Here is a 49390-nt window from a genome sequence, read left to right as displayed (position 1 = left end):
CCGTCCCCAAGGGACTCGTGACCGCGTCCGAATGGGCCTGGCGGACGCTGGTGATCGCTGCCCTCGTCCTGGGCTTCTGGCTGTTGTTGCAGTACTTCTCCTCAGTCACGATCCCGCTCGCCGTGGCGGTGTTGCTGGCCGCTCTGCTCACCCCGGTCAACCAGCGGCTGCGGGCCTGGAAGTGGCCGCCGGCGCTGGCCTCGCTGGCGTCACTGGTGCTGATGTTCGTCGTCATCGCGGGCACGCTGACCGCCATCGGCGCCCAGGTGGCGCGCGAACTTCCCCAACTCGCCAGCCGCTTCCTGGCAGCCCTGCAGACCCTGCTCACCTGGCTGGCGGAGGGGCCGCTGCAGATCCAGCAGGCCGAGGTGGACGGCTATATCACCCAGTTCACGACCTGGGTGAACGAGTCGCGCAGCGAACTGGCCTCGATAGCCGCCGAGGCGGGCGTCGGCGTGGGTCACTTCTTCGCCGGTACCGCGATCGCGATCATCGCCTCGTTCTTCTTCCTGTCCTCGGGGGAGCGGCTGTGGCAGTCCATCCTGAAGCTGGTCCCGGGCAACTACCGTCCCAATGTTGAGCGGGCCAGCAGCAACGGCTGGGTCTCGCTGGTCGCCTACGTTCGGGCGCAGGTCACGGTGGCCTTCGTGGACGCCCTCGGCATGCTGATCGGTGCGCTCGCCCTGCAGATCCCGATGGCGTGGGCGCTGTTCGCGCTGACCTTCTTCGTCTCGTTCATCCCGGTGGTCGGCGCGGTGCTGTCGGGCACCGTGGCGGTGATACTGGCCCTGGTCACCCACGGCTGGGTGCAGGCGGTGATCATGTTGGCGATCACCATCTTCGTGGTGCAGACCGAAGGCCACTTCCTGCAGCCGATCCTGCTTGGCCGGGCAGTCTCACTGCACCCGTTGGCGGTGCTGATCGGGCTGGCGGTCGGTGCCACGCTGGCCGGCATCGTCGGCGCGCTGCTGGTGATCCCCGTCCTGGCCTTCTCAGTGGCCTTCCTGCGAGGCCTCGACTCACAGCGGTTCGGGTCGCCGCCGCTCGACCCCCACGCCAAGACAGGGTGATCCGGCCCGGGTCTCCGCCTCCGCGTCCGCGCTCGTCCCTCTTCTTCCTTGCCTCGGCCACATTGCGCATCACAAGTCACGTTGCGCCTGTCAGAACGCGCGCAACAGCACACGCGACGTGACCAGAGGAGCGCAACGTGGGGCGGAGGCGACGGGAAGAACTCGACGAGGGAGTCGGCGCGGGTGCCGGGAGCGCGGCTACCCCGCTTCGACACCGAGTGTCGCCACCCTGAGGTGCCCCTGATTCTCTTCGAGAATGGAAAGCAACTCTTTCTATTCTGAAAAGTAGCCGTACGCTGGACGCATGACATCACCTGATCTCGGACCGATCCTGGAGGCTCTCGCAGCCGGCCGCATCGACGCCGCAGAAGCCGCCCGGCGGATCGACGCCCTCAAGAACGCCGACAGTCCGGCAACGCCGGAGCCGGCCGGCGAGCCACCCCAGCCCCCCACGCCGGAGCCGACCAACGAGGAGCTCGGTGAGGAGGCAGGACGACGGCAGTACTCGCCCTACGCCCGCGAGGTGTTCAGCCAGCCGCCCCGGGATGCCGAGGAACCTCCGGCCAGCCATCGCCGGGCGGCCGGATCGAAGGGCGTTGACCGGATCGCCATCCGTGCCGTCGGACGCCGGGTCCGGATCGTCGGAGACGCCGGTGTGGCCACCGCGTCGGCGGAGGGGCCGCACGTGCTGCGGCGCAACGGCTCGGTGCTGGAGGTCTCCAGCGACGGCGAGATCGGCCCGAATTTCGACGGGTTCAGCATCCTGCACCCGCCGCGCAGCCTGGACGACATCCGGGCCCTGGGGCTGGGCAAGGAGCTGTTCCTGCGGGTGAACCCCAACATCCAGCTGGACGTCGAGGTCACCGCCGGCAGCCTCAGCAGCGCCGACGTCCCCTACTTCGGCAAGGTGCGGCTCACCGCCGGCAATGCCGAGTTGAGGGGCATCCGGGAAGCGGACGACGTCCTGGTCCAGGCCGGGTCGGCCACCATCTCCGGCTCGATCTCCACCGGACGCTCCCGGGTGCGGGTTGAGTCAGGCCAGCTCACCATTGAACTGGACGACAACTCGGACGTGACCATCCACGGCGAGGCTCAACTGGGACGGATCGCCTGGTCCGGCTCCCAGTCGGCGCTCGACGAGTTGGTGCTCGGCAACGGCTCGGCCCGGCTCGATCTGGGCGTGGTGATGGGCTGGGCGAATGTCAAGGCCGGCCCGCAGTGAGCCAGGCCCAGTACCGTCCCCCCTCGGAATGCCCGGTGTGTGGCGGCGCGCTGGTCGTGACCCGGCTCGGCTGCCGCAGTTGCGGCACCGAGGTGGCCGGCGAGTTCGCCCACTGCGATTTCTGCTCGCTGACCGAGCGCGAGACGGCCATCCTGCGGGTCTTCCTCGCCTCCCGCGGGAACCTGCGCGAGGTGGAGAAGCACCTGGGGGTGTCATATCCCACGGCCCGGGCGCGGTTCACCGAGGTGCTGGTCAAGCTGGGGCTCGCCGGCGAGCCGGAGACCCCACCGGTGCTCACCCGTGATCAGGTGCTGGCTGAGGTGGCCAGCGGTGCGCTGGCTCCGTCCGAGGCAGCGGTGCTACTTGGTTCGCTGGAGAGCTGACGTCCGGGTCGCTGCTGCGGTCTATCCGGTGTACGGCGTGACCGAGACGATCGTCACCTCGATGGCGCTGCCACTGGGGGCGGCGTAGGAGACCGTGTCCCCCGGGGCAGCACCGAGGATGGCCGCGCCCAGCGGCGACTGCGGGGAGTAGACCTCGATGTCGACCGCGTCGTCCAGGCCCAGCACTTCGCGAGAGCCCAGCAGGAAGGTGTCCTCGTCGTCCTCGTCGTCGTCGAAGTAGACGGTGACCAGGGTTCCCGGGGTGACCTGCGACCCGGACGGCGCCTCGCCGACCTCGGCGTTCTCGAGCATGGCGGCGAGCTGGCGGATTCGGGCCTCCTGCTGCCCCTGCTCCTCGCGGGCGGCGTGGTAGCCGCCGTTCTCGGACAGGTCGCCCTCGTCACGAGCCTGGGCGATCTTGGCCGACACGAGGCGGCGACCCTCACCCTTGAGGTGGTTCAGTTCCGCGACGAGTTTGTCGTAGGCGTCCTGGGTCAACCAGGTCGTCATGTTCTGCTCTACTGCCATCCTTCGAGCCTAGCCGATCCCGCTCCCGGAGCAGGTCAGCCGGTCACCCGGCAGGACTCGATGTCAGCGGTGGTGGCCCGCTTGAAGGTGCGCAGCGCCACGTCGAGGGTGGTCAACCGTTCGGTGCCGGGCGGGATCTGCACGACCAGTTCCGCCACCCGTTCATAGGTCACCGCCTGGGCGAACAGGCTGCACTCGGCCGGACGGCGCGGATCCGGGCGGTCGACCGTGATCCGGACGTCGATCTCGGCGTTGGACACCACCTCGAAGCTGTCCACCCGTGCAGTGACCGCCGGGTTGGCGCCGGTGAACGCCGCCCAGGCCAGCCAGGCCAGGCCGACCGCCGCTGCCAGTACCGCCCAGGCGCGCCAGTTCGACACCGGCGTCCGGCGGGAGGGGTAGCGGCGGGCGAGCCGTTCGGCGGCATCGGGGTTCATGGGGAACATTCTGCATGGCCGGGAAGTAGCCCGCTTTGTCCCAGACGACAAGAATGGCCGCATGTCCGCTGCAGAAGACGGCCTCCGGCTGCTCCACGTCCACGCCCATCCTGACGACGAGTCGAGCAAGGGTGCGGCGAGCACCGCCTACTACGTCGCCCGCGGGACACGGGTGATGGTCGTGAGTTGCACCGGTGGCGAGGAGGGGGAGATTCTCAACCCCAAGCTCGACACCCCGCAGAACTGGGCCCGGCTGCCGGACCTGCGCCGCGAGGAGATGGCCGCCGCAGCGCAGATCCTCGGGATCGAGCACGTTTGGCTCGGCTACCGCGACTCCGGTTTTCCCGACGGGCCGGACTGGAAGCCCACCACCCCGGAGGCGTTCGCGCTGGCGGACGTGGGCGAGGCCGCCGGCCGGCTGGTGAGGGTGATCCGCGATTTCCGTCCCCAGGTGCTGACCACCTACGACGAACGCGGTGGTTACCCCCACCCCGACCACATCAAGACCCACACGGTCTCGATGGCGGCGGTCGAGGCGGCTGCCGACGCGACCCGCTTCCCGGAGCACGGCCAGCCCTGGCAGGTGTCCAAGGTCTACTACCAGATGGGCTTCCACCGCGGCCGTTACGCGGCGCTCGACGAGGCGATGCATGCCCACGGACTGGAGAGCCCCTACGCTCAGCGGCTGGCCGACTGGTCACAGGATGCGGACGCCCGGCTGCGGCCGACCACGTTCGTCCCGGCGGCCGACTTCTTCGAGGTCCGTAACCAGGCACTGCTCGCCCATGCCACCCAGATCGACCCGGACGGCTTCTGGTTCGCCGTACCGCTGGAGATCGAGAAGAAGGGCTGGCCCACCGAGGACTTCCAGTTGGCCCGCTCCACGGTGCCGGTGTCGTTGCCCGAGGACGACCTGTTCGCCGGGATCGCGGAGGCGGGGGAGAGTAGGGTCGGGCCATGGTGCTACTCGATCTAGGGTCCGACTGGGTGACCCCGTCCTGGCTACCGCTGGCACTGGCGGTGCTGCTGCTGGCGGTGATCGGGTTCCTCTACTGGAGCATGCGGCGCAACCTCAACAAGATCTCAGTGCCCCCACGCGCCCCGTCCCCTCCGTCCTCTCCACCCACCCCACCCACCCCCACGCACTAGCCCCGTCGACCCGTTTGTGCGGAGTTCAGCCGGAAAAGCGGCAGCTCAGATCCCGCAGAAGTCCGCACAAACGGTGGGCGGCTCTGGTGTCGCCGAGGTCAGCTGTGGGGCACTTGTCAGGAGTTACAGGAATGGCTAACCGTCTCGGCAGTGCGACGAGCCCGTATCTGCGGATGCACGCGGACAACCCGATCGACTGGTGGGAGTGGGGGTCGGACGCGCTTGCGGAGGCGGCGCGGCGGGACGTTCCGATTTTGTTGAGCGTCGGGTACTCGGCTTGCCACTGGTGCCACGTGATGGCCGAGGAGTCGTTCTCCGATCCGGCGGTGGCAGCGCTGGTGAACCGTGATTTTGTGCCGGTCAAGGTCGACCGCGAGGAGCGTCCCGACCTCGACGCGATCTACATGAAGGCCACCCAGGCGCTCACCGGGCAGGGCGGTTGGCCGATGACCGTCTTCCTGACCCCGGACGGGCTGCCCCTCTTTGCCGGCACCTACTACCCGCCGGTTCCCCAGGGTGGGATGCCGTCCTTCACGCAGGTGGTCGAGGCGATCGCCGAGGCCTGGCAGGAGCGCCGGGACGAAGCAGTCGGCAGCGCCGCGGCGATCCGGGCGCACCTGGCGGCCGAGTTCGTCCCACCACCAGTGCCCGAGCGCACCGACGTGTGGCAACTGTTGAAGACGATCGGGGACGACTTCGATCCGGTCCACGGCGGTTTCGGCACCGCGCCCAAGTTCCCGCTGCCGGCGGTGGTGGACGCCCTGCTGGTCAAGGGCGAGCCCGGCTCACTGGACGTCGCCCAGCGCAGCCTGGAGGCGATGGCCCGCGGCGGTATCCACGACCAGGTCGGCGGTGGCTTCCACCGCTACAGCACCGACGCCGGCTGGGTGGTGCCGCACTTCGAGAAGATGCTCTATGACAATGCCCTGCTGCTCGGCGTCTACACCCGCGGCTGGCGGAGGGTGCCCGACCACGAGCCGGTGACGCGGGCGTTGTTCGCGAAGGTGGTGCACGGGATCGTCGGCTGGCTGGAGCGCGAACTGCGACTGGAAGGCGGCGGTTTCGCTGCTTCCCTGGACGCCGACAGTCTCGACGTCCGTGGTGTGCAGCACGAGGGCATCTACTACGTCTGGAACCCGGAACTGCTGGTCGACGCCCTGGGCGAACCGGACGCGGACTGGGCAACGAGGATCTTCCACGTCACCACCACCGGCAGCTTCGGCGACGGGCTGTCCACTCTGCAGTTGCGTGGCAACCTCGACCCCGAACGCCTGGAGCGGGTCCGCGAACGGCTGCTGCAGGTGCGGCAGCGTCGCTGGGCGCCGGCCCGGGACGACAAGCTGGTGGCCGCCTGGAACGGCTGGATGATCGACTCGCTGGTCTGGGCGGCGACGGTGTTCGACGAGCCCGGCTGGTTGAAGCTCGCCCGGGAGGCCGCCGAGACCTTGTGGCGGGTGCACTGGGTGGTCCCGGCGGGCTCGCCCGAGGGGGGCGGACGGCTGCGGCGCAGCTCGCTGGACGGCGTGCCGGGTCAGACCGAGGGTCTGGCGGAGGACTACGGCGCGGTGGCGCTGGGCTTCGCCAGACTGGCCGGTGCGGCGGGTGAGGCGGTCTGGCTGAAGCGGGCGCAGGCGCTGCTGGCGGTGGCACTGGACCATTTCGGAGCGCCCGACGGCGGCTTCTACGACACCGCCGACGACGCCGAGGCGCTCTACGTCCGGCCGCGGGACGTCTCTGACAATCCGACACCGTCAGGCAGCAGTGCCCTGATCGCCGCACTCCGGCTGGTGGGCCTGCTGGCCGATCGTCCCGCGTTGATCGAGCGAGCGGACGCCGCAGCGGCGACGGTGGCCGGGATGGCGGTCGCCGCTCCCCGGTTCGCCGGGTCGGCCGTGCTCGACCTGGTCGTGGCCGACGAGGCCCGGACGGGGTTGTCGCCAGCTGTTGCGGTGGTCGTCACCCCCGACGGCGACCCGCTGGCCGAGCTGGCCCGGGCGACCTGGCGGATGGCGCCGGCCGGCACCGCCGTGGTCACCGGACATCCCGGCACTGAGGGTTTCGCCCACCACTTCGACGACCGTCCGGCCGGGGAGTCGGGGCTGGCCTACGTCTGCCGTGGGACGGTCTGCTTCGCCCCGGCGTCCGGTTTCGCGGAACTGCGCTCCGCGCTGTGGAGTCGCGCCTGAGGCAGACGCTGCCCCCGGAGACCCGGCGACTGCCGGGTTGTGGCCGGCGGGGCCGGTCGGGGCACCGCTCAACCCAGCACCGCGACCGCGATGGACGCGTAGTGGCAGGCGGCCGCGGCCAGCGTGCAGGAGTGGAAGATCTCGTGGAAGCCGAACCAGCGCGGCGACGGGTTCGGCCATTTCGTGGCGTAGATCACGGCGCCGGCGGTGTAGAACACCCCGCCGATCAGCAGCAGCCAGACCACCGCCGGGCCACCAGTGGCCCAGAACTCGCCCAGCCAGCCGAGTGCCACCCAGCCCATCGGGATGTAGAACACGACGTCGAGCCAGCGCGGGCGTCCGGGCCACAGCAGGGTGACGCCGATGCCGGCGACGGCGATTCCCCAGACCAGGGCCAGCAGCAGTACCCGCTGGCCGCCGGTCAGCAGCACCAGGGCGAGCGGGGTGTAGGTGGCGGCGATGAACAGGTAGATGTTGGAGTGGTCGAGCCGGCGGAACACCCGGAAGGTGCGCGGCGACCAGTTGCCGCGGTGGTAGAGCGCGCTGGTCCCGAACAGGATCAGGGAGCCGGTCAGCCAGACCGCCACACCCAGCCGTCCCAGCCTGGTGGGGGTGAGCACGAGCAGCACGATCCCGGCGATCAGCACCGCCGGCGCCATACCGGCGTGCAGCCAGCCACGCAGCGCGGGCTTGGTGGTCGGAGGCAGTTCGGTCGCGATCATGTGGGTACCTACTTTACTTCGCGTAACCTACGGTTCCTTACTGTAGCGTAAGTTACGCGAACGTAGGTAGTGCGTGCGCCCGTACCACCGGGTAGCGTCGGACCATGCTCGCGCTCACCGGGATCAGCAAGTCCTTCGGCGCGCTCGCCGCGCTGGACCAGATCAGCTTCGGCATGGCGCCGGGCCGGCTCACCGGCTTCGTCGGACGCAATGGCGCGGGCAAGACGACGGCGATGCGGATCATCCTCGGCGTCCTTGCCGCCGATGCCGGCGAGGTGGCGCTGGACGGACGTCCGGTCACTGCCGCGGACCGCCGCGGCTTCGGCTACATGCCCGAGGAGCGGGGACTCTACCCGAAGATGAAGGTGGCCGAGCAGGTCGCCTACCTGGCCCGGCTGCACGGTCTGTCCCGCCGCGACGCGCTCGCCCGTGCGCTGGTGCTGCTGGAACGCCTCGGGCTCGGGGAGCGGGCCGGTGACCTGGTCGAGACCCTGTCGCTGGGCAACCAGCAGCGTGCCCAGATCGCGGCTGCGCTGGTCCACGAGCCGGAGATCCTGATCCTCGACGAGCCGTTCTCCGGGTTGGACCCGTTCGCCGTCGACCTGGTTGCCGGGGTCCTGGCCGAGCGGGCTGCCGGTGGCGCAGCAGTGCTGTTCTCCTCCCACCAGCTCGAGCTGGTGGAGCGACTGTGCGACGACCTGGTGATCATCGCGCAGGGGACGATCCGGGCGGCCGGCGGGCGGGCGGAGTTGCGGGAACAGTTCGCGACCAACCGCTACGAGCTCGCCCTCAATGAAGACGCCGACACCGGCTGGGTCGGCGCCGAGCCCGGCATCCTCCCGGTGGAGTTGCGGGCCGGTTTCGCCAGCTTCGACGCGAGTTCCCCCGCCGCCGCCCAACAGGTGCTGCGCCGGGCCGTCGAGCAGAACACCGTGGTGAGTTTCGGCCGCGTCCAGCCGTCCCTGGTGCAGATCTTCAAGGAGGCGGTGTCGTGACCTCGCAGACCATGCTCAGCACCCCGCAGGCGGCGTGGCTGGTCACTCTGCGCGAGATCGAGTCCAGGCTGCGCAGCAAGCCCTTCCTGGTGTCGACCGCCTTCCTGATCCTGGTCGCCCTCGCCGGGGTGGTCGCCTCGGCGGTGATCGCCGGCAGCGCCTCGGACGGCTACCGGGTGGCGGTCACTCCCGAGGCGTACCAGGTGGTGCGGGAGGCTCCTGGCCTGAGCCTCACCGAGGTGCCCGATCGCGCGGCCGCGGAGAAACTCGTCCGGGACGGCACCGTGGCGGCGGCGATTCTCACCGGACCGGGCCAGCCGGGGCTGCTCCTGCTCGGTGACACCGAGGTCCCCGGCCCACTGGTCGGGATGCTGTCGGTGGCTCCCGAGGTGGAGTTGCTCGACCCGCCGCCGGACACCGGGCCGTCCGACTCCGTCCGCTACCTGGTGGCGGTGGTCTTCGGGCTGATGTTCCTGATGTCGGCCAGCCTGTTCGGGACGATGATCGCGCAGAGTGTGGTCGAGGAGAAACAGACCCGGATCGTCGAGATCCTGCTGGCGGCCATCCCGTCCCGGGCGCTGCTGGCCGGCAAGGTGGTCGGCAACACGCTGCTGTCGGTCGCCCAGGTGGTGGTGTTCGCGCTGATCGGTCTCCTCGGCCTCGCACTGGTCGGCCAACTCGGCCAGCTCACCTCGCTGGCGGGGGCTTTTGGCTGGTTCGCGGTGTTCTTCCTGTTCGGTTTCGTCCTGCTCGCGGCGCTCTACTCGGCCGCTGGCGCGCTGGTGTCGCGGCAGGAGGACATCGGGGCCACCACCTTCCCGCTGATGATCCTGGTGATCGCTCCCTACCTGCTGGTGGTCACGCTCAACAGCAACCCGGTGGCGCTCACCGTGCTGTCGTACGTGCCGTTCTCGGCGCCGGTGGGCATGCCGTTGCGGGTCTATCTCGGCGAGGCGGGCTGGTGGGAGCCGGTGGCGGCGCTGGTAATCCTGATCGCCACCTGCGTCGCCGCGGTCTGGCTGGGGGCACGGATCTACGCCAACTCGCTGCTGAAGATGGGCTCGCGCGTCAGGTGGCGCGAGGCCCTGCACAGCTGAGGCAGCGCGATAGGGTGCTCGGCATGGCGGTGGTGCAGGCGCTGAAGGCCTTCGTGAGGCGGCTGGTGCCCGTCAGGCTGGTCTATGCGACCTACGAGAAGCGGCTGCTCGCCCATCTCGACCGGGCCCGGCTGCCGCGCCACGTCGCCGTCCTGGCGGACGGGAACCGCCGCTGGGCCAGGGCCAACGCTCCCGGCCAGGAGTTGGTGGTGGGCTACCGTGCGGGGGCCGACAAACTCAAGCAGTTCATCGGCTGGTGCGAAGAGGTCGGAATCGGGACGGTCACCCTCTGGGTGCTGTCCACCGAGAACCTGCAGCGCTCGGGCAAAGATGAGGTCGGCCCGTTGCTGGACGTGATCCGCGACCTGGTTGTCGACCTTGCCGCCGACGGCACCCGGCGGGTCCAGGTGGTGGGGGACCTGAACCTGCTGCCGCCCGGGATCGCCGACGACCTGCGCCAGGCCGAGCAGACCTGCGCCCGCAATGGTGGCACCCACGTGAATGTCGCGGTCTCCTACGGGGGCCGGCACGAACTGCGCGACGCCGTCCGCAGCCTGCTGGCTGCCGAGGCGGAGAAGGGGACGTCCCTGCCCGATCTTGCCCGCACGCTGGAGATCGACCACATCTCCGAGCACCTCTACACCGCGGGCCAGCCCGATCCCGACCTGATCATCCGTACGTCGGGCGAACAGCGGCTCTCGGGCTTTCTGATCTGGCAGTCGGCGCACAGCGAGTTCTACTTCTGTGAGGCGCTGTGGCCTGACTTCCGCAAGGTCGACTTCATCCGCGCGCTGCGGTCCTATGCCCAGCGCGAGCGCCGCTACGGCCGCTGACCCGGGCCGGGGGACGGTTCTGCTGGCTCGGCGGGTTGGGCCGGGGGACGGTTCTTCTGGCCCGGCCTCGAGGGCGGTTTCGGCTCGCATCAGCGCCGGCCCCGCCAGAGCCAACTGGCGACCAGAGCCGTCCACGCCATCGCGTTGACCAGGTAGATCCGCTGGGCCAGGCCGAAGAAGCCAAGTCCGTCGCCGGCGAGGACCAGGACCATGGTGGCCACCAGCGTCCAGCCGGCGACCACCGGCCACCAGGCAGGTCTGTCCCGGCCGGTGGCGTGGGCGACCGGCCGGGTGACCAGCACGGCAGCGATCGGGAGCACGAAGAAGGCCAGGTTCCCCAGCAGGTTGTGGACGGTGCCAGCACCAGACACTTCACCCACCGGGTCGATCGGGAAGAAGGCCTGGACAAGCTTGGCCAACCCGAAAACTCCCAGCAGTCCGGCACCGATCCTGCCTCCCAGGGCCGGGGCGAGCCGCCAGACCGCTGCCGCAAGGGCGATCCCGCCGAGCCCGACAGCAGCGCTGGCCAGCGACGATGTGAACCCGAACGCGCCGTGGATGTAGGCGCTGGTGGGCTGGTGCAGGATGTCCACCCCGGGCTGCACCAGGTGGAGCAGCAGGAAGACCGCGAGGTCGATTCCAGCAGCTGTCAGCGCAGCTGCGGCAAGCCAGCGGTTCCGGTCGGCGGTCGGCATCACAGGACTCCTGTCGGCCAGGGACGGTGGGCCGAGCCTAGGGTGCCCGGCGTGGATTGGCCAGCGGTGGACGGTGGGGCGCTGACCCGGGAACTCGGCCGACCGGGCCGCCACACGCCGTCGGCCGAGCTCCGGTGCCGAGCCGGGACGATGGTAGAAGCCGCGTCGACCGCAGGGCGCTTTCCGTGCTGGTTCGCAGCACAATGGGGTGGCGGCCCTCAGGTGGGCTGTCGCATCGTCGGGTCCGGAGGGTGGATGGTGCAGTGGTCTGGCATGACCTGGACCTGCGCTGTGATCGGCGTGGTCGCGTTGAACGGCTGTAGCTCCCCGCCGATGCCCTCGTCGGCAGCAACCGACGCCGGTTCGCCGGCGGTGATGACCCCTGCGTCGCCGTCCGTCCCGGCGTCCATCGCACCGTCCGCGGTCAGCCCGTCCCCGGGGCGGATCGGACTGGACGATCCGGCGAAAAAGGAACTGGCGATGGAGCTGGTCTCCAGTGCCGAGAACTCCTCCCTGGACTGGAAGGCGCAGTACCGCTACCTCGAGGACATCGATGACGGGCGCGGTTACACCGGCGGCATCATCGGGTTCTGCTCCGGCACCGGGGACATGCTCGAGGTGGTCGAGGCGTACACCGCGGTCGCGCCGTCCAATCCGCTGGCCCGGTTCCTGCCGGCGCTGCGGAAGGTCAACGGCACCGACTCCCATGCCGGGCTGGGCAAGGCCTTCGAGAACGCCTGGGAGGCGGCAGCCGGGGACCCGGCGTTCCAGGCGGCGCAGGACGACGAGCGTGACCAGGTGTACTTCGACCCGGCCGTCGCACAGGGCCGGTCAGACGGACTGAGCACCCTGGGCCAATTCCTCTACTACGACGCCATGGTCATGCACGGCCCCGGGGACGATCCGGAGAGCTTCGGCGGCATCCGCCAGGCGGCAGTCGCCCAGGCGAAACCGCCGTCTGAGGGCGGGGACGAGACTGCCTACCTGAACGCCTTCCTCGCCGCCCGGATCGTGGTGATGAAGGCGGAGGAAGCCCATGCCGACACGTCCCGGATCGATGACGCCCAGCGGGTCTTCCTGGCGGCCGGGAACTTCGACCTGAACCCGCCGCTGGACTGGAAGGTCTACGGCGACGACTACCACGTCGGCTAGCCGCGATGGCCAAGCCCGTCACACCACGCTCCCACGCGAATCGGAACCCAATCCGAGTCGGGGGATGAACTCTTGGTTTCACAAGGCGTGTCGCTGGACAGGGTCGGCGTGCGCCGACTTACCCTCAAAGCGTGCCGGCGTCCTGCCGGTGCGTCGGGAGGCAGACCATGACGCAATCAGGTCTCGCGAGCCGGGCGCAGTCGCCGTCAACTCCGGCGGCCATCGCGCACGGTCCGGGCGATCGGGGTGCGCCGCCTCGCGGGCCTGCGCCGGGCCCCGTCCTCTCCGGCTGACCACCACGGTGGGGCCGGACGACGGTGACGGCCGGCCCCGAGAACAGGATCGAACGTGCCGCGCTCCTCCACCCGTACCGCCTTCTCCAGCACCGCTGCCGCCGCGACCGGGCTGAAGACCTTCGTCCTCGACACCTCCGTGCTGCTGAGCGACCCGCATGCGCTGCGGAACTTCGCCGAACACGCGGTGGTGATCCCGATCGTGGTGATCACCGAACTCGAGGCCAAGCGTCACCATCCCGAACTGGGCTACTTCGCGCGGACCGCGCTGCGCTTCCTCGATGACCTGCGGGTGCGCTACGGCACGCTCGACTCCCCGGTGCCGGTGAACCAGACCGAGGGCACCGTCCGGGTCGAGCTCAACCACACCGATCCTCAGGTGTTGCCGCCCGGCTTCCGGCTGGGCGACAACGACTCCCGCATCCTCGCGGTCGCGCTGAACTACCGCGCCGAGGGCCACGACGTGGTGCTGGTCAGCAAGGACCTGCCGATGCGGGTGAAGGCCTCCGCCGTCGGGCTGGCAGCCGAGGAGTACCTGCACGAGTTGGCTCCCGACTCCGGCTGGACCGGCATGGCCGAGGTGGACGTTGCGGCCGCCACCGTCGAGAAGCTCTACGCCGACGGCGCCGCGGTGGTGCCCGAAGCGATGGACCTGCCCTGCCACACCGGTGTCGTGCTGCACGGCAGCTCGTCCTCGGCACTGGGTCGGATGATGCCGGACGGCTCCGTCCACCTGATCCGCGACCGCGAGGCCTTCGGCATCCACGGCCGCTCGGCCGAGCAGCGGGTGGCGCTCGACCTGCTGCTCGACCCGGAGATCGGCATCGTCTCGCTCGGCGGCCGGGCAGGCACCGGCAAGTCGGCGCTGGCGCTGTGCGCCGGGCTGGAGGCCGTCCTGGAACGGCAGCAGCACGCCAAGGTGATCGTCTTCCGTCCGCTCTACCCGGTGGGCGGCCAGGAGCTCGGCTACCTGCCCGGCTCGGAGGGCGAGAAGATGACCCCCTGGGCGCAGGCGGTCTTCGACACCCTGAGCGCGGTCACCAGCAAGAACGTGATCGACGAGGTGCTGGCCCGCAACCTGCTGGAGGTCATGCCGCTGACCCACATCCGCGGCCGGTCGCTGCACGACGCCTTCGTGATCGTGGACGAGGCGCAGTCGCTGGAGCGCAACGTCCTGCTGACCGTGCTGTCGCGGATCGGGCAGAACTCGCGGGTGGTGCTCACCCACGATGTCGCCCAGCGGGACAACCTGAGGGTGGGACGCCACGACGGCGTGGTGGCGGTGGTGGAGAAGCTGAAGGGCAACCCGATGTTCGCCCACGTCACCCTGACGCGTTCCGAGCGTTCGCCGATCGCCGCCCTGGTCACCGAACTGCTGGATGACATCCTCCCCTGAGCCCGGTTCCGCAGGGCGCCTCAGATCGCCGTGTAGCCGCCGTCGATCACCAGCGTCTGCCCCGTGAGATAGGACGACGCCGACGAGGCGAGCAACAGCACGAGGCCGTCCAGGTCGGTGGGTTCACCCATCCGGCCGGCCGGGATCAAGGAGATCCACTGCGCGGCGAGGTCGGGATTGGCGTCGGTGAACTGCCGGGTCAGGTCCGAGAGGAAGTACCCGGGCGCGATCGCGTTGACCCGGATGGCAGGAGCCCATTCGACCGCGAGAGACTTGGCCAGTTGGTCGACGGCCGCCTTGGACGAGTTGTACGAGGCCTGGTGCTGCGGCACGTTGACGACGCGGCCGGACATGGACGAGACGAGGATCGCGGAGCCCTGCCCACCTTCGGCCAACAGCGGCCGGGCGAAGGCCTGAGTGCTGTAGAAGGTGCCGTGCAGGTTGACGTCGACGACCTTCCGCCAGGTCTGTGGGCTGACCTCGGCGGATTCGTCCCAGATCGTGATCCCTGCGGCGGTGATCAGAATGGTCGGCGTTCCGAGCGCCTCGCGTACCGCGGCGAACCCCGTTTCCACGGAGGCGGGGTCGGTCACGTCGGTGATCGCCGAGGCGGAGGCGACGCCGTACTCGTCGGAGAGCCGGTGTGCCGAGGCGTCGACCTCGGGCAGCAGGTCGAGCAGGCCAACGGCGACGCCCTGCCGGCCGAGGGCTGATGCGAGCGAGTAGCCGAGGCCGCGTGCGCCGCCGGTGACGACGGCCACGCGTCCGGCGAGGTCGGGAAAGTTCATGCTTGTTCCTCCGTGTTCGGTCGGCCGTCACCCGGGACGATCGCGACCTTCCCGACCGTGCCGGAGTCGGCAGTCCGGTAGGCCTCGCCGGCCTGGTCGAGCGGGAAGCGATGGGTGACGGTGTCTTCGGGATGCAGGTTCCACCGGTCCAGGTTCTCCAGGAGTTCGCGCATCCGCGGGATGCTCGACACCCAGGAGCCGATCAGGCTGATCTGCTTGTGGATGATCTCTTCGCTCACGCTGGTCGTCAGGGTTCCGCCCTCGCCCACGAACACCATCCGTCCCCAGCGACGCGTGTTCCGCAGCGCGGTGGACTGCCCCGCCCCGCTACCCGAGCAGTCCACGGCGACGTGGGCGCCGACCGGGAGCAGGTTCGGCAGTTCGTCGGCGCTGACCGCTGCCGTCACCGCGCCGAGGTCGACCGCCTGGCCCCGCCGGCCGGCGTCCGGATCGGTGCCCACCACCAGGGTCGCGCCGAGCGCCTGCGCGAGCAGGCCGGCCGCCAGGCCGACCGGGCCCAGGCCGGTGATCAGGACGGTATCCGCACCGCTCAGGCCGGCACGACGCAGCGCCTCGTACGCCGTGCCGAAGCCGCACGCCACGCAGGCGCCGTCCAGGAAGGACAGCGAATCGGGCAGGGGCAGCAGGTCACGCTCCTCCGCGAGCAGGTACTCGGCATGCCCGCCGTCGCGTTGCCAGCCGTAGGCCCGCCGCAACGGCGAGAGGCAGCCGATCCCGTAGCCCTTCTCGCACTCCTCGCACGTGCCGCACCCGCTGATGTGGTACACGACGCGGCGGTCGCCCACCTGTGTTCCGATGCAGCCGGGGCCGACGTCGACGACCTCACCACACGGTTCGTGGCCGCCCACCACGCCCTGGTAGGCCTCGGCGCCCGACCCGAGGTGCTCGCGGTAGATCGCACGCAGGTCGCTGCCGCAGATCGTCGATGCCCGGACCCGCAGCAGAACCTGTCCGGGACCGGGGGAGGGGATCGGGACGCGGCGGAACTCGACCTCGCTACCTCCCGGAAGATAGACGGCCAGCATGTCGGTGGTACTCATGGGGACTCCTCTGTCGGACGGGTAAAAGGACTAGACGGTAAGGGTGCGCCGGATCTGTTCGACGCTCGACAGCGGCAGCCCGGCGTCGACCAGATAGCCCTGGACCGATCCGAACTCGGCGCGGATGCGTTCGAGCGTTGTGCCCAGCAACTGGGCAGGGGAGGCGATCGGCTCCGCGCCGATCTTGCGGGCGTCGACGTGAGCCCGGGCGTAGACCGACTCCACGCGTCGGATGAAGTCGCCGTTCAGCAGATGCTGGCTGGCCTCGTAATCCTGCAGGATCCACTGATGGGGGACGCCGACGAGCTCCTGGATCATGCCGACGACGATCCCGGTCCGGTCCTTGCCGGCCGTGCAGTGGACGAGCACCGGCGAGGGAAGGGTCTCCGCGATCTGCTCCAGAGCCTCGGCCACCTTGTGGCGGTGATCGGTGAGAATGTACTGGTACAGCTCCTCCAGGCTGGGATAGGAGTCCGCGCGGAAGCCCGCGAGAGTACCCTCGAAGAGCATGATCGAGGCATTGCGGGCACCAGGGATCTCGACGTCGGGCGCGTTGTCGCGCTCGTGCGGATCGCGCAGATCGACGACGAGCTTGATGCCCAGTCCGTCAGCCTCGGTCAGGTCGGCCTCGGTCAGGTCGGAGAGAGCATCTGCGCGGAAGAGCCTCCGTCCGTGCATGGACCCGCCCGAGGTGCCGATCGGATAGCGGCCGGCATCGCGCGCGTTGTAGGTGCCACCGCTGAAGATGCGGCGCTGAGGCGCTGACGCTGCTGGGTAGGTCAGCGGGGTGGGGAACAAGTTGCACTCCTCATCAGCCGTCTAGAGCTGGGAAATGGATGGGTATAAATGCGTTTTTGTGGTGGCTCGTCAAGCCTGATCGACCGTGAATCGGACTCTAGACCGTAGAACGTGGTGAAACAAGGCTAGCATTTGATAGCAGATAAGTGTAGTTTGCTCGCAATGGCGCACCGTCCAGGAGATGCCTGCGGGATCGCGCATCACACACCAAGGAGTTAGCAATGAAGCAATCTGTAGCGAAGGTGGTGGGCGCGACGGCGCTGGCCGGAGCCCTCCTTCTCGCAGTGGGCTGCCAGGCACCCACCACTCCCTCGGCCGAACCCACGACGACCTCCAGCGACACCCCGGCCTCGGTCGTGCTCTACACCAGCGAAGCGGCGAGTTCGGAGACGATCGGCGCGCGGTTCACGGCGGACACCGGGATCGCGGTGGAGCTCGTCACCGGCTCCTCCGGCGAACTGCTCAGCCGTGTGAAGGGCGAGGCGGGGAACCCGCAGGGCGATGTCTACCTGAGCGGCTGCCTGGCCATCGCGGAGAACACCGACGTCCTCACTGTCTACAAGGCGCCGACCTTCGATCGGATCCAGAGCGATTTCCTCGGTGACACCAAGCCGTCTCCGTCCCTCGCCTGGCTGACCGGCCTGATGTACAACAGTGAGCGGGTGCCGGCGGCGGAGGTCCCGACCTCCTACGCCGACCTCGCGGACGAGAAGTGGCGTGGTCAGATCGCGATCGCCGATCCGGCGGCTTCGTCGGCTGCGTACTACCAGATCCTCGCGATCTACCTGGCTGGCGGCTGGGATCTCGTCGAGAAGGTTGCGAAGAACCTCGTGATCAGCGACAACTCCGCCGGACCGCGCGCCGTCAGCGACGGTGAGGTCTCGCTCGGCTTGTTCAACGAGTCCGCCGCTGCGGCGTACCGCGACAACCCCCAGGTCGAGATGACCTACCCCAAGGAGGGCGTGATCGCCGGCGTGACCTGCATCGCGGAGATCGCCGGGAGCAAGCGGGCCGATGGTGCGCACGCGTTCATCGACTGGTTCCTGGGTGACAAGGGCCAGGCGATGGTGGCCACCGAACTGTCCGGCGTCCGCCCGGTCATCCAAGGTGCTCCCGATCCCGATGGCCTGCCGAGCCTGGACACCGTGAAGGTCGTCGCGATGCCGGCGGATTCGGAGACCGAGAAGGAGAAGTACCTCTCCGAGTGGGAGAACATCATCACCAACATCTGATCGGGGCGTCGCCGCCCGGGCGACCTCCCGGGCGGCGACATCCGGAGCCGCGTCTGAATACGGGCGCCAGGACCGAGGAAAGGTATATGCGCACGACCCCTTCACATTCCATCGCTCCGTCTCGTCACGAGGACTCCGGCGTCGGCCTCGAGCACGTCACGATCTCCTACGGCCCCACCGTGGCGGTTTCGGACGCGGACTTCATCATCGAGCCCGGCACCTTCTTCACGCTGCTCGGCCCCTCCGGCTGTGGCAAGACCACGCTGCTGCGCGCGATCGCCGGCTTCATCCGGCAGACCTCGGGAGACATCCGGATCGGAGAGCAGGTCATCAACGACGTCCCCGCGCACCGTCGTGACGCCGGCATGGTCTTCCAGAACTACGCGATCTTCCCCCACCTCACCGTGCGGGACAACGTCGCTTACGGGCTCAAGGCGCGGCAGATTCCTCGCGAAGAGGCGGAATCGCGGATTGCCGCGGCCTTGCAGATGGTCGATCTGACCGGCTACGCGTCGCGGCTGCCCAAGCAGCTCTCCGGCGGCCAGCAGCAGCGTGTCGTCATTGCGCGGGCGCTCGCCGTCAGGCCCCGCGTCCTGCTGATGGACGAGCCGCTGGCGAACCTGGACGCGAAGCTGCGGGTGCGGCTGCGCGGCGACATCCGGCAACTGCAGACCGAGTTGGGCATCACGACCATCTACGTCACCCATGACCAGGAGGAGGCGCTGGCGATCTCCGATCGGATCGCCGTGATGAGTCACGGCCTGGTCGAGCAGGTCGGAACGCCGATGGAGATCTACCAGCAGCCCGCGACGCTGAACGTTGCGCGCTTCATCGGCGAGGGCAACTTCGTCCGCACCCAGTTGCGAGGCGCCGGCGCGACGCGCGTCATCGACTACCCCGGCGGCCACCGGCTCGCGGTCGAGAGCGGCGTGGCCCTCGCAGAGGGGCCGGTCTGGGTCGGCTTCCGTCCACAGGACGCCGACATCCTCGGCACCACCGGAGAAGCCGGTGCCGGTCAGCTGGCTGGTGTCGTCATGAGCACCAGCTACCTCGGCTCCTCGGTCGAACTGCGGCTGGAAGTTGCTGCCGGGGTCGTGGTCCTCGTCGAGTCCCGGCTGCGTGAGCTGCCCGTGGTGCCGCGACCGGGTGACCTCGTGCGCTTCCGGGTCCGCCCGGCCGACCTCCTGATGTTCCCCGGTGCCGACGACCTGGAGGAGGACGAGTGAGTACCGCGGTGGTGGTCGGGCGTCGCCGGCCCGGTTCGGGGTTCTCGTTCTGGACACTCGTCACGATCCTCGCGCTCGGGATCTTCGCGTTCCTGCTGCTCTATCCCGTGCTCTCGCTTTTCATCAACAGCCTGGTCTCCGGCGGGACCTCCGACTCCCCGTGGTGGGAGCCGTATGTCAACCTGTTCACCCGCAAGCTCTACTACGAGTCCTTCCTCAACAGCCTGATCCTGGCGGCCTCGGCCACCGTCGGCGCGCTCGTCCTGGGGACTCCGCTGGCCTACTTCGTCTCGCGACTTCAGATCCCGGGCAAGATCGTCGTCCGTTCTGCGATCGTGCTGACCTTCGTCTCCCCGCCGTTCATCGGCGCGTACGCCTGGGTCGTCATGTTCGGCAACACCGGGTTGGTCAGGGTGGGCCTGGAGAGCCTTGGCCTGACGGTCCCGCCGATCTACGGCTGGCTGGGCACGATCCTGGTGCTGACCCTCCAGGGGGTGCCCTACGTCTTCCTGTACCTCTCCGGCGGGTTGAAGACCGTCGACCAGAGCGTCGAGGACGCCGCGATCAATCTCGGCTACACCCGCGGAAGGGCTGCCTTCAACGCAGTGTTTCCCCTTCTCAAGCCCGCGTTGTCGACCTCGGCCCTGCTGGTCTTCGTCACGGCCTTCGCCGACATCGGCACGCCGATGGTGATCGGGCAGAACCTGCGAGTTTTCCCCCGCCTCGTCTATCAGTCGTTCACCAGTGAGGTGAACAGCGACTTCCGGTTGGCGGCGAGCCTGGCGCTGGTCATGGTAGTGGTGACGGTCGGTGCGCTGCTCTTTCAGCGCTGGTACTCGCGGCGACACTCCTACGGTCAAGACACCGTGCGTGGTCTGGTGATCGTCCCCGCGCGCCGCGGCCCGCTGGCGGCGGCGACGCTCTACGTGTATGTCATCCTCGCACTGGCCTGCGTCCCGCTCGTCGTGGTCGTGATCAGCTCCTTCCTGCGGTTCTCCGGCGCGACGATCACGGGGGAGTGGACACTGGAGAACTACGCCGCGGCGCCGGGGCTGCTGAGCTCGCTGACCAACACGCTGCTCACCTCGACCCTCGCGACGGCGCTGTGCGTCGTGTTCGGCACGCTCATCGGCTACATCGTCGCGCGACGCTCGGACCGGATCGCCGGGGTGATCGACGTGTTGTCGATGGTTCCGTTCGCCGTTGCGGGCGTTGTCTTCGGCATCTCGTTCAGCCTGGGCTTCGGCGGCGCGCCGTTCTACCTCGCCGGGACGATCACGATCCTCGCGCTGGCCTACTTCATCCGCCGGCTGCCGTTCTCGGTGCGGGCCGCGTCCAGCCAGCTCGCCCAGATGGGGCGTCAGACCGAGGAGGCATCGGTCAACCTCGGTGTTCCGCCGGGGCGCACCTTCCTCAAGATCACCCTGCCGATGCTGGTTCCGGCCGTCGCCTCCGGCACGCTGCTCACCTGGGCGACTGTCGTCAAGGAGTTCAACGCGACGATCATCCTGTACGGCGCAACGAACCGCACCATGTCGATCGAGATCTTTCGGGCGATCAGCGCAGGTCAGTTCCAGTACGCCTCGGCGATCGGGACCATCCTCATCCTGCTGGCCTTGGTGCCGATCGTGTTGCTGTTCGCCGTGACGGGCAAGGACGAGGAGATTCTCGTCTGAACCGCGCTGTGTAGGCTGAGCGCAGACATCACCACCCCGCGGAGGAACAGGTGTATTCAGAGGAGCGGCAGCAGGAGATTCTGCGCCGGCTGAGTCGCAACGGCCGCGTCGTCACCAGTGAACTCGTGGCCGAGTGGGGCGTCGCTACCGAGACGGTCCGCAAGGATCTGATCGCGCTGGCCCGGCTGGGTCTGCTGGAGCGAACCCACGGCGGAGCGCTGCCAAAGCAGCACCGGGGTTTTGAGCTGGAGGCACCCACCCACCAGGACCGCCACGTCGAGGAGAAGAAGCGGATCGCGCGGACGGCGGCGACCCTGCTCGCCCCGCACGACACCGTGTTCATCGGCGACGGCAGCACGACGGGGTTCGTGCCGGGGTGCGTCCCCTTCGACCTGGAGTTGCGGGTGGTGACCAACTCCCTGCTCGTGGAGCAGGGCTTCCTGGAGCATCCCAGCGTCACCGTCATCTCGACCGGCGGCATCATCCGGCGCGCACCGCAGTCCTATGTCGGTCCTTGGCCGATCCGGGCGATCTCCGAACTCAGCGTCGACACGTTGCTGCTCGGCGTCGGCGGGATAAGCGCCGATCGCGGGCTGTCCGCCACCGACGCGCTCGACGCGCAGGTCAAGACAGCGATGCTGGGAGTGGCCCGGCGCGTCGTCGTCCTCGCCGACGAGTCGAAGCTGGGCGTGGACTCCTTCCACCGGTTCGGCGGCTGGGAGCACGTGGACACCCTCATCACCAGCTCCGGTGCCGCGGAAGCCGTCCTGGCGCCGTTCCGTGACGTGGTGCGTGAGATCCTGGTCGTCTAGCCTGCTACAGCCCGGTCCCGTCCCGGACCAACGGCGGACGGTCGGCGAAGAAGGTCTGCAGCACCACCGTCGTGCGGGTGTTCACGTTCGCGGCCTGCCGGATCTCCCGGATCAGCTCCTCCAGTCGCCTGGGGGTGGGAACCCGGACGAACAGGATGTACGAGGCATCGCCGGCGACCGAGTGGCAGGCCTCGATCTCGCGAAGATGCTCGAGCTGCTCGGGGATGGTGTCCAGGGCGGAGGCGTCCAGCGGGGTGACCTCCATGAACGCCGACAGCGGCACCCCGATCGCCTCGTGGTCGACCTCGGCGCGGTAGCCGGTGATGATGCCCCGCTCCTCCAGGCGGCGGACCCGGGTCTTGATCCCGGAGGTCGACAGCCCGGTCAGTTCGGCCAGCCTGGCCAGGGTGGCCCGTCCGTCCGCCATCAGCTCACGGACGATGGTGGCGTCCACCCGGTCGTTCAGGCGCCCCGGCGGCTTGGAGGTCATGGCGTGACTGTAGCCGGGCGGCAGGGCAGCTCTGTGCGGGTCTCGACGGGCCCCACCAGCAGAGGCGGCGGAGGCGACGGACGGGATCGGCGGGCAGTGGCGGAGGGGCCTGGCCGGCGGCACCGTCAGCAGCCCCGCCGGGCGCGATAGATCGCGTAGTCGAAGCTGCGGCCCTCCCGGGTGACCGGCACCTCGATCAGCTCCACGCCGGCGAAGACCCGGTTGAGGGCGATCTCCAGGTCGGGGCTGGCGGTCTCGCACCACACCAGCAGGTGGCCGCCAGGGTAGAGCCGGGTGTGGCAGCTGGCCAGGAAGTCCTCGGCGTAGACCTCGGCGTTGTCGGCGTGGATCAGGAAACTCGGGCCGTTGTCGACGTCGAGCACGATGGCGTCCCAGCGTCCGTCCGCGGCGGTGACGAAGTCCACCACGTCGGCCGCGTGCAGCCGGATCCGGGGATCGCTCGCCAGCCGCCCGAGTTGGCCGGTGACCCCTGCCCCGGCCCAGTCGATCAGTGGACGGGCGCGCTCCACCACGTCCACCCACTCCGCGCCATTGTCCAGTAACCGGGCCGCGGTGTAGCCCAGCCCGAGCCCACCGACCAGCACCCGTCCGGGTGGGGACCCGACGGCGTCGGCGAGTGCGAGCTCGCTGGCGACCTCGGTGGTGTCCATCGCGAACACTCCGTTGACGATCAGCTCGACCACGCCGTCCCGGCGGCGCAGCACGATCTCGCCGTCGGCGGTGTCGGCGCGGGCAAGGGTCCGGGGTTCGGCCACGCAACCATCGTGGCTGGTGCGGCCGCGGAACCGGGCGAGCCTCGCCGGGAACCGACGGTTTCCGCCGGCCCAGGCGAGAGGTACCCCGGGGGCTCAAATGCGTAGCCGACAGGCTGGCAGCACCCTTCCGCCGGACCGGGGGACGGAGTTACGCTCACGAGAATTCCGTCGAAGGGGAATCATGCCTGAGCCCAGTGTCGAGTTTGTCCACCCCGACCCCGCGTTCGTCCACGCCGACGAACTGCCCGACCCGGACGCGTTGCGCGCCGCGGCCGCCGCTGATCCGCTCGGCTTCTGGGCCGATCGTGCCGCTGAACTGGAATGGTTCAGCCCTTGGGAGAAGGTGCTGGACGACTCCCAGGCGCCGTTCTACCGGTGGTTCACCGGGGCCAGGACCAACATCGTCCACAACGCCATCGACCGGCACCTCACCGGGCCGTACAAGAACAAACTGGCGCTGATCTGGGTGGGGGAGAACGGCACCGACCACCAGACCTACTCCTACTTCTCGCTGAACCGCGAGGTCACCCGGATGGCCAACCTGATCAAGGCGATGGGCGTCGGCAAGGGCGACCGGGTGACCATCTACCTGCCGCGGATCCCGGAGATCGTCTTCGCCATGCTCGCCTGCGCGAAGATCGGTGCCGTCCACTCGGTGATCTTCGCCGGCTTCTCCGCCGACGCCCTGGCCACCCGGATCGACGACTCCGAATCGAAGCTGGTGATCACCGCGGACGGCTCGTGGGTGAACGGTTCGATCTTCAAACTGAAGGACATCGTCGACGAGGCGATCCGGTTCTCCCCGTCGGTGGAGAATGTCATCGTCGTCAAGCGCACCGGCCACGAGATCGCCATGGAGCCACTGCGCGACCACTGGTACCACGAACTGTGCGCGCTGCCGATCGCGAACGGCCCCTGTCCAACCGAGGAACTGGACGCCGAGGATCCGCTGTTCATCCTCTACACCTCTGGCTCCACCGGGGCGCCGAAGGCCATCCTGCACACCCACGGCGGCTACATGGTGGGCACCTACACCACGCTGAAGTACACCTTTGACCTCCGTGACGAGGACCGCTGGTGGTGCACTGCCGACCCGGGCTGGGTGACCGGGCACTCCTACCTGGTCTACGGGCCGATGCTGAATGGCGCCACGTCCTTCATGTACGAGGGTGGCCCGACCTATCCCAACCCGAACCGCTGGTGGCAACTGATCGAGTACTACGGGATCACCACCTTCTACACCGCGCCGACGGCGATCCGCTCGCTGATGCGGTTCGGTGAGGCCTGGCCGAACCGGCACGACCTGTCGTCGCTGCGGCTGCTGGGGTCGGTGGGCGAGCCGATCAACCCGGAGGCCTGGCACTGGTTCCACCGGGTGATCGGCAAGGAACGCTGCCCGATCATGGACACCTGGTGGCAGACCGAGACCGGCATGTTCCAGATCTGCCAGACCCCGGTCGAGGCCCAGAAGCCGGGCTCGGGTGGCAAGCCGTTCTTCGGCCAGGAGGCCGAGATCCTGGACGAGGAAGGCAACCCGGTGCCGGACGGGGAGGAGGGTTTCCTGGTACTGAAGAACCCCTGGCCAGCCATGATGCGCACCCTGTACAAGGATCCGGACCGGTATGTGAAGACCTACTGGTCGAAATACCCGGGCAAGTACCTGGCCGGTGACTCGGCCAAGCGGGATGCCGACGGCTATTTCTGGGTGATCGGACGCACTGACGACGTGATCAAGGTCTCCGGCCACCGCTTGGGGACGGCCGAGGTGGAGTCCGCCCTGGTCTCGCACCCGGCGGTCGCCGAGGCGGCGGCGATCGGCCTGCCGCACGAGGTGAAGGGCAACGCCATTCACGCCTTCGTGGTGCTGCGGGTCGGCTACGAGGGCTCGCAGGTGCTGGCCGAAGACCTCCGCAAGCACGTCTCGCTGCACCTCTCGCCGATCGCCAAACCCGACCAGATCGACTTCACCGACAAGCTGCCCAAGACCCGGTCGGGCAAGATCATGCGGCGGGTGCTGAAGGCCCGGGCGCTCGGCCAGGACGAGGGCGACGTCACTACGCTGGAGGAATGAGGGGCGCGGGAACCGGGATCGTCCGGAACGGATCGGGGAGCGGCCGGTGACGGCGGCGCCGGAGGCTGCGGAGCAGCGGCGGCGGGAGCTGGACTCGGCTGTCAAGCGGCTGCGGGCTGCGGCGAGATCCGATCCGGCGCGCACCGATGAGTTGGCCGACGCCCTGGTGGCGCTGGTGGCCAACCGGCTGCTGGCCTGGTCGTTCGCCGAAGCGGCGGCGGTGGCGCCGGAGTCGGTGGTGCTGGCGGCCCGGATCCTGGCCGGGCGCGGATCCTCCGGGCCGTATGCCTCCTTGGACGAGGCCGTCCGTTACTTCACGGCGTCCGCGCAGTTGGCGGCCGTCCAGGCCGGGCTGGGGCAGGTGGAGGCAGCCGGGCGGACGCTCGACGCCCTGGACGCCTGGCGGGGGCAGCTGGGCAGTCTGCCGCTGGTCGAGCGGCTCACCCCGGCGGGCATTGTCTGGGCACAGAGCACGCGGGCGCGTGCCCGGGTGGCGACGGACGTGGCGCAGGCCAACGCCTATGCTGACGCGGCGCAGCAGCGGCTCTACGCCGCCGGGCTGGACCTGGAGGTGGAGTCGGCCTACCTCGCCGTGGCCTCCCACCTGGTGGTCGCCGACTGCCGCTGGGCAGCCGGGCAGGTCGGGACTGCCCTGGCTCACCACCAGCTGGCGCTGGCGCGCTATCGGGCTGGTATTGACGGGGCCGATGCGGCCCGTTCGGCAGTAGCGCAGGGCGCCGCCGCCCCGCTGGCCGAGCTGTTCGGGCCGTTCGCCGGTCGCCTGGAGGCCAGTGGGGACCGGGCTGGTGCACTCGGCCTACTACGCGAGTGGGTGGTGGTGGCGGAGCGGTTCGCCGGAGCGGGGAGTGGCGAGGCCGGGGTGACGGCTGCCCGGGCCGCGCTCGGCCGCGCACTGGTCCGGGCCGGGCGCGAGGTCGAGGCGGAGGCGATGGCAGCAGCAGCTGCGGAGGCTGCAGCGGAAGCGTCGCTGCCAGCTCCGGGTCTGCCGGTGGGCTGGTCGCCCCTGCCGAGCGGAGAGGCGTTGGCTGGCAGCGGGTTGTCGGTGACGGCGTCCGTCCGGTTGCAGCGGGATGAGCAGACGGCAATCGCCGAGCTGGCCGCCGCGCGTGCCGCGGCCGAGGCGACCGAGGCGCAGCTGCGTGCCCGGGCGGAGCGGGCTGCCGCCGAGCGGGCTGCCGAGCGCGCCGAGGCCGAGCATCGGGCGGCCCGCCTGGCGGAGCAGGCCGCGCGCGAGGCCGCCGAACAGGCCCGGATCCAGGCCGAGGCAGAGGCGGAGCGCCGGGCAGCTGCGGAGGTGGCCGAGCAGGCAGCCGCGGAGGCCCGCCGCCGGGAGCGGGCGGTAGCCCGGGAACGAGCGGTCGATCCCGAACAGCTACGGGAAGCCGTCGACGCGCTGCCCGAGGCCCGCCGACGACTGGCTGCGGCCGGGACGGATCTGGCGAGGCTGGTGGTAGCCCAGGAGCGGCTGACGGCGGTCCTTCGTCCGCTCGCTGCCGCCGAACCGACCCGCTATCGCGACGACCTGGTCACCGCCCTGGAATCCCTGGTCAGCCTGCGCTGGCGGCTGGGCGACGCCGACGGATCCCGTGAGGCAGCTCGCGAACTGAAGACCTGGTAAGCCCCTGGGCCAGTGGGCCAGGGGACGGTTCCTGGGTCAGGGGACGGCTCCGGTGGCCGGCCTCCTCGGGATCAGGGAGGGGCTAGGAGGCGCGTCGTCCGAGCGGGGAGAGCAGCACCACCACGACCAGGACCGGCAGGGCGAGCAGCGCCAGGCCGTTGAAGCCAGCCCAGCCGAGGGCGCTGCCAGCGCCGATCGCGCCGAGTGCCCCGATCAGGCTCATCCAGAAGTCGTTACGTCCCTGACGGCGGGTGCGCAGGGTCTCCGCCGAGGACTCGGTGAGCAGCGCAGCCCCGGCCACGGTGGCGGCGCTCCAGCCCACGCCCAGCAGCACCAGCGCGACGGTGACGGCGGCGGTGCTGTGCTGGGCCAGGGCGATCACCGCGACGCAGGCGGCCAGGATGGCGTATCCCAGCAGAATGGTGGGAACCCGTCCCCAGCGGTCGGCGAGGATGCCGAAAACCGGTGACAGGGCGTACATGCCGGCGATGTGCAGGCTGAGGGTGAGGCCGACCACCGTGAGGGTCGCGCCGTGGTGCACCAGGTGGATCGGGGTCATCGCCATGATCGAGACCATCACCACGTGCGCCCCGACGATCGCCACGGTGGCGAAGGCCGCCGCCCGCGGCCGGTCGACGTGGGTGATCTCGTCGCTGGTCGCCGAGCGTGCGGCGATCACCTGGTGGGCGGTGAGCAGCGGGTCGGGCCGCAGCGCCACCAGATAGAGCGCGATGCCCGCCAGCTGCCCGATGATCGTGAACAGGTAGGGACCGGTGAGTTCAGGCATGCCGACCAGGTCGCCCAGCAGTTCGCCGGGCCCGACCAGGTTCGGCCCGAGCACGGCGCCGATCGTGGTCGCCCACACCACCAGCGACAGGTCCCGGGCACGGGAGGCGTCGGTGGCCAGGTCGGCGGCAGCGAACCGCGACTGCAGGTTCGCCGCCTGGCCGGCGCCGATCAGCACGAACCCGGCCAAGAGCAGGGGAAACATAGCCAGCGCGACCGCTGTGATCACCAGGCCGACCCCGGCCAGGGCGACCAGCATGCCGGTGGCCAGGGCGGGACGCCGTCCCCGTCGGCGGGCGAGGGCCGCCAGCGGCACGGCAGTGAGCGCCGTCCCAAGGGTGATCGAGGCGGTGGCCAGCCCGGACAGGGCGTCGTCGCCGGAGATCCGGGCAGCCAGGATCGCGCCCAGCGAGACGGTGGCACCGAAGCTGATCCCGCCCAGAATCTGGCCGACGGCCAGGATCGCGATGGTCCGGCGCTGGACGGCCGCCAGCTGGCCGGCATTCAGTTCCGGTCCGGTCGAACGGTCGGCGAGCGCGGTAGGTTCGGTCACCGCAACAGCCTAAGGGCCGTCTGGCAAGCAGCTGTGGTCCGTCCCAGGCGAGCGACGTCGGGGTGATCGAGCTCCGGCGTGGAACGGCACGGCTCAGCTGGTGGGTACGTGGCGGGGTTACTCGGGTTCGGCCTCCTGTTGCCGGGCGGCCTCGACCCGCGCCCGCGCCCCCGCCAGCCACTCGGCGCACGCGGCGGCGAGCTTCTCGCCCTTCTCCCACAGCTCCATCGATTCGCTCAGCGGGACGGTGCCGGACTCAAGCTGCTGGACGATCGCCAGCAGTTCGTCGCGGGACTGCTCATAGCTCTGCGGGGTGTCTGTCTTGGCCATCAGTTCGGCTCCCTGGGTTCGACGGCGGTGACCTCGGCGGCCAGCCGGCCGTCGAGAAGCTGGACGGTGAGGGCGTCGCCGACGGCGGTCTGGCCGACACCGGTGATGGTCTGCGGGCCCTGGGCGACGATCGCGTAGCCACGCTGCAGAGTGGCCTGCGGGGACAGCGCCCGCATCCGCGAGAGCACCTGGTGCAGCTCACCGGCTTCGGCCCGCAGTTGGCCGCTGACCACCCGCTGCAGTCGATGCTGCAGGACGCCGAGCCGTTCGGTCTGGATGTCGATCGCACCGGACGGTTCCCGCAGCACCGGACGGGAGCGCAACTCGGCCAGTCGGCGCTGCTCGCCCTCGATCCGGGCGAGCAGGGCGCGGCGCCCCCGTCCGATCGTCTGGGCCAGGCCCGCGGCCTGCTCGGCAGCGTCCGGCACCACTCGCTTGGCGGCATCGGTCGGGGTCGAGGCCCGCAGATCGGCCACCAGATCGAGGATCGGGGTGTCGGACTCGTGGCCGATCGCACTCACCACCGGAGTGCGCATGGCGAACACCGCCCTGATCAGGGCTTCGTCGCTGAACGGCAGCAGGTCTTCCAGCGAGCCGCCGCCGCGGGCAACGATGACGACCTCCACCTCGGGGTCGGCCTCCAGTTCGCGCAGGGCCGCCAGAATCTGCTCGACGGCCTGTGGGCCCTGCACCAGGGTGTGCCTGATCTCGAACCGGGCGGCCGGCCAGCGCCGGGCGACGTTCTGCAGCACGTCCGACTCGGCGGCACTCCCGGCACCGGTGACCAGGCCGATCCGGCGGGGCAGGAAGGGCAGACGCCGCTTGCGTTCGGGGGCGAACAGCCCCTCGGCCTGCAGCATCCGCTTGCGCTGCTCGATCGCCGCCAGCAGGCGCCCTTCCCCGGTGGGACGCAGTTCGCGGCACTCGAAGGTGAGACTGCCCGACTTCGACCACACCGTGGGCTTCACCCAGGCGGCGACCACCGTCCCCTCGGTCAACGGGCCGGCGGCATCCAGCACCGCGGCGGAGGCCGAGATCGTCACCGACACCTCGGCCAGGGTGTCGCGCAGGGTGAGGAACTGGGTGGCCCCGGCACGACGCTTGATCTCAATGAGTTGGCCTTCGACCCACACCGGGCCCAACCGGTCCACCCACTCCCGGGTGGCGTTGACCACGATCCGCAGGGGTTGCGGGTGCTCGGCTGAGTTCGGCAGCGCCATGGTCACAGCCTAGAGCGTGTCTTCCTCTCCCCAACGGTGGCCTGCTGTGCGGCGCCCCACGGGCGTCTCGCAGCGTTGTCGTCGGTCGACGATGCACCACATCGCCTCCCTCCTGTGCCTGGCGAGCCACTCCGCGGAACCCCGCTCGCGACGGCCAGGGACAGGGAGACACGCTCTGGGGACCAGTGCCGACAGCCGGGTTCGCGGCACACCTGCGAAGGCCAGCGACCGTCGGGCTGGGAGTGGGTGCTGGCTGCCAGGGACGGGGTCAGTTCCGCAGGATCTCCCGGACCGAGGTCGCCGGCGTGATGTCCAGTCGGCGCAGCAGCTGGGCGTTGAGCGCGACCACCACGGTGGACAGCGACATCAGGACAGCACCCACCGACATCGGCAGCACGAAGCCGACCGGTGCGAGGACGCCGGCGGCCAGGGGTACGGCAAGCAGGTTGTAGCCGGCCGCCCACCACAGGTTCTGCAGCATCTTGCGATAGGTGGCCCGCGAGAGCTGGATCACCGACAGCACTGAGCGGGGGTCCGAACTGGCGAGGATCACGCCGGCGGAGGCGATCGCCACGTCCGTCCCGGCGCCGATCGCGATCCCGACATCGGCCCGGGCCAGCGCCGGAGCGTCGTTGACGCCGTCCCCGACCATCGCCACCTTCCTGCCCCCGGCCTGCAGTTCGGCGACCCTGGCCGCCTTGTCCTCGGGACGGACGCCGGCGAACACCCGGTCGATGCCGAGCTGCCGGCCGACGTCGGTGGCGACGGCTTCGGCGTCACCGGTGATCATCACCACCTCGACACCCAGGGCATACAGCGCTTCGACCGCCTCGCCGGACTCCGGTCGCACCTCATCGGCCAGCCGCAGCCCACCGATCACCTCGCCGTCGCGCAGCACATGCAGGATGATCGCCCCCTGCTTGCGCCAGGTCTCCGCAGTGGCGATCTCGTCGACTCCGGCCTCGGTGAGCAGTCCCGGGCCGCCGACCCTGATCTGATGCCCCTCGACCGTCGCGGTCACTCCGACCGCAGGTGAGGAACTGAACCCGGATGCTGCCGGCACGGCGAGACCATGTTCGGCCGCCGCCTGCACAATTGCCTTTGCCAGTGGATGCTCACTCGCCGCCTCCGCCGCTGCTGCCAGACCCAGCACGGCATCGGCGTCCAGCCCACCAGCCGGCTCCAGCTGCGTCACCGTGGGCTCCCCGCGGGTGAGCGTGCCGGTCTTGTCGAACAGCACGATGTCCACCGTGCGCATGCTCTCCAGGGCGAGCCGGTCCTTGACCAGGACGCCGCCCCGGGCGGCGCGCTCGGTGGCGATCGAGACCACCAGCGGGATGGCCAGGCCCAGGGCATGCGGGCAGGCGATCACCAGGACGGTGATGGCTCGCACCACCGCTGCCTCCGGCTGGCCGACGACACTCCACACGATCGCCGTGACCACGGCTGCTGCCAGCGCGAACCAGAACAACCAGGCGGCCGCGCGGTCGGCAATCCGCTGGGCGCGCGACGTCGAACCCTGTGCCTCGGCGACCAGCCGGCGGATGCCGGCCAGAGCGGTGTCGTCCCCGGTCGCGGTGACCTGCACCTGCAGGCCCGAATCGGTGGCGACCGTGCCGGCGACCACCCGATCACCCTCCGCCCGTTCGACCGGACGGGATTCGCCGGTCACCATCGACTCGTCGACGGCCGCCCGGCCCTCGACGATCCGTCCGTCGGCCGGGATGCTGCCGCCCGGGCGGATCAGCACCACGTCCCCGACGCGGAGCTCGGACGGAGCAACCTTGACCACCTGTTCGCCGTCCAGCCGCTCGGCCTCGTCGGGCAGCAGCGCGGCCAGGGAGTCCAGAGCGGAGGTGGTCTGGGCCAGCGACCGCATCTCGATCCAGTGCCCCAGCAACATGATGACGATCAGCAGTGCCAGCTCCCACCAGAACTCGAGCTGGTGGTCGAGCAGACCGAGGCTGGCGCCCCAGGAGGCGCCGAAGGCGACGGTGATCGCCAGCCCGATCAGCAGCATCATTCCCGGGCGACGGGACCGGATCTCGGCCACGGCGCCGGTGAGGAAGGGCCAGCCGCCCCCGAGGTACATCGCGGTGCCGACCACGGGGGCGATCAGCCAGGAACCGGGGAAGGCCGGCACCTGGTAGCCGACCAGCATGGCGAACATGGACGAGAACCCCACCACCGGCACGGCGAGCACCAGGTTGATCCAGAACAGCCTGCGGAACCGGGCGACATGGCCCGCGTGGCCGGTATGTCCGGAGTGGTCCATTTCGGTATGCCCAGCGTGGTCCATGCCAGCGTGCCCAGCGTGGTCCATGTCGGCGTGCCCGGTGTGGTCCATGTCGGCGTGCCCAGCGTGGTCCATGCCAGCGTGGTCCATCTCGGCGGGGCCAGTGCCCGGGTGGTCCGGGTGGCTCGTGGGGCTGTGGCTCGGCCCCACGTGGCCGTCTTCCGGCCGATTCGTGTGGCCCCTGCCCGGGTGACCGGGCTGATCGGCGGCGGAGTGGTCCGGATGGTCCGTCCCGGGCCGGCCGATATGCGAAGGATGGCTCATCCCTGCGTGGGCTTCGTGGTCGATGTGGTCCTGCTGGCCAGTCATGATGCTGTGCGTCTCATCTCGGCGGCTATACCCCTGGAGGGTATCGGTCTGGTTCACACTGTACCCCTCCCGGGTCTGGAGCAGCGGGGCGGCGGCAGCCAGGCCTGTTGTCCGGCTGGTCGCCCGAACCGGTCCGGATGCGGGCAACTAAACTACGTGCCATGACGGATTCGGTTGCCAGGCGGGTGGTCGTGGCCGCGCCCCGGGGCTACTGCGCGGGTGTCGATCGCGCGGTGGTCACCGTCGAGAAGGCGCTTGATCTCTACGGCCCGCCGGTTTACGTCCGCAAGGAGATCGTGCACAACCGGCATGTGGTGGAGAACCTGGAGTCGCGCGGCGCGATCTTCGTCGAGGAGTTGGACGAGGTGCCAGCCGGCGCGACGGTGGTGTTCTCCGCGCACGGCGTGTCACCGGCCGTCCACGCCGAGGCCGCCGCCCGCGGGCTGAAGACCATCGACGCGACCTGCCCGCTGGTGACCAAGGTGCACCACGAGGCCAAGCGCTTCGCCGGCCAGGGAGTGCAGATCCTGCTGATCGGGCACGCCGGCCACGAGGAGGTCGAGGGCACCACCGGTGAGGCGCCGGAGCACATCACGCTGGTGCAGCACCCGGACGATGTCGACGCCGTCGAGGTCGACGATGCGACAAAAGTGGCCTGGTTGAGCCAGACCACCCTGAGTGTGGACGAGACCTGGGAGACGGTCACCCGACTGCGCGAGAAGTTCCCCGAGTTGATCGACCCGCCCAGCGACGACATCTGCTACGCCACCCAGAACCGGCAGTCCGCGGTCAAGCAGATCGCCGCCGGCACCGACCTGGTGATCGTGGTCGGGTCACGCAACTCCTCGAACTCGGTGCGTCTGGTCGAGGTGGCGCTCGAGGCCGGTGCCAAGGCCGCCTACCGGGTGGACAATGCCTCCGAGGTCCGGTCCGAATGGCTGGAGGGGGTCGACAGCGTGGGGGTGACCTCGGGTGCGTCGGTTCCCGATGAACTCGTGCAGGGTGTGCTGACCCTGTTGGAGGAGAGGGGCTTCCCGGCCGCGGTCGAGGAGCGCCTCACCGAGGAGAATCTGGTCTTCGCACTGCCTCCCGAACTCCGCAAGGATCTGCGGGCCGCCTCAGCCTGAGACCAGGAACCGGTAGGACGGGCTGCCGGGATCGATCACCTCGACTCCCATCGGGCTGGCCGCCATCCGGGCAAGCAGTGCGGGCAGCGTGCCCGGATCCCCGAGTTCGATGCCGACCAGCGCTGGTCCGGTCTCCCGGTTGGAACGCTTGACGTACTCGAACAACGTGATGTCGTCGTCGGGGCCCAGCACCTCGTCGAGAAAGCGGCGCAACGCCCCCGGCTCCTGCGGGAAGTTCACCAGGAAGTAGTGCTTGCGTCCCTCGTAGACCAAGGCGCGTTCGACGATCTCGGCGTAGCGTGACACATCGTTGTTACCCCCGGAGACCACGCACACGACCACCTGCCCGGGCTCGGGCTGGAACAGCCCCAGGCTGGCGGTGGCCAGGGCGCCGGCCGGCTCGGCGATGATCCCCTCGGTCTGGTAGAGCCGCAACATCTCGCTGCAGATCCGTCCCTCGGGGACGGTGAGCATCGCCGGGCGGTGCCGGGCCGCGATCGCATAGGTGAGATCGCCGGCCCGGCGGACGGCGGCGCCGTCGGCGAAGGTGTCCAGGGTCGGCAGGTCGCACGGGCGTCCGGCGTCCAGGGCAGTGGCCATGGTGGGGGAGCCTGCCGGTTCCACACCGACGACCCTGGTCGAAGGGCTGCGCTCGGTCAGCCAGGTCAGGCAGCCGGCGAGCATCCCGCCGCCACCGACCGGCAGTACCAGGACGTCAGGGGAGTAGCCGAACTGCTCGTTGATCTCGCGGGCGAGGGTGCCCTGGCCGACGATCGTGCGGGGATCGTCAAAGGCCGGGACGAGGGTCGCTCCGCTGGCGGCGGCTTCTGCTGAGGCGGCGGCCGCCGCCTCGTCGTAGTTGTCGCCGGTCACGACCAGTTCGATCAGCCCGTCGCCGAGAGCGATCATCCGCTCCCGCTTCTGCCGAGGAGTGGTGGACGGGACGTACACCCGGCCCCGGATGCCGAGTTTCGCGCAGGCAAATGCGACCCCCTGGCCGTGGTTGCCCGCGCTGGCGCAGATCACCCCGGCGGCGCGCTCGGCGCCGGGGAGCTGGGCGATCAGGTTGTAGGCGCCGCGGATCTTGTAGGAGCGGACGGGCTGCAGATCCTCCCGCTTGAGCCAGATATAGGCACCGGTCAGGTCGCTGAGCCGCTCGTCGAGTTGCAGTGGCGTCCTGACCGCGACACCGTCGAGCCGGTGCGCTGCCTCGTCGATCGCGCTCGCGTTCACGAGCTGGGTGTCGGCACTCACAGCGTGCATTCTGTCACCGGCCGCACCAAGACGGCCCGGCCCGCATGTCAGGCGGACTCGCGTCCGAGCACGGTCGGGACGGCGGCGGCGTCCTCGATCAGCTCGGGTGCCCCCAGCTGGCGCACCGAGGCATCGCTGGCCCGCACCTCGAGCAGGTCGGAGTCGACCACCTTCAGTTCCCGCAGCCGCCGGGCGGACGGGAACACGCTGTGCTCGATCGAGCCCACCGCCGCGTTGTAGGAAGCGACCGCTCCGGTCAGTGACTTGCCGATCTGGTTGAAGTGCTTGCCCAGCGTTCCGAGCCGGTCGTACAGCTCCCGTCCGAGCCGGAACACCTCGCGCGCGGATTCCGAGACCGCCTCCTGCCGCCAGGCGTAGGCGATCGTCTTCAGCATGGCGATCAGCGAGGTCGGACTGGCGAGCACGATGCCGCGGGCGGCTGCGTACTCGTGCAGGTCAGGCAGCTGGCTGAAAGCCTCGGCGGCCAGCGCCTCACTGGGCAGGAACAGCACCACAAACTCGGGGCTGGCGGTCTCGGCGGTGAAGTAGTCCTTCCGGGAGAGTTGGTCGACGTGGGTCTGCACATGCCGGGCGAAACGCCGCAGATGCTGCGCCTGGGTGGGCTCGTCGCCAGCCTCGCAGGCGTCGAGGAAGGCCGCCAGCGGAACCTTGGAGTCGACGTAGATGCGCTTACCGCCTGCCAGCATCACCATCAGATCGGGACGGACGGTCGCCCCGGAATCGTTGCGCGTGGTCTGCTGCTCGGCGAAATCGCAGTGCTCGAGCATGCCTGCCAGCTCGACCACCCGGCGCAACTGCTGCTCGCCCCAGTTGCCCCGCACCTGGGGCTTGCGCAGCGCGCTCACCAGTGCCGCGGTCTCGGTGCGGAGCTGGTCGCCGGTCTGTTTCACGGCGGTCACCTGGTTGCGCAGGTCGGTAGCGAGCGCCGCCCGCTCCTTCTCGACCTCGCCCAGTTGCTGACGGAAGGCCTCCAGGGTTTCGCGCATCGGTGCCATCAGCGACTCGGTGGCCCGCAGCCGCTGCTCGGCCGACTGTTCGACCTGGGCGGTCTGGCCCTGCAGCAGTTCGGCCGAGAGCGCGCGGAAGTGGGCAAGCTGGTTCTCGCGGTCGGCCACGATCTCGGCTGCCCGTTCCCGTGCCGCGTCGCGTTCGGCGAGCGCGCCCGCGGTACCGGCCTGCGCCCGAGCGAGTTCGGCGCGGGCGACCAGCCAGGCCGCAGCCGCGCCGACGACGATCCCGACCAGCAGGCCGGCGATCAACATCCCGACATCGTCCATGCCAGACATTCTGGCTGAGGCCACTGACAGTAATGCTGACAGCACCGCCGTGCCGGGGTGTGGGTCAGGTTTGTGGGGTGGCGGTGGTCTGGGGGAGGGTCCGGCTTCAGATGGCGGATGACAGGCCGCCGGGGGCAGACTCGTCCTCATGAACCCGTCCCAGCACCTTGCCGATCTCGCAGCCTTCGTCACCGCCTCCCCGTCCTCCTACCACGCCGCCGCCGAGGTTGCCCGGCGGCTGGGCGAGGCGGGGTTCACCGAGCAGCGCGAAGACGAACCCTGGCGGGCGGGTGGTGCGCACTATCTGGTCAGGGACGGCGCGGTGGTCGCCTGGCGGGTGCCCGATGCCGGGCCGTCCGGATTCCATATCGTCGGCGCCCACACCGACTCGCCGGGCTTCAAGCTGAAGCCCGATCCGTCCGCGTACGCCTACGGCTGGTCGCAGGCGGCGATGGAGGTCTACGGCGGCCCGTTGCTGAACTCCTGGCTCGACCGCGAGTTCGGGCTGGCCGGCCGGGTGATCACCCGTGACGGTGCGGTCCGCCTGGTGTCGACCCCGGCCTGGCTGCGGATCCCGCAGATCGCCCCCCATCTGGACCGCAGCGTCAACGATCAACTGCACCTCGACAAGCAGGTTCACCTCAAGCCGGTGTTCGCGCTGGGCGCCGGTGACATCCTGGCCGCGGTCGCCGGGCTGCTCGGCATCCACCGCGACGAGATCGACGGCCACGACCTGTTCTCCGCGGTCACCGAGGCGCCAGCGGTGATCGGGGTGGCGGGGGAGTTCTTCGCCTCGGCCCGGCTGGACAACCTCTCCAGCGTGCACGCCGGACTGGCTGGCCTACTGGCATCCGAGCCCGCCGACCACATCCAGGTGCTGGCCTGCTTCGACCACGAGGAGATCGGCAGCGGCTCGCGCAGCGGTGCCCAGGGCCCGCTGCTGGAAACCGTGCTGCGGCGGATCGCAGGCTCACTCGGCTGGGACGCCGACCGTTACGAGCGGGCGCTGGCCCGCTCCTTCGTGGTGTCGGCGGACGCCGGGCACGCCGTCCACCCGAACTACCCGCAGTTGCACGATCCTGACCACCGTCCCAGCCTGAATGCCGGTCCACTGCTGAAGGTGAACGCCAACCAGCGCTACACCTCCGAGGGGCCCTCGTCGGCGCTGTGGCTGCAGGTCTGCCGGGCCGCCGGGGTGCCCACCCAGCCGTTCGTCTCCAACAACGCGGTGCCCTGCGGCTCGACCATCGGCCCACTGACCGCGACCCGGCTGGGCATCACCTCGGTGGACGTCGGCATCCCGCTGCTCAGCATGCACTCGGCCCGAGAAATGTGCGGGACGGCCGATCCCGGCTACCTGGCCAGGGCGCTCGCTGCGTTCTACAGCGGTACCGAGGGGTAGGGCCTCTGGGGTCTGTCGCAATTCCGCACGTCGATTCCACCGCGGGGCGGTTTTTGGCGCCCGAACTGTATCGAGGTGCAGAATCGCGACACGGCGATCAACCCACGACGGTGGCGGTCAGTGGCAGTGGTGCGAACAGGTGCGGGTAGCCGTCCTCCACCAGGATCGGCAGGTCGGGGTCGGGGTCGATCCGCAACAGCGTCAGGTCGGCATTCGGCAGGTCGGCGTAGAACCGCTCGCGGGTGCCGTCCAGTTGGTGCGCGAACGAGCAGTGGACGAAGCCCTCGGCGAGGTAGCCGGTCTCGCGGCTTGACCAGGGGTACTCGCCCTCGGCGAGGGCGGACTCCCAGCGGGACCGTAGCGCCCAGTGATAGACCGGCTGGTTGACCGTCGCTCGTTCGCCGAGCAGCCCGAGGTCGACCAGGTCGGCACGCAGTTGCTCGGCAGAGGTGAAGTGCAGCCCGGTGAGCCCGACCTCGGCAGCGGCGGCGACATTGCGTGCGGAGTCGTCGATGAACACCGCCTGCTCCGGGGCGGCGCCCAGGCGTTCGCAGGCCAGCCGGAAGATCGCGGGATCGGGCTTTATCACACCCTCCTCACCGGAGACCACGATGTCGGCGCAGCGTCCCAGAACACCGAAGCGTTCGCGGGTGAGCGCGAAGCTGTCGGCCGCCCAGTTCGTGAGGGCACCGACGGTGATGCCTCGCCCGAGCAGTTCGGCGAGGACGGCCGGCGTCCCGGGGACCATCCGGGTCACCGTGTGCAGGAAGTTCTGCCGGTAGGCACGGATGCCCACCTCGTCGCCGGGGAACCTCCGGACGAGATCGTCCTCGGCGTCGATGATGCTGGCGCGGGCGTCGTTGCCGTGGTTCCAGTCGGCGAAACCGATCCGCGCCATGAAGGCCGGTACCTGCTCGGCCGGCATCACCTGTTCGAAGGCTCGCTCCGGCTCCCATTCGATGAGCACGCCGCCGATGTCGAAGATCACTGTGTCCATCGGCCAAGCATGGCCGGGATCGGTGCCAGACGCGAGCGTACGGGCCGATAGGCTAGGCCGACGTGGCTCTCACCATCGGAATCGTCGGCCTGCCGAACGCGGGCAAGTCCACTCTGTTCAACGCGCTGACCCGCAACAACGTGCTTGCGGCGAATTACCCGTTCGCCACCATTGAGCCGAATGTCGGCGTGGTTGGCGTCCCCGATCCGCGGCTGGCGGTACTGGCGGAGATGTTCTCCTCCGAGCGGATCGTCCCGGCAACCGTCAGCTTCGTCGACATCGCCGGCATCGTGAAGGGCGCCTCCGCGGGGGAGGGGATGGGCAACGCCTTCCTGGCCAACATCCGCGAGGCGGACGCGATCTGCCAGGTCACCCGGGTGTTCCGCGACCCCGACGTCACCCATGTCGACGGCGATGTCAACCCCGGCAACGACATCGAGACGATCCGCACCGAGTTGATCCTGGCCGACCTGCAGACCATCGAGAAGGCGCTGCCCCGGCTGGAGAAGGAGGCCCGGCTGCGCAAGGAGCGCCAGCCGGTTCTCGCTGCCGTTCAGCAGGCGCAGCAGGTGCTGAACTCCGGCCAGGGCGTCCATGCCGCCGGGCTCGACCTGGAACCGCTGAAGGAGCTCTTCCTGCTCACCGCCAAGCCGTACCTGTACGTCTTCAACTGTGACTCCGACGAACTGACCGACGAGGCGCTGATCGCCGGCATGCGAGACCTGGTCGCCCCGGCCGAGGCGATCTTCCTGGACGCCAAGATCGAATCCGAACTGATTGAGATGGAGCCCGACGAGGCCCGTGAGTTCCTGGTCGAGATGGGCATTCCCGAGCCCGGCCTGGACACCCTGGCCCGGGTGGGCTACGACACCCTCGGACTGCAGAGCTACCTGACCGCTGGCCCGAAGGAGTCCCGCGGCTGGACGATTCACCAGGGCTGGACGGCACCACAGGCCGCCGGGGTGATCCACACCGACTTCCAGAAGGGCTTCATCAAAGCCGAGATTGTCAGCTACCACGACCTGATCGAGGCCGGTTCGATGGCCGCCGCCCGGGCTGCCGGCAAGGTTCGGATGGAGGGCAAGGACTACGTCATGCAGGACGGCGACGTGGTGGAGTTCCGGTTCAATGTGTGAGGGCAGTCCGCGGCTGTTGGCAGGCTGATTGAACCCCGCCCGTCCTCGTTGCGCTGGGTGCCGGCAATGAGCGTCGGGGAAGGAGGGCGTGACGGTGACTGAGGACGATGTCGAGGACCTTGTTCGAGGTGACGAGTGGATGATGCGCGTTCTGGCTGCGGCCGAACAGCTCGGCCTTCCGGATTGGTGGATTGGTGCCGGCTTCTTGCGAAATGCGGTCTGGGATCATCTCTCGGGTCTGAAACCTCGGCACGACTCCGACGTCGATCTGGTGTACTTCGATGCGCTGAACAGGTCGGCTCAGCGGGACTGGGACCTGGAGGACGGTGCCAACGACCGCTTTCCCTTCGCGAACTGGGAAGTCAGGAACCAGGCTCGGATGCACGAACTCGATGGTTTCAACCCCTACAGCTCAACGAGTGACGGAATCGCGCACTGGGTGGAGACCGCGACCTGTGTCGGAGTTCGATCGGTGGAGGGTGCCTTGCAGTTCCTCTACTGCTGCGGTGCCGGTGATCTGCTGGAACTGGTGGCGCGACCTACTCCACCGTTTCGGGAGGCATCGAGGATCGAGGTGTTCCGAGAGCGGATCGCAAGGAAACGGTGGACCGCGAGGTGGCCGCGTCTCCGGGTGGAGGAGGGCGGACCTGGCTCGTAGGCGGTTGGACCACCCCCTGCCTGGTCGATGGCGCGCAGGGTGAGCAGGTCATCGATCGACTCATGCCGGCATGAGGCTGCCGAGGTTTGGTCGTGAGCGCAGCGATGACGTCCCTGCGGTTGCGGCGGGGTGCGACACCGGAGGTTGACTTCGAGCGCGCTCCAACTCCTAGCCTGCTGGGTATGGCACAGGACAAACCAGGCCTCACCGTTGCGCAGATGGCCGCCGCGACCGGGGTCACCGCGCACACGCTGCGTTACTACGAGCGGGCCGGGCTGATCCGTCCGGTGGCCCGGAACGCGGGCAACCAGCGCCGCTACTCGGCCGCGGACCTGGCGTGGGTCAGCTTCCTGCTGCGGCTGCGCGCGACCGGCATGCCGATCGCGCGGATGCGCGAGTACGCCGCGCTGCGCGAGCAGGGTCCGGTCACCACCGGGCCTCGCCTGCGGATGCTCGAAGCGCACCAGGTGGTGCTGCGTGAGCAGATCGCCCGGCTCCGCGCCCACGACCGGGCGCTCACCGCCAAGATCAGCTCCTACCGAGACGACCTCGCGGCGATCCAGGCCCAACAACCGAACAGGACGGACCATGACTGAAACCACCGAACGACAGCAGCGCTTCGACCACGGCAGGACGGTGTTGGACGCGATCGACGGCCAGGCCGGCCGCAATGTGATCGACGCCCTCGGCGACATCTCCCCGGAGCTCGCGCACCAGACCGTGGCCTGGGCCTTCGGCGAGATCTACGCCCGTCCCGGCCTGGAGCCCCGCGACCGGCAACTGGTCACCCTCGGTATGCTCACCGCGCTCGGCGGCTGCGAACCGCAACTCGATGTCCACATCAACGCCGCGCTCAACGTCGGGCTCACCCCGGCGCAGATCGTCGAGGCGCTGCTGCACGCCGCCGTCTACTGCGGCTTCCCACGTGCCCTGAATGCGACCTTCGTCGCGAAGAAGGTGTTCGCCGAGCGCGGCCTGCTGCCGGTCGACCAGGCAGCGTCGTCAGCGGTCCCGCGCACGTCGGCTTCGGGCGCGGGCGAGCCCGGAGTTCGCCCAGCGCATCGAGGTTGACCGCCGCGCAGGTCGCCGAGGCCGGAGCCCATGACGGCGAGGGTGCGCCAGGCTCGAACAGCCGAAGCCGGGGTTGCGGGCTTGCTGAGTGAGTGGGATGCGCGTGTACTAGAGCGATGTGGCCAACCGTGATGCCGCAACTCCGGCGCGACCCGGTTGTCCTTCGCGCCTTCGGGGACGGCGATGCCGACCTGGTCTGTTCGGTCGCGGCAGACCCGCTGATCCCGCTCATCACGACGGTGCCGAACAGCGGTACGCGAGCGGACGCGGTCGCCTATATCGCGCGCCAGCACGATCGGCTGGCGACCGGTGTGGGCTACTCCTTCGCCGTGGCGGAAGCAGCCACCGATCAGGCCGTTGGCCAGATCGGGCTGTGGCTGCGCAATCTCGATCAGGGAAGGGTCAGCACGGGCTACTGGATCGCTCAGCAATTCCGGGGGAAGGGCTATGCCACTGCGGCATTGCGGCTGCTGTCGGCCTGGGCGCTCTCGTTCGACGACGTGGCGCGCATCGAACTCTCCGTGGAGCCGTGGAACCGGGGCTCCTGGCGTACTGCCGAGAGCTGCGGTTACCAGCGGGAAGGCCTGTTGCGGTCCTGGCAGGCGGTTGGCGACCAGCGCAAGGACATGTACATGTACAGCCTGACGCGATCCACGCCGGGGGAGGCCGATGCTGTCAACGACGCCAGGGGCGCCGATCCCGAGGGGCAGCCGCCCTGTGACCCTTCGCCGGATTGCGTACCCATGACGATCAGCGATGACTGAGGTGGGTGACCTCCGGCTGGACCTGCTGACGCTCGACGACGTCGCCGCCGTCCACCGGATCTACAGCGATCCCCGGGTCTGGACGCATCTTCCGTCCGGGCGGCACGCCGAGATCGGCGTCACCGAGCAGATGATCCGCGCCCGGATCGCGGGCTGGGAGCGGGACGAGTTGTCCACCTGGATCGTCCGCGATCGCGGCACTGGCGAGGTGCTGGGCTGCGGTGGCTGCGAGGTGCGTGGCGGTGCCTTCTGGAACCTCGGCTACCGGTTGGCGTACGAAGCGCATGGCCGCGGGATCGCCACCTGGCTGGCCGGGCAGGCCATCGAGCAGGCACACCTGGTCCGACCGGACCTGCTCGTGATCGCCTACCTCCTGGAGCACAACCTGGCCTCGGCGCGGGTGGCGGAGAAGGTGGGGCTGGCGCTGCGGCATCGCGGCCCGGACGCGGGCAACCCCGACCCGACCGCGATCCGGCTGGTGTACGCCGACCGTCCGCTCAGCGACCGGGAACTGCAGGCAGCCCTGGCCTGAGCGCATTCAGTGTCGACGCCCTGGCTACGAGGTTTGGGGCGTGTGCTGCCAGCGCTGCCGGTCAGTCCTGCGGTGGCACGCCAGGCCGCTCGGCTGCACGTCCCCGCTCCCCGGCCGGTTCAGGACGCTTCCATCGCCGCCACCGCCATGGTTCATGGACTGACCCTCGCCACCCGTAGTGTGGCGGACCTAGCCGCCATGGGGGTGCCGCTCATCCATCCGTGGGGTGGCGGGGAATCGAGCTCCGGAAGGGCTGGCGGCAGGTCGCGCGATCTGCCGCCGATAGCGTTGGCTGAATGCAGGTGTACCGGGGCGACTTCGAGCGGACGGCGACTCACTGGTGGTGGCGGACGGGCTGGAATCCGGAGACTCGCTACCTCACCTTCCACCTCACCTTCGGTGCTGAGTTGGCGGTGGCGGAGGCCGCGCAGCGCTACGTGGGCGTCCTTGGTGCGCTGGGGAACGTGGGTCCGGTGCCCCAGGCCTGGCTGCACCTGACCATGACCGGGGTCGGCTTCGCCGCGGAGGTCCCGCCGGAGGCCGTGGAGTCGCTGTCCGAACGGATCCTCGTCGACGCCGCGAGCCGGGCGGACGGCAGCCCGCCGCTGGTCTTCGACACCTTCTTCCTCGGACGGGAGGGGGTCAGCCTCACCGGGCCGGCGCCGGACTGGCTGACCGCGCTCAAGGATGAGCAGGTGCAGGCAGTCGACGAACTGCTCACCCCCGGTGACTGGGCCGCGTTCCACCCACACGTCTCACTGGCCTACTTCGCTGGCGAGGTCGACGAGGCTGCACTGCTGGCTGGGGTGGCCGAAGCGGGGCTGGCTGATGTGGTGGTCACCCGTCCGACATTGTCGCTGCTCGAACTGCGCCGCGAGGGCCACCTCTACACCTGGCGAGTCCTCGGCGAGCGCATCCTCGAACTCAGCGCAGGTCAACTGCTGGCGTAAGGCGCTATCATGGGTGATAGCAGAGGGAGGGGTGGCTGATGGCATCCATCGTGGTCCGCGGGCTCGACGAATCGGTGAAGGCGCAGTTGGTGGCGCAGGCCGCCCAGAACGGCAGGTCGATGGAGGCGGAGGCCCGCGAGATTCTGACCAGGGCCACCCGCCGGCCCCATATCGGCCTGGCCCTGCTGGACGCGGCGCGCGAGTTCGGCGGGATTGACGGCCTTCCCATTCCCGAGCGAACCGACCCCGCGCGGTCGGTGGACTTCGGATGATCGTCCTCGACACCAACGTGGTCTCGGAGATCCTCAAGCCGGAGCCCGATCCGCGAGTCGTCGCGTGGCTGAAGGAACTCACCGACGACGTGTCCATCACGGCGATCACGCTCGCCGAGCTGTTGGCCGGGTTGCGGCGGCTGCCGGACGGCCGGCGTAAGGCGGAACTGAGCGCAGGGGTCGACCGGGCACTACGGCCTTATCGCGACAGCCGGGCGATCCTGGCGTTCGACGACGACGCAGCGAATCACTATGCCGACGTCCTCATCCTGCGGGAAAAGGCGGGGCGGCCGATCAGCATGGCGGACGCCCAGATCGCCGCGATCTGCCGGGTCCACCACGCTGTCTGCGCGACCCGGAACATGAGGGACTTCCAGCACACCGGAGTCGTCGTGGTGAATCCCTGGACAACTCGAGGAGAGTCATGACCCACGCCCCTGTCCGGGAGCCTCATCACGTCGGCCTCCGAGGCCAGCTCGTCTGCCGGAGTTCAGCGGAGGCCGAGGTCGTCCGACGTCAGCTGCCCCAGCATCGCGCGTTGACCCGCGCCGAACCCGGCTGCCTCGCCTTCGAGGTTCGAGCCACCGATGATCCGCTGGTCTGGCAGGTCGACGAGCGGTTCGTCGATGCCACGGCGTTTGCCGCCCACCAGGCCCGGGTCGCCGCCAGCGAGTGGGGGCGGGCGACGGCCGGGATCGAACGGAGGTACGTCGTCGAGGGTCTGGAGGACGGCGAGCAGGAACGCGTTCGCCTCAGCTTGCTGCAGGCCTATGACGAACAACTGCGCACCGAGGCCGAGATGGCCAATGCGCTCGCGGTGCGGCGGCTGGGCCCGCTGTGGCTGGCGACCTACGCCGGCGGCGAGGGGTTCATCAGCTATCGCGATCTTGCCGGGATGGGCCAGGCCGGGGTGGGCGGCCTGGTGGCGCAGGCGCTCGCCCTGTTCGAACCCGACGAGTCGATCGCCACCATCGAGTGGAAGACCCGCGGCCACGATGTCGCGCCGGGTCTGCCCGAGGCGCTGATCGCCCACGGCTTCCAGCCTGAGGAGACCGAGTCGATCATGCTCGGTGAGGCCACCGCGCTGGCGGTGGAGGTGCCGCTGCCCGAGGGCGTCGTCGTCCGGCAGATCCACGACGAGACGGACATCCGTGCGATGAGCGCTCTGCAGGACTGGGTCTTCCGCGACGAGGTCTCCGGCGAGCGGGCGGACGCGCTGGTGCGACGCCACGCGGTCGACGACCAGTTGGAACTGTGGGTCGCAGAGGTGGGCGGCGAGATGGTCAGCGCCGGTCGGCTGGAATTCGTGCCGGGGACGCAGTTCGCCGGGCTGTGGGGCGGCTGCACGCGTGAGGAATGGCGGGGCAAGGGCATCTACCGGGCGTTGACCGCCGCCCGGGCGCGCTCGGCGCTGGCTCAGGGCAGGACCCTGCTGCACAGCGACTCCACGGAGTTCTCCCGTCCGATCCTGGAACGCTCCGGGCTGATCAGGGCCTCCACCACCACGCCCTACCTCTGGCGCCGCAGCTGACCTCGGCAGATGCCGGGCCCGAAACGGCTCAGCCGGCCACGGGATCGGTTGCCTCCGCCAGCAGTCGCTGGGCGAGCAGCCGAAGGGTGGCCCGTTCGTCCTCGGTGAGCCGGGTCAGCACGGTCGCCTCGCGGCTGATCGACTCCGCCAGCCGTGCGCGGACCTTGGCGCCCCGGGCGGTGGCCCGCAGAAGCTTGACCCGGCGGTCGAGGCCGACAGTGCGCTCGACCAGGCCGGCGCGCTCCAGTTCGTCGGCGACGCCGGTGACATAGGACGGGTCGACGCCGAGTTCGCGGGCCACTCCGCGCATCGGGACGGGCTCGGCCAGCAACAGCAGCACGCGCGCCATCGGCGGCGTCACGCCGTGCCTGGCTGCCAGGGCTCCGAAGTCGTTCCGTGCCCGCTCCATGGCCTGGAACAGCAGCATCGACAGGGTGCGCGCCTCGGTGACGCGATGCTCCAGGTCGTTCATGGACGACAGGTTACTGGACCAACTCAATGATTGACTATCTCAACAATTTGTCTTACGGTCGAAATACTTGACCCACTCAAGCATTGGAGGAGCAATGAGCACCGACACCACCCCCACCCGTCCGGTGGCCCTCGCCGTCCCGATCGCCGCCGTGGCGGCGGTCCTGGTCAATATCGTCGTTCTCCTGATCGGCCAGGCGGCCGGGGCGAGCCTGGTCGCCGGCGGTCAGCCGGTCGGCTTCGTCCAGGTGATCGTCGCGACCCTGGCAGCCTTCGCGGTCGGCGCCCTCGTGCTCTGGCTGGTCGCCCGGCGCCATGCCGAGCGGGCGCGCGTCCTGGCCTGGGTCGGTCTGGTGGCGGCCGTCCTCTCCACGGCTGCACCACTGACCATGGCAGCCGAACTCACCACCGGCATCACCCTGGCCGTGATGCACGTCGCCACCGGCGTCGCCTGGTTCATCGCTGCCGGCCGCCGGGGCTGACCCGGAGCAGGCTGCCCCGCCTGGGGTGCCGGTCGACACGATGTCTTGCTGACCGGTTTCGCCGGGAGTGGTTGCCGCGGGCTGTCGGCAAGCGGCACTGACGGGCCCGGTCCCGCCGCGCCGCCCCCGGCTCAACGCCCGAGCGCACGACGTCCGGCAGGGGTCATCCGGCTCTCGGACTCCAGCCGGTCGGCGATCGCGAGGTTGCGGGCCGAGGCAGTGCCGCGGGTGCGGCGTGGGGTGAACTTCTGCAGGTAGGACGTGCGGTCGTTCGCCCGTCGCGTGCTCTCGCTCCAGCCGAAGGCGATCCCGGCCTCCAGCAGGTCGTGGAAGCCGATCGAGGGCCTCGGGCTGCCGGTCTTCTCCAGCACCACCCACAGCCCCGGGTGGGAGTCGTGGTGGATTGCCAGCCAGTCCCACAGCTCCGCCACCGTCTCGAAGGAACGCTGCGGTAACTCGTCGGTCATCCTCGAACGGTAGCCGCTCGCTTGCCTGGTCGTAACGCAGTGGCAGGCTCCGGGTAACGTGCCCGCAATGACTGCCGGTCACGATGGTGATGAGGGGGTTTTCATGATGACGACCAAGAACCGACGCCAGATTGCGCTGGTGGCCCATGACAACATGAAGACGGAGTTGCTGCGCTGGGCCGGGTACAACCGCGACACACTGGCCGAACACGATCTCTACGCGACCGGAACGACCGGGACGATGCTGGAGTACGAACTGGGCCTGCCCGTCCACCGCTTCCTCTCCGGCCCGGTGGGCGGCGACCAGCAGATTGGCGCCCGGATCGCCGAAGGCGCCCTGGACCTGCTGATCTTCTTCTGGGATCCGCTGGAGGCCCAGCCCCATGACCCGGACGTGAAGGCGCTGCTGCGGATCGGTGCGGTCTGGAACATTCCGATGGCCTGCAATGTGGCCAGCGCGGACATGATCATCTCGTCCCCGCTGCTGTCCAACGGCTACCTGCACCGCCGGCCCGACCTCACCCCGCGGGGATGGGACCACACCGCCGCGGCACCGGGCAGGGACGCAGCCGCATAGGAATGCCACCGCCGGTGCCGAAGGCCTCGGCGGGCCGCTGCTCGTTGTCGCCTCAGGCTGCCCGGCGGACCATCCGGTGCATGGGCACCTCGCCCCAGGACTCGCTGGTGGGGAAGTGCTCCGGCTCGTCGACGAAGCCGCGACGGCGGTAGAACCCCTGGGCCGGGGCGTTGCCGTCGATCAGCCACAGGTAGAGGTCGTGGCCGTCGTCGATGTTCGCCAGCAGTGTCGAGCCAAGGCCCTGTCCCTGGAAGTCAGGGTGGAGGTACAGCCGGTCCAGACAGTGCGAGGCAGGTGCGGGGACCAGGCCCGCCCCGACCTCCCAGTCGTCGGGTGCGTCCACGATCGAGGCCACGCCGACCACCTGGCCTTCCTGCCGGGCGATCAGCCGTCGCGCGGTGCCGGGGTCGGCGAAGTCCTGCGCCAGCCCGGGAACCCAACTGTCGCGGAAGGCGCACTGAGCCTGGGCGAAGTCGGGCCGGACGATCCCCTGGTAGGTCCGTGCCTGCTGCTCGACGACGAAATCGAACCACTCTGCGGCGTCATCGGGCACCGGGGGACGGATCAGGACAGAGGCCACCCGGGTAGCCTAGCGAGGTCCGCGATCGTGTGGCTGCGAGGCTGGCTCCGCGGGCATCTGAGGCGGGAGGACCTCGACGTCCACGGTGTGCGCGGCCAGGGGACGTCCCTGCTCCCAGGGACGCTGCTGGGCGAGATGGATCCTCGCACGACCGGGGGCGGCTGCGGTGATACGCAACCGTTCTGGTGCGCTGGCGCCGACCGGACGGGGGCTGTCGTCCGTCCCGAATCCGCGTTCCCAGGCCAGTTCGACGGCAGCGGCATCGCCGTCCAGGCTGGCCGACCAGAGGAAGCCGGCCGTTCCTAGGCCGGGGAGGGCCAGCTCGCGCTTCTCACCGACTCGCAGGGTGAAGGACGCCCAGAACTCCTGGCCGCTGTCTGCCGCAGGCATCAGGCGCCGTCCAGCGAGGTGATCGTGGCCGGTTCCCCGGTGAACTGGCCGCCCGCGTTGGCGAAGCTGGCCTGCCAGGTCCCGTCCGGGCTCCGCCGGGTGTGCCACGGCTTGCCGGCTGCGATCGCGAGCACGTGTAGGGTAGCGCCCACGTCGGCGCAGGCGACCGCGGTGAAGCTGGTCCCCGGAGCAGCCGGCGGGAGTTGGTGGAAGTTGCCCCAGGCGCCGCTCGCAGAGCGTGCCAGCAGCCATGGCTTGCGGCCGCTCAACGCGACCAGGTTCAGCCGGCCGTCCACGGCTGCGGCGCCGACCGCGGTGAAGCTGCCGGGCACGACCCCGTCCGCGGGCTTGATCGCTGCGGGGGCCTTCCAGCTGCCGTCCTTCTTGCGGGTGATGAGCCACAGTTTGCCGCCGGCCACCGCCACCACGTTCGCCTCGCTGCCGCGGGTGAGGCAACTCAGGGCGGTGAACCTGCCCGCCGCGGTGGTGGCGGCGGCCACCTTCACCCAGGCCTGCTGCCAGTTGCCCTTCGCGGTCCGCCGGGTGTGCCAGATCGCGCCGCCTGACAGCCCCGTGACGTGCACCACGTCGCCCGCGGCCGCGCAGCTGACCGCGTCCCACCTCGCCACCCCGGACGGCTGGGTGCTGGTCGGCCGCGCCCACGCCGCCCAGCCCGCGTCGGTCCGCTTGCGGGTGTACCACAGCCTGCCGCCGACCAGCCCGAGGACGTGCAGCCGGTTGATCGTGCTGGCTGCCGTCACCGCGGTGACTGTGCCGGGGTCGCCCGGAGCGCCGGTATCGAGTCGCTTCACCGGCGACTGCCAGCCGCCCGCCTTGTTGCGTTCGGTGAGGTAGACGTTCCCGGAGCCGGTCATCACCGCCCGCAGGGTGGTGCGAATCAGCGGAGACCTGACCTGGCCGTTGATCCCCCACATCTCGGCGTCGATCCCGGCGCTGCCGTAGGAGATCCGGAAGTAGCCGTCCTCACCCCAGCCGGTGCCCCAACTGTTCTTGGCGATCCAGCATTTCTTGGCGTCGTCGTAGCCGATGATCGCGACGCAGTGCCCGCCGATCACGTCGCCGGCGGTGCTCGCGCGGTACGTGTAGACCCCTCCGGTGTAGTAGGAGAAGAAGTCCTCGTAGATCGTGAAGCAGGCGATCATCGGCCCCACCGTCGAGAGGTAGGTCTTCATGGCATTCACCGAGGTCT

52 protein-coding genes (1 of these 52 running past the window's edge) are annotated in these 49390 nt (G+C 69.6%); 31 read left to right on the top strand and 21 right to left on the bottom strand.

The genetic code is table 11. From position 1 onward, the window contains the following. The 3 genes from VB080_RS03975 to VB080_RS03965 all read left to right on the top strand — a co-directional run. On the top strand, nt 1–1070 hold a 1070-nt coding region (locus tag VB080_RS03975), incomplete at its 5' end, for an AI-2E family transporter (RefSeq protein ID WP_323417129.1). A gap of 304 nt (nt 1071–1374) precedes the next feature. Then, a complete protein-coding gene (locus VB080_RS03970) occupies nt 1375–2292 on the top strand; it encodes a hypothetical protein (RefSeq protein WP_323417128.1) in 918 nt (305 codons plus the stop codon). Then, nucleotides 2289–2675, top strand: a complete 387-nt coding sequence (locus VB080_RS03965; protein ID WP_323417127.1) for a DUF2089 domain-containing protein — start codon at nt 2289–2291, stop codon at nt 2673–2675. Before VB080_RS03970 ends, VB080_RS03965 begins: the two co-directional genes overlap by 4 nt. A 21-nt stretch (nt 2676–2696) precedes the next feature. Here VB080_RS03965 and greA read toward each other — a convergent pair whose 3' ends face one another. Together greA and VB080_RS03955 are read right to left on the bottom strand one after the other, a co-directional pair. Then, nucleotides 2697–3203 carry a transcription elongation factor GreA gene (gene greA, locus VB080_RS03960; protein ID WP_323417126.1) on the bottom strand — a complete coding sequence of 169 codons (507 nt, stop codon included), beginning with the start codon at nt 3201–3203 and terminating at the stop codon, nt 2697–2699. 35 nt (nt 3204–3238) lie between these two features. Next, the gene (locus VB080_RS03955; protein WP_323417125.1) at nt 3239–3640 is read right to left on the bottom strand and encodes a DUF4307 domain-containing protein; all 402 of its coding nucleotides are present in this window, start codon (nt 3638–3640) and stop codon (nt 3239–3241) included. 61 nt (nt 3641–3701) lie between these two features. Between VB080_RS03955 and mca the strand changes: the two genes are divergently transcribed. The 3 genes from mca (at nt 3702) to VB080_RS03940 (ending at nt 6975) form a co-directional block, all read left to right on the top strand. After that, nucleotides 3702–4616, top strand: coding sequence for a mycothiol conjugate amidase Mca (gene mca / locus VB080_RS03950; protein ID WP_323417124.1), 915 nt, complete (start codon nt 3702–3704; stop codon nt 4614–4616). After that, nucleotides 4598–4789 carry a hypothetical protein gene (locus tag VB080_RS03945; RefSeq protein ID WP_323417123.1) on the top strand — a complete coding sequence of 64 codons (192 nt, stop codon included), beginning with the start codon at nt 4598–4600 and terminating at the stop codon, nt 4787–4789. Before mca ends, VB080_RS03945 begins: the two co-directional genes overlap by 19 nt. 131 nt (nt 4790–4920) lie before the next feature. Beyond that, a complete protein-coding gene (locus VB080_RS03940; RefSeq protein ID WP_323417122.1) occupies nt 4921–6975 on the top strand; it encodes a thioredoxin domain-containing protein in 2055 nt (684 codons plus the stop codon). A gap of 68 nt (nt 6976–7043) precedes the next feature. Here the strand turns inward: VB080_RS03940 and trhA are convergent, their stop codons facing one another. Further along, nucleotides 7044–7697, bottom strand: coding sequence for a PAQR family membrane homeostasis protein TrhA (gene trhA, locus VB080_RS03935; protein WP_323417121.1), 654 nt, complete (start codon nt 7695–7697; stop codon nt 7044–7046). A gap of 104 nt (nt 7698–7801) precedes the next feature. Between trhA and VB080_RS03930 the strand changes: the two genes are divergently transcribed. The 3 genes from VB080_RS03930 to VB080_RS03920 are packed head-to-tail and all read left to right on the top strand — an operon-like array spanning nt 7802 to nt 10622. Beyond that, nucleotides 7802–8692: an ATP-binding cassette domain-containing protein gene (locus tag VB080_RS03930; protein WP_323417120.1), complete on the top strand. Its 891-nt coding sequence runs from the start codon at nt 7802–7804 to the stop codon at nt 8690–8692. After that, nucleotides 8689–9789: an ABC transporter permease gene (locus tag VB080_RS03925; protein WP_323417119.1), complete on the top strand. Its 1101-nt coding sequence runs from the start codon at nt 8689–8691 to the stop codon at nt 9787–9789. Before VB080_RS03930 ends, VB080_RS03925 begins: the two co-directional genes overlap by 4 nt. A gap of 23 nt (nt 9790–9812) precedes the next feature. Beyond that, complete coding sequence (locus VB080_RS03920; RefSeq protein ID WP_323417118.1) at nt 9813–10622, top strand: isoprenyl transferase; 810 nt, start codon at nt 9813–9815, stop codon at nt 10620–10622. An 89-nt stretch (nt 10623–10711) separates the two neighbouring features. Here VB080_RS03920 and VB080_RS03915 read toward each other — a convergent pair whose 3' ends face one another. Continuing rightward, the gene (locus VB080_RS03915) at nt 10712–11317 is read right to left on the bottom strand and encodes a DUF998 domain-containing protein (RefSeq protein WP_323417117.1); all 606 of its coding nucleotides are present in this window, start codon (nt 11315–11317) and stop codon (nt 10712–10714) included. A gap of 273 nt (nt 11318–11590) precedes the next feature. Here VB080_RS03915 and VB080_RS03910 point away from each other — a divergent pair, with 273 nt between their 5' ends. Both VB080_RS03910 and VB080_RS03905 read left to right on the top strand, forming a co-directional pair. Further along, nucleotides 11591–12469, top strand: a complete 879-nt coding sequence (locus VB080_RS03910; RefSeq protein ID WP_323417116.1) for a chitosanase — start codon at nt 11591–11593, stop codon at nt 12467–12469. Between the two features lie 348 nt (nt 12470–12817). Continuing rightward, nucleotides 12818–14158, top strand: coding sequence for a PhoH family protein (locus VB080_RS03905; protein WP_323417115.1), 1341 nt, complete (start codon nt 12818–12820; stop codon nt 14156–14158). Nucleotides 14159–14178: 20 nt separating this feature from the next. Here the strand turns inward: VB080_RS03905 and VB080_RS03900 are convergent, their stop codons facing one another. The 3 genes from VB080_RS03900 to VB080_RS03890 are packed head-to-tail and all read right to left on the bottom strand — an operon-like array spanning nt 14179 to nt 16805. Next, nucleotides 14179–14946 carry an SDR family oxidoreductase gene (locus VB080_RS03900; protein WP_323417114.1) on the bottom strand — a complete coding sequence of 256 codons (768 nt, stop codon included), beginning with the start codon at nt 14944–14946 and terminating at the stop codon, nt 14179–14181. Further along, nucleotides 14943–16007 (bottom strand): zinc-binding dehydrogenase, encoded by a 1065-nt coding sequence (locus VB080_RS03895; RefSeq protein WP_323417113.1) that lies wholly within the window; start codon nt 16005–16007, stop codon nt 14943–14945. The genes VB080_RS03900 and VB080_RS03895 overlap by 4 nt, the downstream gene beginning before the upstream one ends. Before the next feature lie 30 nt (nt 16008–16037). Continuing rightward, nucleotides 16038–16805, bottom strand: coding sequence for a tyrosine-protein phosphatase (locus VB080_RS03890; protein WP_323417112.1), 768 nt, complete (start codon nt 16803–16805; stop codon nt 16038–16040). A gap of 221 nt (nt 16806–17026) precedes the next feature. Here VB080_RS03890 and VB080_RS03885 point away from each other — a divergent pair, with 221 nt between their 5' ends. From VB080_RS03885 to VB080_RS03870, 4 genes are all read left to right on the top strand, one after another. Beyond that, the gene (locus VB080_RS03885; RefSeq protein ID WP_323417111.1) at nt 17027–18037 is read left to right on the top strand and encodes an ABC transporter substrate-binding protein; all 1011 of its coding nucleotides are present in this window, start codon (nt 17027–17029) and stop codon (nt 18035–18037) included. An 86-nt stretch (nt 18038–18123) separates the two neighbouring features. Continuing rightward, nucleotides 18124–19263, top strand: a complete 1140-nt coding sequence (locus VB080_RS03880) for an ABC transporter ATP-binding protein (protein ID WP_323417110.1) — start codon at nt 18124–18126, stop codon at nt 19261–19263. Beyond that, the gene (locus tag VB080_RS03875; RefSeq protein WP_323417109.1) at nt 19260–20939 is read left to right on the top strand and encodes an iron ABC transporter permease; all 1680 of its coding nucleotides are present in this window, start codon (nt 19260–19262) and stop codon (nt 20937–20939) included. The genes VB080_RS03880 and VB080_RS03875 overlap by 4 nt, the downstream gene beginning before the upstream one ends. Before the next feature lie 50 nt (nt 20940–20989). Continuing rightward, nucleotides 20990–21751, top strand: a complete 762-nt coding sequence (locus VB080_RS03870; RefSeq protein ID WP_323417108.1) for a DeoR/GlpR family DNA-binding transcription regulator — start codon at nt 20990–20992, stop codon at nt 21749–21751. Between the two features lie 4 nt (nt 21752–21755). On the opposite strand, the gene VB080_RS03865 is transcribed toward VB080_RS03870, so the two are convergent. Together VB080_RS03865 and VB080_RS03860 are read right to left on the bottom strand one after the other, a co-directional pair. Next, entirely contained in the window at nt 21756–22241 is a 486-nt protein-coding gene (locus VB080_RS03865; RefSeq protein WP_323417107.1) for an Lrp/AsnC family transcriptional regulator, read from the bottom strand. A 125-nt stretch (nt 22242–22366) separates the two neighbouring features. After that, on the bottom strand, nt 22367–23017 hold the full coding sequence (locus VB080_RS03860) for a hypothetical protein (RefSeq protein ID WP_323417106.1): 651 nt from the start codon (nt 23015–23017) through the stop codon (nt 22367–22369). A gap of 181 nt (nt 23018–23198) precedes the next feature. Between VB080_RS03860 and acs the strand changes: the two genes are divergently transcribed. Both acs and VB080_RS03850 read left to right on the top strand, forming a co-directional pair. Then, complete coding sequence (gene acs / locus VB080_RS03855; protein ID WP_323417105.1) at nt 23199–25088, top strand: acetate--CoA ligase; 1890 nt, start codon at nt 23199–23201, stop codon at nt 25086–25088. Between the two features lie 46 nt (nt 25089–25134). Continuing rightward, on the top strand, nt 25135–26727 hold the full coding sequence (locus VB080_RS03850) for a hypothetical protein (protein WP_323417104.1): 1593 nt from the start codon (nt 25135–25137) through the stop codon (nt 26725–26727). An 82-nt stretch (nt 26728–26809) separates the two neighbouring features. Here the strand turns inward: VB080_RS03850 and VB080_RS03845 are convergent, their stop codons facing one another. The 4 genes from VB080_RS03845 to VB080_RS03830 all read right to left on the bottom strand — a co-directional run bounded on the left by VB080_RS03845 (nt 26810) and on the right by VB080_RS03830 (nt 31891). Next, complete coding sequence (locus VB080_RS03845) at nt 26810–28066, bottom strand: MFS transporter (RefSeq protein WP_323417103.1); 1257 nt, start codon at nt 28064–28066, stop codon at nt 26810–26812. A gap of 117 nt (nt 28067–28183) precedes the next feature. After that, nucleotides 28184–28396, bottom strand: a complete 213-nt coding sequence (locus tag VB080_RS03840; RefSeq protein ID WP_323417102.1) for an exodeoxyribonuclease VII small subunit — start codon at nt 28394–28396, stop codon at nt 28184–28186. Beyond that, on the bottom strand, nt 28396–29616 hold the full coding sequence (gene xseA, locus VB080_RS03835) for an exodeoxyribonuclease VII large subunit (RefSeq protein WP_323417101.1): 1221 nt from the start codon (nt 29614–29616) through the stop codon (nt 28396–28398). The genes VB080_RS03840 and xseA overlap by 1 nt, the downstream gene beginning before the upstream one ends. Nucleotides 29617–29884: 268 nt before the next feature. Further along, complete coding sequence (locus VB080_RS03830) at nt 29885–31891, bottom strand: heavy metal translocating P-type ATPase (protein ID WP_323417100.1); 2007 nt, start codon at nt 31889–31891, stop codon at nt 29885–29887. A 491-nt stretch (nt 31892–32382) separates the two neighbouring features. Between VB080_RS03830 and VB080_RS03825 the strand changes: the two genes are divergently transcribed. Beyond that, a complete protein-coding gene (locus tag VB080_RS03825) occupies nt 32383–33348 on the top strand; it encodes a 4-hydroxy-3-methylbut-2-enyl diphosphate reductase (protein ID WP_323417099.1) in 966 nt (321 codons plus the stop codon). On the opposite strand, the gene ilvA is transcribed toward VB080_RS03825, so the two are convergent. Then, nucleotides 33340–34602 carry a threonine ammonia-lyase IlvA gene (ilvA, locus tag VB080_RS03820; protein WP_323417098.1) on the bottom strand — a complete coding sequence of 421 codons (1263 nt, stop codon included), beginning with the start codon at nt 34600–34602 and terminating at the stop codon, nt 33340–33342. The two genes, VB080_RS03825 and ilvA, sit on opposite strands and share 9 nt — an antisense overlap. Nucleotides 34603–34649: 47 nt before the next feature. Further along, nucleotides 34650–35900 (bottom strand): DNA recombination protein RmuC, encoded by a 1251-nt coding sequence (gene rmuC, locus VB080_RS03815; RefSeq protein ID WP_323417097.1) that lies wholly within the window; start codon nt 35898–35900, stop codon nt 34650–34652. 148 nt (nt 35901–36048) lie between these two features. Between rmuC and VB080_RS03810 the strand changes: the two genes are divergently transcribed. Beyond that, a complete protein-coding gene (locus tag VB080_RS03810) occupies nt 36049–37302 on the top strand; it encodes a M18 family aminopeptidase (RefSeq protein ID WP_323417096.1) in 1254 nt (417 codons plus the stop codon). 97 nt (nt 37303–37399) lie between these two features. Here VB080_RS03810 and VB080_RS03805 read toward each other — a convergent pair whose 3' ends face one another. After that, the gene (locus VB080_RS03805) at nt 37400–38299 is read right to left on the bottom strand and encodes an HAD-IA family hydrolase (RefSeq protein ID WP_323417095.1); all 900 of its coding nucleotides are present in this window, start codon (nt 38297–38299) and stop codon (nt 37400–37402) included. A gap of 62 nt (nt 38300–38361) precedes the next feature. On the opposite strand from VB080_RS03805, the gene ychF reads away from it, so the two are divergent. The 10 genes from ychF to VB080_RS03755 all read left to right on the top strand — a co-directional run bounded on the left by ychF (nt 38362) and on the right by VB080_RS03755 (nt 45213). Then, on the top strand, nt 38362–39435 hold the full coding sequence (gene ychF / locus VB080_RS03800; protein ID WP_323417094.1) for a redox-regulated ATPase YchF: 1074 nt from the start codon (nt 38362–38364) through the stop codon (nt 39433–39435). 88 nt (nt 39436–39523) lie between these two features. Beyond that, nucleotides 39524–40093 carry a nucleotidyltransferase family protein gene (locus VB080_RS03795; protein WP_323417093.1) on the top strand — a complete coding sequence of 190 codons (570 nt, stop codon included), beginning with the start codon at nt 39524–39526 and terminating at the stop codon, nt 40091–40093. Between the two features lie 182 nt (nt 40094–40275). Continuing rightward, the gene (locus VB080_RS03790) at nt 40276–40689 is read left to right on the top strand and encodes a MerR family transcriptional regulator (RefSeq protein WP_323417092.1); all 414 of its coding nucleotides are present in this window, start codon (nt 40276–40278) and stop codon (nt 40687–40689) included. After that, nucleotides 40682–41164 (top strand): carboxymuconolactone decarboxylase family protein, encoded by a 483-nt coding sequence (locus VB080_RS03785; protein ID WP_323417091.1) that lies wholly within the window; start codon nt 40682–40684, stop codon nt 41162–41164. The genes VB080_RS03790 and VB080_RS03785 overlap by 8 nt, the downstream gene beginning before the upstream one ends. A gap of 116 nt (nt 41165–41280) precedes the next feature. Then, nucleotides 41281–41928: a GNAT family protein gene (locus tag VB080_RS03780; protein ID WP_323417090.1), complete on the top strand. Its 648-nt coding sequence runs from the start codon at nt 41281–41283 to the stop codon at nt 41926–41928. Further along, a complete protein-coding gene (locus tag VB080_RS03775; RefSeq protein ID WP_323417089.1) occupies nt 41921–42460 on the top strand; it encodes a GNAT family N-acetyltransferase in 540 nt (179 codons plus the stop codon). The genes VB080_RS03780 and VB080_RS03775 overlap by 8 nt, the downstream gene beginning before the upstream one ends. Nucleotides 42461–42756: 296 nt before the next feature. After that, nucleotides 42757–43410, top strand: a complete 654-nt coding sequence (locus tag VB080_RS03770; protein WP_323417088.1) for a 2'-5' RNA ligase family protein — start codon at nt 42757–42759, stop codon at nt 43408–43410. A gap of 38 nt (nt 43411–43448) precedes the next feature. Continuing rightward, entirely contained in the window at nt 43449–43682 is a 234-nt protein-coding gene (locus VB080_RS03765) for a FitA-like ribbon-helix-helix domain-containing protein (RefSeq protein ID WP_323417087.1), read from the top strand. Then, nucleotides 43679–44110 (top strand): type II toxin-antitoxin system VapC family toxin, encoded by a 432-nt coding sequence (locus tag VB080_RS03760; protein ID WP_323417086.1) that lies wholly within the window; start codon nt 43679–43681, stop codon nt 44108–44110. The genes VB080_RS03765 and VB080_RS03760 overlap by 4 nt, the downstream gene beginning before the upstream one ends. After that, on the top strand, nt 44107–45213 hold the full coding sequence (locus VB080_RS03755; RefSeq protein WP_323417085.1) for a GNAT family N-acetyltransferase: 1107 nt from the start codon (nt 44107–44109) through the stop codon (nt 45211–45213). Before VB080_RS03760 ends, VB080_RS03755 begins: the two co-directional genes overlap by 4 nt. 28 nt (nt 45214–45241) lie before the next feature. Here VB080_RS03755 and VB080_RS03750 read toward each other — a convergent pair whose 3' ends face one another. Then, nucleotides 45242–45685 (bottom strand): MarR family winged helix-turn-helix transcriptional regulator, encoded by a 444-nt coding sequence (locus VB080_RS03750; protein WP_323417084.1) that lies wholly within the window; start codon nt 45683–45685, stop codon nt 45242–45244. A gap of 94 nt (nt 45686–45779) precedes the next feature. Here VB080_RS03750 and VB080_RS03745 point away from each other — a divergent pair, with 94 nt between their 5' ends. Continuing rightward, on the top strand, nt 45780–46166 hold the full coding sequence (locus VB080_RS03745) for a DUF6069 family protein (protein WP_323417083.1): 387 nt from the start codon (nt 45780–45782) through the stop codon (nt 46164–46166). A 131-nt stretch (nt 46167–46297) separates the two neighbouring features. On the opposite strand, the gene VB080_RS03740 is transcribed toward VB080_RS03745, so the two are convergent. Continuing rightward, the gene (locus tag VB080_RS03740; protein WP_323417082.1) at nt 46298–46633 is read right to left on the bottom strand and encodes a hypothetical protein; all 336 of its coding nucleotides are present in this window, start codon (nt 46631–46633) and stop codon (nt 46298–46300) included. A gap of 106 nt (nt 46634–46739) precedes the next feature. Between VB080_RS03740 and VB080_RS03735 the strand changes: the two genes are divergently transcribed. After that, entirely contained in the window at nt 46740–47210 is a 471-nt protein-coding gene (locus VB080_RS03735) for a methylglyoxal synthase (protein WP_323417081.1), read from the top strand. A 52-nt stretch (nt 47211–47262) separates the two neighbouring features. Here the strand turns inward: VB080_RS03735 and VB080_RS03730 are convergent, their stop codons facing one another. The 3 genes in view from VB080_RS03730 to VB080_RS03720 are tightly spaced (at most 9 nt apart) and all read right to left on the bottom strand, a layout consistent with a single transcriptional unit that may run on beyond the window. After that, the gene (locus tag VB080_RS03730; RefSeq protein ID WP_323417080.1) at nt 47263–47790 is read right to left on the bottom strand and encodes a GNAT family N-acetyltransferase; all 528 of its coding nucleotides are present in this window, start codon (nt 47788–47790) and stop codon (nt 47263–47265) included. Between the two features lie 9 nt (nt 47791–47799). Next, nucleotides 47800–48180, bottom strand: coding sequence for a protease inhibitor I42 family protein (locus VB080_RS03725; protein WP_323417079.1), 381 nt, complete (start codon nt 48178–48180; stop codon nt 47800–47802). Then, on the bottom strand, nt 48180–49390 hold the 3' portion of the coding sequence (locus tag VB080_RS03720) for a C1 family peptidase (RefSeq protein ID WP_323417078.1). The gene runs 580 nt beyond the window's last position; 1211 of the gene's 1791 nt are visible here — the last part of the coding sequence; its start codon lies off the right edge, out of view; the stop codon is at nt 48180–48182. The genes VB080_RS03725 and VB080_RS03720 overlap by 1 nt, the downstream gene beginning before the upstream one ends.

This window comes from Propionicimonas sp., from assembly GCF_034927565.1.
In the GTDB taxonomy this organism is placed as follows: domain Bacteria; phylum Actinomycetota; class Actinomycetes; order Propionibacteriales; family Propionibacteriaceae; genus Propionicimonas.
This window is presented reverse-complemented; position numbering and strand designations above follow the sequence as displayed.

Excerpts from the sequence above, each read along its gene's own strand:
- VB080_RS03770 (WP_323417088.1), top strand. The coding sequence starts at position 42,757 with ATGCAGGTGTACCGGGGCGACTTCGAGCGGACGGCGACTCACTGGTGG.
- mca (WP_323417124.1), top strand. The coding sequence starts at position 3,702 with ATGTCCGCTGCAGAAGACGGCCTCCGGCTGCTCCACGTCCACGCCCAT.
- VB080_RS03765 (WP_323417087.1), top strand. The coding sequence starts at position 43,449 with ATGGCATCCATCGTGGTCCGCGGGCTCGACGAATCGGTGAAGGCGCAG.
- VB080_RS03945 (WP_323417123.1), top strand. The coding sequence starts at position 4,598 with ATGGTGCTACTCGATCTAGGGTCCGACTGGGTGACCCCGTCCTGGCTA.
- greA (WP_323417126.1), bottom strand. The coding sequence starts at position 3,203 with ATGGCAGTAGAGCAGAACATGACGACCTGGTTGACCCAGGACGCCTAC.
- trhA (WP_323417121.1), bottom strand. The coding sequence starts at position 7,697 with ATGATCGCGACCGAACTGCCTCCGACCACCAAGCCCGCGCTGCGTGGC.
- VB080_RS03745 (WP_323417083.1), top strand. The coding sequence starts at position 45,780 with ATGAGCACCGACACCACCCCCACCCGTCCGGTGGCCCTCGCCGTCCCG.
- VB080_RS03740 (WP_323417082.1), bottom strand. The coding sequence starts at position 46,633 with ATGACCGACGAGTTACCGCAGCGTTCCTTCGAGACGGTGGCGGAGCTG.
- VB080_RS03900 (WP_323417114.1), bottom strand. The coding sequence starts at position 14,946 with ATGAACTTTCCCGACCTCGCCGGACGCGTGGCCGTCGTCACCGGCGGC.
- xseA (WP_323417101.1), bottom strand. The coding sequence starts at position 29,616 with ATGGCGCTGCCGAACTCAGCCGAGCACCCGCAACCCCTGCGGATCGTG.
- VB080_RS03810 (WP_323417096.1), top strand. The coding sequence starts at position 36,049 with ATGAACCCGTCCCAGCACCTTGCCGATCTCGCAGCCTTCGTCACCGCC.
- VB080_RS03885 (WP_323417111.1), top strand. The coding sequence starts at position 17,027 with ATGAAGCAATCTGTAGCGAAGGTGGTGGGCGCGACGGCGCTGGCCGGA.
- VB080_RS03880 (WP_323417110.1), top strand. The coding sequence starts at position 18,124 with ATGCGCACGACCCCTTCACATTCCATCGCTCCGTCTCGTCACGAGGAC.
- VB080_RS03775 (WP_323417089.1), top strand. The coding sequence starts at position 41,921 with ATGACTGAGGTGGGTGACCTCCGGCTGGACCTGCTGACGCTCGACGAC.
- VB080_RS03735 (WP_323417081.1), top strand. The coding sequence starts at position 46,740 with ATGACGACCAAGAACCGACGCCAGATTGCGCTGGTGGCCCATGACAAC.
- VB080_RS03785 (WP_323417091.1), top strand. The coding sequence starts at position 40,682 with ATGACTGAAACCACCGAACGACAGCAGCGCTTCGACCACGGCAGGACG.
- VB080_RS03915 (WP_323417117.1), bottom strand. The coding sequence starts at position 11,317 with ATGCCGACCGCCGACCGGAACCGCTGGCTTGCCGCAGCTGCGCTGACA.
- VB080_RS03790 (WP_323417092.1), top strand. The coding sequence starts at position 40,276 with ATGGCACAGGACAAACCAGGCCTCACCGTTGCGCAGATGGCCGCCGCG.
- VB080_RS03865 (WP_323417107.1), bottom strand. The coding sequence starts at position 22,241 with ATGACCTCCAAGCCGCCGGGGCGCCTGAACGACCGGGTGGACGCCACC.
- VB080_RS03760 (WP_323417086.1), top strand. The coding sequence starts at position 43,679 with ATGATCGTCCTCGACACCAACGTGGTCTCGGAGATCCTCAAGCCGGAG.
- VB080_RS03830 (WP_323417100.1), bottom strand. The coding sequence starts at position 31,891 with ATGGACCACTCCGGACATACCGGCCACGCGGGCCATGTCGCCCGGTTC.
- VB080_RS03930 (WP_323417120.1), top strand. The coding sequence starts at position 7,802 with ATGCTCGCGCTCACCGGGATCAGCAAGTCCTTCGGCGCGCTCGCCGCG.
- VB080_RS03920 (WP_323417118.1), top strand. The coding sequence starts at position 9,813 with ATGGCGGTGGTGCAGGCGCTGAAGGCCTTCGTGAGGCGGCTGGTGCCC.
- VB080_RS03825 (WP_323417099.1), top strand. The coding sequence starts at position 32,383 with ATGACGGATTCGGTTGCCAGGCGGGTGGTCGTGGCCGCGCCCCGGGGC.
- VB080_RS03955 (WP_323417125.1), bottom strand. The coding sequence starts at position 3,640 with ATGAACCCCGATGCCGCCGAACGGCTCGCCCGCCGCTACCCCTCCCGC.
- VB080_RS03780 (WP_323417090.1), top strand. The coding sequence starts at position 41,281 with ATGTGGCCAACCGTGATGCCGCAACTCCGGCGCGACCCGGTTGTCCTT.
- VB080_RS03840 (WP_323417102.1), bottom strand. The coding sequence starts at position 28,396 with ATGGCCAAGACAGACACCCCGCAGAGCTATGAGCAGTCCCGCGACGAA.
- VB080_RS03910 (WP_323417116.1), top strand. The coding sequence starts at position 11,591 with ATGACCTGGACCTGCGCTGTGATCGGCGTGGTCGCGTTGAACGGCTGT.
- rmuC (WP_323417097.1), bottom strand. The coding sequence starts at position 35,900 with ATGGACGATGTCGGGATGTTGATCGCCGGCCTGCTGGTCGGGATCGTC.
- VB080_RS03970 (WP_323417128.1), top strand. The coding sequence starts at position 1,375 with ATGACATCACCTGATCTCGGACCGATCCTGGAGGCTCTCGCAGCCGGC.
- acs (WP_323417105.1), top strand. The coding sequence starts at position 23,199 with ATGCCTGAGCCCAGTGTCGAGTTTGTCCACCCCGACCCCGCGTTCGTC.
- VB080_RS03750 (WP_323417084.1), bottom strand. The coding sequence starts at position 45,685 with ATGAACGACCTGGAGCATCGCGTCACCGAGGCGCGCACCCTGTCGATG.
- VB080_RS03805 (WP_323417095.1), bottom strand. The coding sequence starts at position 38,299 with ATGGACACAGTGATCTTCGACATCGGCGGCGTGCTCATCGAATGGGAG.
- VB080_RS03895 (WP_323417113.1), bottom strand. The coding sequence starts at position 16,007 with ATGAGTACCACCGACATGCTGGCCGTCTATCTTCCGGGAGGTAGCGAG.
- VB080_RS03755 (WP_323417085.1), top strand. The coding sequence starts at position 44,107 with ATGACCCACGCCCCTGTCCGGGAGCCTCATCACGTCGGCCTCCGAGGC.
- VB080_RS03725 (WP_323417079.1), bottom strand. The coding sequence starts at position 48,180 with ATGCCTGCGGCAGACAGCGGCCAGGAGTTCTGGGCGTCCTTCACCCTG.
- VB080_RS03940 (WP_323417122.1), top strand. The coding sequence starts at position 4,921 with ATGGCTAACCGTCTCGGCAGTGCGACGAGCCCGTATCTGCGGATGCAC.